A 56,049-nucleotide genomic window follows, 5' to 3' on the forward strand; every position below is an offset into this window, starting at 1 on the left:
GCATCGAACTGCGCCGGAGGGAGCAGGCCGCCGGTCGCCGCTTCTGAGCGAGCCCGTCGGGAACCGGGCGGGAAGAGGGAACTGCGGCTCAGGCGGTCGCGGTTCCCGGGGCGCGGCTGATGCCGTCCTCCCACAGTGCGCGAGAGGTCTCGGCGACCGCCTCGGCACTGACGTCGGAGATGCTCAGGACACCCTCTTCGTCCAGGGGGAGATGGCCGGACTTCCAGTTGCCGTCCGCCTCCACATGGAACATCAGGGGGGTCGGATCATCCGGGGCGGCGACGTCCGTGCGGCGCAGCGAGACGGTGCGCTGGTTGCCGCCCTCGAGGAAGGCCAGGACGATGTCGGCGACCGCGTCGGGCACCTGCTCCGGACCGGGCAGCGCGGTGACCACGAAGGAGTCCAGCTCGTCCTGCGTGAGCATGATGATCGCCTCGTTGGCCTTGATGATGAAGGCCATGCGCATCGCCTCGTCCTCGGCCAGGGCGATCCCCAGCCAGCGGTCGGCGGCGGTCAGCGTGGTCGCGATGACCTGGCCCTCCTCGCCCAGCAGCCACTGGCCGTCCTCGGAGCGCTCCACCTTCCCGCGGGCGCGGAGCCCGGAGGAGACCGCCGCGGTGACGAACTCCTTCGCGGAGTCCGGGGCGCTGCGCAGTCCCACCTGGTCACGGGTGATCCGCCCGTTCTCCGTGTCGCGCAGGCCCAGCATGAAGTCGATCTCGTACGCGGTGTAGATCGTGACCTGCTCATCGGTCTCGGCGGTCGTGGTCTCGCTCATGGATCCCCCTGGAAGATGTGATCCGACCGCCGGGCACGGCGACCGGAAGATGTGACACCGGAAGCATGTCAGAAACCGTCCGGTCGCTCCACCGGCCCTGTCATGGAGGCGCGGATAAGCTCGCAGCATGCACAGGGACGATCACACGGGCTCCGACGCCGCGGCGGCCGGCGGACCCGCGACCGGTGAGCTCGGCGGGGAGAGCACCCGCGCGGTCTACCGGGACCTGCTGCGTTTCGGACCCCGCTCGCGCAGCGAGCTGTCGCAGCGACTGCGAATGTCGGCCCCGACGGTCACCCGCGTCACCCGGGACCTGCTCGAGCGCGAGCTGCTGCACCCGCTCACCGCTGTGCCGCGCGCCAAGGGCCGCCCCCATGAGCCGCTGGATGTCGAGGAGAACCGCGGACCCCGATTCATCGGGGTCAAGGTCACCGCCGACGAGGTCCACGCGGTGGTGACCACGGTGCGTGCCAGCGTCCTCGAAGAGCTGGTGCTGCCGCTGGAGAGCACCGTACCGGACAGGCTGCAGGAGACCATCCTGGTCGCTGTCGAGGCGATGATCGGCGCGCATCCGAACGTGGTCGGCATCGGGGTGGGACTGGGCGGACTGGTCGCCGAGCGGCGCACCGTGCTGTCCTCGCACCTGCTGGGCTGGCGGCAGCCCGTCGAGCTCGCCGCCGCGCTCGAGGAGCGGGTGTCGGTCCCGGTGGTTGTCGAGAACGACCTGGTCGCGATGGTGGACGGCCTGCACTGGTTCGGGATCGGGCGCGCCTACGACTCCTTCGCAGTGCTCACCGTCGGCGCCGGGGTCGGGATCGCCACCGTGATCGACGGGCGGGTGATCCGCGGTCACCACCACATGGCCGGGCTCACCGGCCGCTTCCCCGTCGGCGCCGGCCCGGAGGGTGCACCGGTGGCGATCCGCGAGCTGGCCAGCACCGCGGCGGTGGTCCGTCGCGCCCGCGATCAGGGGGTGCTCGGGCCGGCCGAGGGCATCGAGCAGCTGCGCGGCCTGATCGGGGGCGGAGACCCTGGTGCGCTCGTGGTCGCGACCGAGATGGCGCGTGTGCTCGCCGCGGCGGCCGTCGGCCTGGTCGCCGTGATCGACCCCGAGGCGATCGTGCTCGGCGGTGAGAACGTGGACCTGGTGCGGGCTGCGGCCCCGGCCTTCGAGGACACCCTCCGTCAGGGATCGGCCAGGGCCCAGCGAGCACCCGTGGTGCGCACGCTCAGCGGCGACTTCGACGAGTGGGCGCGCGGGGTCGCCGTGATCGCGATCCAGGAATTCGCCGGGGCCGAGATCTAGGAGCCCAGCAGCCTCCCCGGCCCGCCCCGACGGCTCCGACGCTCTGGAGAGCTCACTCGAACAGCGCGTTGACCCGGTCGTTGTACGCGGCGAAGTCCGCTCCATCGATCTCCCGCATCCAGCACCGGTCGAATGCCCTCTGCATGATCGTCATGATCGAGGCGGAGTTCTCCACGAGCGGGAACAGTCCGGTCTCACCGTTGGCGACCCGGTCGGTGAACGGTGTGACGTCCAGGCCCTCCGCGGCGTACGACTCGATGGCAGCCGCGGTCCCCGCGTCGGTGGAGGGGAAGAACGGGGCGCGCTCGCCGATCAGCTGCTGCGCCTCATCCGAGGCGAGGAAACCGATCAGCCGGGCCGCCTCCTCCTTCTTCTCCGACTGCGCGGAGATCGAGTCGCCCAGGCCGTTGAACATCGAGACCGGGTGGCCGACGGGACCGGCCGGCAGCGGAGCGATTCCCAGCTCCATGCCTTCCATGTTGTTGAACGTGGTGATCATCCAGGAGCCCGCCAGGGCGAGCGCTGCGACGCCGGACTGCACCTGGGTCTGGGCGGGACTGGAGTCCCCGAACATGCCGAAAGGGGGGAAGAAGCCCTTGTCGACCAGTCCGAAGTACCAGTCCATGGTCGCAACGAACCGCTCGTCGTCGTAGTTGAAGTGCGTGCCCCAGGTTTCGGCATCGGTGAAGGTCCACCCGGTCGAGAGGGCGAAAGGCGACCAGGACGACTGCCCGACATAGTCGATCTCGCCGCCGCCGGCCATGCCGTAGCGGACCACGTTCTTCGGGTCGAACCCGTCCTCGTCGCCGCGCACGCCGTTCGCGTCGATACTGAGACGGGCGAGCATCTTCTCGAAGCTGCCGCCGTCCTCGGGGTTCCAGTCCAGGTCCTGGAGGTCGTCGGGGGACAGGCCTTCCTCCTCGAGCATCGCCGTGTCGTACATCACTGCGATGGTGTCGTAGTCCTTGGGTATTCCGTAGCGCGTGCCGTCCTGGCCGGTCCACAGCTCCTGCAGGCCTTCCTGGAACTGCTCGGGCGGGATCTCGTCGAGCGGACCCAGGCCATCCAGCGGAGAGATCACGCCGAGCTTGAGGAACTCCGGGTAGCGCGCGAGGTGGTCCGTGAAGGCGTCCGGCCCGGCCTCCGCCACGAAGCTGGCCGTCAGCTTCGTCCAGTAGTCGTCCCAGCCCAGCTGGGTGACCCGCACGAAGACGTCGGGGTTCTTCTGCATGAACAGGTCGATGGCGGCGGAGTAGGCGGGCAGCTGATTGGCGTCCCACAGCCAGTAATCGATCTGGGTCGCCCCGGCGGGGGCTGAGGTCCCGCCGCACGAGGCGAGGCCGGCGGTCCCGGTAGCGAGGGCGGCGGAGCCCTGCAGGAGGCGACGGCGGGACAGGACGGCCCCCGAGCGCGGGGAGGGAACGGTGCGAGTGGCATGTGCACGGTGGAGCGGAGAGTTCATCTGGGGCACCTCACTTGATCCCGCTGAAGCCGATGGAGTTGACGATCTTCTTCGCGAACAGCGCGAAGAGGATCAGCATGGGGGCGGCCGCGATCAGCGTGGCGGCCATCAGGCCCGACCAGTCCGGACCGGTGCCGGGGGCCTGGGCGCGGAAGACGCCGAGGGCGACGGTGAGCACGCGGGACTGATCGGTGTAGGAGACCATCAGCGCCCAGAAGTACTCGTTCCACGCAGTCATGTACGTCAGCAGCGCGAGGGTCGCCAGGGGCGCGGTGGACAGCGGCAGCACGAGAGTGAAGAAGACCCGCACCTTGCTGGCACCGTCGATGAGGGCGGCCTCCTCGACCTCACGGGAGATGTTGTTGAAGAACTGCCGCAAGAAGAAGATCGCGAAGCTCGAGATGAACAGCGTCGGGAGCATGACGCCCAGCAGGGTGTCCACCAGGCCCAGGTTCTTGATCAGGATGAAGTTGGGCAGCAGGGTGAAGATCTGCGGGATCATCAGTGAGCCCAGGAAGATCAGGAACACGATCTCGCGGCCGCGCCAGCGCAGCCGGGAGAAGGCATAGGCTGCCATCGCGCAGGAGAACGTCTGCACCACGGTGATGAAGGTCGCGACGATCACGGAGTTCAGCAGATAGCGCCAGAAATTGATGGAGGCGCCGCTGCCGCCCTGGGAGATCGCGGTCTCCACGTCCTGCATGCCGAAGACTCGCTCGAAGCCGCCGGTGTTCAGTCCCACCGGGAGCAGGCTGCTCGGATCCGTGGCCAGGGCGTTGTTGCTCGACAGCGCGGTGCGCAGCATCCAGTAGAAAGGGAACAGGGTGATCAGCAGGAAGATCACCATCACGCCCCAGGCCGCGATCTTCCCCCAGGAAAAGCGGCGGCGGGGGGTGGAGGCGGCGGGACGCTGCGTGATCTCGGTGTCGGGGTGTGCGGTGGTGGTCATGGCGTCCTCTCCGCTCAGTCCAGGTCCGAGTGGCCGGCTCGGCTGAGCCAGTACTGGGTGAACGTGACGATCATCAGGATCAGCAGCAGCGCGACCGACAGCGCTGAGGCGTAGCCGAACTCGTACTCGGCGAAGGCGTTCTGGTAGATGTACATCTGGAGCACGCGCGAGGCGTCGGCCGGACCGCCCTGCGTCGTCACCGAGACGGTGTCGAACACCTGGAACGAGCCGATGATCGTCATGATCAGCACCAGCGCCAGGATCGGACGCAGCAGTGGCAACGTGATGTGGCGGAACTGCGTGATCTCGCCGGCTCCCTCGGTGCGGGCCGCTTCGTAGAGGTGTCCGGGGATGGATTGCAGGCCCGCGAACAGCAGAAGCGCCGTGTAGCCCATGTGCCGCCACACGTTCACCAGGGCGATCGTGGGGATCACCCACGACTCGTCGGCCCAGAAGGAGACGGGGTCGAAGCCGATCCACTGCAGGAAGATGTTGAAGACGCCGAGCTGGGTGTCCAGGATCCACAGGAACACGATCGCCGCCACCACGTTGGAGACCAGGTACGGGGCCAGCACCAGCGAACGCAGCATGGTGGACTGGGTCAGACGCTGCATGAGCACGGCGATCACCAGCGCCACCACCGTCTGCACCCCGATGTTGATGGCGACGTACAGGATCGTCACGCGCAGTGATGTCCAGAAGATCGGGTCGGACAGCAGCTCCTGGTAGTTGGCCAACCCCACCCACTGGGGCGGGGTCAGCGTCGTGTACTCCGTGAAGGAGTAGTAGATGCCCGTCAGCAGCGGCCAGACGAGGAACACCAGCAGGCCGACGGAAGCGGGCGCGATGAAGAGCAGCGCGAGCTTCGTGTCGTCCTTCCGGCGGCGCCTCACGGGGGCCGACCGCGTCGACGTCGTCGCGGTGGACATAGCTACCTTCTTTCGGTGAGGGACGGGCGCGTTGCACGGAACCGCTCTGCGCACGGCACCGCGCCTCGTGCGGTGGGAATGGCGCCGACAGAGACCCGACACGGGGACATCAATGGCCTCCAGGACTGTGCGGCACGAGGGTCGGGATCGTGAGAACCCTCATGTTACTAAAAGTATGAAAATAAATGGTGCTCCGTCAAGTGCCGTCTCGCCAGATGCTCACCCTGCACCGACCGACGGGCACCCTCGCTACCCTGACCCTCTACCCGACCAGGCCAGGAGCCCCCGAATGATCTTCACCCAGTCCTCGAAGCTGCGCGACGTGTGCTACGAGATCCGAGGGCCGGTGCCCGCGGAGGCCGCCCGGATGGAGGCCGAGGGCCACAAGATCATCAAGCTCAACATCGGCAACCCGGCACCGTTCGGCTTCGAAGCGCCCGACGAGCTCCTGGTCGACATGATCCGTACCCTGCCCACGGCACAGGGCTACTCGGACTCCAGGGGCATCGTCTCCGCGCGCAGGGCGGTCGCGCAGTACTACCAGACCAAGGGAATGCCGGGGATGGAGCTCGACGACATCTACCTCGGCAACGGCGTCTCGGAGCTGATCCAGATGGTCTGCCAGGCGCTCGTGGACGACGGGGACGAGGTGCTCGTCCCCGCACCCGACTACCCGCTGTGGACCGCTTCGGTGGCGCTCGCCGGCGGGCGCGCGGTGCACTACCGCTGCGACGAGGAGGAGCAGTGGTGGCCCGACGTCTCCGACATCGCGGACAAGGTCACCGAGCGGACCAAGGCGATCGTGGTGATCAACCCCAACAACCCCACCGGGGCGGTGTACCCCGAGCACGTGCTGCGGGAGATCGTCGAGGTCGCCCGGAAGCACGGGCTGATGATCCTGGCCGACGAGATCTACGACAAGATCCTCTACGACGACGCGGTCCACACCCACATCGCCAAGCTCGCTCCTGACCTGCTGACCATCACCTTCAACGGCCTGTCCAAGGCCTATCGGGTGGCTGGTTTCCGGGCCGGATGGATGGCGCTGTACGGACCCCAGGATCATGCGACGAACTTCATCGAGGGGTTGGACGTGCTCTCGAACATGCGCCTGTGCCCCAACGTCCCGGCCCAGCATGTGATCGCCACGGCGCTCGGCGGCCACCAGAGCGTGCAGGAGCTGCTGCTGCCCGGCGGGCGGCTGCGTGAGCAGCGTGACGTCGCCTTCGAAGGGCTCAGCGCGATCGACGGGGTCAGCGTGGTCAAGGCGAGCGGCGCGCTGTACATGTTCCCGAAGATCGATCGCGAGATGTATCGGATCGAGGACGATGAGCAGTTCGCCTATGACCTGCTGCGCTCGAAGAAGCTGCTGGTCAACCACGGTACGGGGTTCAACTATCCGGCCCCTGACCACCTGCGCCTGGTCACCCTGCCGTCGACCGACCTGCTCACCGACGCCATGGACCGCATCGCCGACCACCTCGCGTCGATCCGCCGCTGAGCGGTGCGCGGGAGAGCGGCCTGCGCAGACGTGCCCAGCCCTCCCGCGCCCGGCGGAGCCGCTGTTCGACCGGCTCTGCTCGGCGCCGCTCGGCGCCGGCATCGCCACGCAGCTCGAGTGCTTCCATTCCGCCTGTTTCCCCCACCAGCGGGGGAGATCGAGGGAATGGGCAGGCGTGCCGCTGACTCGGCCACTCCTGCGCTCCCCGGCCCGGCTGCGTGCGTTCCTGCGTGCGCGCGACGCCCGGGTGATCCGTGGCAGCAGCCGGCCGCCCCGGGTCCGGTCCTCCCCAGCAGCGCGCTGTCCACATCAAAGGGCCGATAGCCGTGCGGGGTGGCTGGTGGGGCCTACCGTCCCCGTATGGGCGACAGAGCATGGAACGAGAACAGGGTTCCCGGCAGCGCCGGCAGGAGCCGCGTCTCGGTGCCACCGAAGCGAGTCTTCACCCGCCAGGGATTGCGCCGGATGGGGGTGAGCGAACGACGGATCTCGTCGGGGGAGTTCCTGCGGGTCCTTCCGGGCTGCTATACCCGTCGGGACGCTCCGGCTGACCTCCGGGCCGTCGCGCGGACCGCTCACCGCCGCGTCGTCCCCGACTCGGTGCTCTGCCACGTCACCGCGGCGGAGCTGCTCGGCCTGCCGCTGCCCCACCAACACTCCTGGAGCGGCGGTGCCGCGGTCCACGTGCGGGTCGAGCCGAAGGCCAAACGCCGTTCAGCGAAGAGGCTGGTCGTCCATGTCCGCACGGGTCGGCCTCAGATCCGGCACGACGGCCTCGTGCTCGACTGGCCGGTCGATGTGCTGCTCGACCTGGCAGCTCTGCTGTCGCACGATGAGCTCGTCGCCTGCGTCGATGCTCTGGGCTCACGAATGCGCGATCGGCTGCGGCTTCCGGTCGAGACGATCCGCATCGAAGCGCAGTCCCTGCGGGGGCCGGGAGTCCGTGCCCTCCGGGCCGCGGCCGCAGAGGCTCGTGACTGGGTGGACTCCCCGCAGGAGACCAGGACCCGTCTGATGCTGCGGCGCGCCGGGTACGCGGAGCCGATGACGAATCACCGTGTCTGGGACGGAGTGAAGCGCAAGGCGTACTACCTGGACCTCTCCTATCCGGAGCGCAGGATCGCGATCGAGTACGACGGCAAGCACCACTTCACGCCGGAGCAGGCCCGAAAGGATCACGGCAAGGATGCGACGCTGCACCGCGGCGGATGGACGGTGCTCCGGATCCTCGCCGAGGATCTCGAGGACCCGGCATCGTTCTTCGCACTGCTCGACGAAGCTCTGGGAAACGCGGGATCGAGCTGAGAACCGCGACGCGCTCGGTGGCGCTCGGAAAGACGGCCGCCCGGCGTGCGCGAGCGGCGCGTGCCGGGCGGTGCACACAGGGTGGCGCGCACGGCCGATCCCCCGATCTCGTTCACTGGTGAGCGAGATCGGGGGAGCGGGCGAACAGCTGCGGCGTGGCCCGGTCGGTGGCCCGGTCGGCGGGGCGAGCGGCCCGGTCGGCGGAGCGGGCGGCCCGAGCTGCGGCCGGCCCGGGCAGCGCCGGGCGCGGCGGATCAGGCGTGGGAGGGCTGGTTCACCGCGTCCCGGGAGACGCGCACCATCTCCTCGCGCTCGACGACCTTGACGCGGGCACGGGGCTCCCCGTCGGCATCCACCGCGGAGGCGCCGAGGCTCTTCTCGTGCTCGTCCAGCGCGGCCCAGCCCTCCCAGGTCGTGTACTGGACGCCGCGGTCCTCGAGCAGGTGCAGGATCGCCTCGTCCTCCCGCTCGGGAGCGGGGGTGAGGGCCCCGGACTCGATGTCCTCGACCAGGCTGGCGATGGTCTCGAGGGCGTCGGACTTGGTCGCGCCGATCAGGCCCACGGGGCCGCGCTTGATCCAGCCGTTGGCGTAGACGCCGGGGATCACGGCGCCGTCGGCCCCGGTGACGCGGCCGGCCTCATTGGTGATCACGCCGCGACGTGCGTCGTAGGGGATGCCCGGCAGCTCCGAGCCGTGGTAGCCGACGGCACGGTAGACGGCGCCGAGGTCGTAGTCGACCATCTCGCCGGTGCCCTCGACGTTGCCCTCGGCATCCAGGCGGGTGCGCTCGAAACGCATCCCGGTGACGGCTCCGTCCTCGCCGAGCACCTCGACGGGACGGTGCCAGAAATGCAGGTGGAGGCGCCGGCGCACGGGATTGCCCTCGCGGTCCGTCGGCTCCTCGCCGGCGGCCTCGCGGCGCTGCTGCTCCTCGAGCCAGCCCATGAAGATCTTCACGACCTGATCGGTGCGCTTATCGGCCCTGATGGCCTCCCACTCCGCCTCGGTGATCTGCTCCAGATCGCGCGGGTCCGTCACGACCTGCAGACCCTGGGGATGAGCGAGCTCGCGGGCCTCGAGCGGGGAGAACTTGGTCTGGGCCGGGCCGCGGCGGCCGAAGATGTGCACATCGGTGGTCGCGGCGGCCTGCAGGCCTGCATACACATTGGCGGGGATCTCGGTGCGCAGCAGCTCCTCGGCACTCTTGGACAGCACCCGTGCCACGTCGAGCGCCACGTTTCCGTTGCCGATCACCGCGACCTTCTCGGCGTCCAGCTCCCAGGTGCGGGGGTAGTCCGGATTGCCGTCGTACCAGGCCACGAAGTCGGCGGCACCGTGGGAGCCGGCGAGCTCGACGCCGGGGATGTCGAGGCCGGCATCCTTGAGGGCGCCGGTGGCGAAGACGACCGCATCGTAGTGGCGGCGCAGGTCCTCGATCGTGAGGTCGGTGCCGAACTCGACATCGCCCAGGAAGCGGATGTCACCGCGGCCCAGGATGCGATGCAGCGCGGTGATGATCCCCTTGATCCGCGGATGGTCGGGGGCGACGCCGTAGCGGATCAGGCCGAAGGGTGCCGGGAGGCGGTCGAACAGGTCGATGGAGACCTCGAGCTCCCCGTTCTTGACCTGCTTGTTCTTCAGCATCGTCTCGGCGGCGTACACGCCGGCGGGGCCGGAGCCGATCACGGCCAGACGGAAGGGCTGCTGGGAGAAGGACATCTCACCTCGGTCTCGTGGCGCATCGCGTCGCGCCGGGTCGGATGCGGTGCGGGCGGCTGCGGTCCACGCGCCGCGCTTCGCGCCGTACAGATTTCCGCACCACTCTATACGCGAAATTCGATGCAGCCCCGGCCACTGTGAGCTGGCCGACGTGCTGCAGCGGTGCGGACGGGTGGGGCCGGTGCGGTGCTCACTCCGGGCTGCTGCCGGCCGGCGGCTCGGGCACCACGCCGACGGCGACGTCCAGGGTGCTGGTCGCCCCGGGCGGGCCGACGACGATCCCCTTCAGCGGGGGCACGTCCGCGTAGTCCCGTCCCCAGGCGGTGGTCACGAAGCGCTGGTCCACGAAGGTGCGGTTGGTGGGGTCGATGTCCACCCAGCCGGTGCCCGGGACCAGCACGCTCAGCCAGGCATGGGAGGCGGCCGAGCCGATCATCTCCCCGACCGGGGCGGTGCCCAGTGCGCCCTCGGCCGACGGGGCGGTGCGCAGGTAACCGGAGACGTACCGGGCCGCGAGCCCGGCGGCGCGCACCGCGGCCACGCCCACGTGCGAGAAGTCCTGGCAGACCCCGTGCCGGGCGGCGAGCACCTCTTCGAGGGTCGAGGAGGCGGTGGTCGCGGCGGAGTCGTAGGTGAAGTCGGTGTGGATCAGGGCGGTGAGATCGGCCAGGCACTCACCGATCGCGCGACCGGGCGTGAACACCTCGGTGGAGATCTCCCGTGCCGCGGTGCCGGTCGGGATCCGCGGCGAGGGATGGATGAAGTCCAGGCTCGCCTCCGGCAGCAGCGCCCCCCAGTGCTCGGGCAGGCACTGCTCCCAGGGCCGGGACATGGGCTCGATCGGGTAGCGGCGTTCGGCGACCGTGACCCGCGCATGGGAGTGGACGTCCAGCTGCGTGTGGGGGGCGTCGACCAGCAGATAGGTCGAGGAGTTCCCGTAGAAGTCGGTGTGCGCGGTGAGCCGGGCGGGGACCGGGTCGACGACCACCTCGTGCGAGAGCACTCGCTGATGGGGAGTGGCGCGCGGCTCGATGTGCGCGCGGCCGTAGTTGCGCGAGACCGGCTTGGCGTAGTGGTAGGAGGTGAGGTGGTGGACGCGGTAGTGGAGCGGCTCGGCCGCGGTCTCCTCCTCCTCCCGCAGTGGCAGCAGTGGGCGGCGGCGCGGCGAGTCCGCCGGGCGCGCGTCCGCGGCGGTGTCGACGGCGTGCTCGTTCTCAGACATCGTCGATCCCCCATCTCGAGGTGGATTCCGAAGGGTGGAAGAAACGGTTCTCGAGCGCGGTGGCGAGCTCTCGCAGGGTGTCCATCGCGGCGTCGGCCTCCTCCAGCAGTGCGGTCGGTGCGCCATCGGCCGCCTCCCCGCCCAGCGGGCGCAGCAGCTCTCGTGCCTCCCAGCCGCCGATGCGGGAGCGCAGCGCGATCAGGGGTGAGCGCAGCTCCGGTGAGGGCGCCACATCCGGCAACCGGTCCAGCGCCAGTCCCAGCCGCTCCAGCTGGAAGGCGATCGAGCGCGGCAGGGTGGTGTCGGTCAGCAGCAGCTCCAGCAGCAGCTCCGGTTGGATCGCGGCGTGATAGGCGCGACGGTACGAAGCGCCGCTCTCCGTGACCAGCGCGAGCGCCCCGGCGATCGTGGCCTCGGCCGTCCGGGTGCGCCGGTGGCCGAGGGTCGCCCGGAGCAGGGCCAGCAGGCCCATGGTCCGCTCGATCTTGCGCCCCGCCTCGGTGAGATCCCAGCCCAGGTTGCGGGGCATCGAATCGGCGACCGCACCGGAGAGGGTGAGGCAGCCGTCGACGATATCCGTCAGCCGCTGCTCGACCGGCTGAGGGTCCTGCCCTCCGAGGGTGCGCAGGCGCTGATTCATCCTCGCGATCACCGGCCAGATGTCGTCGGAGATCAGATCCCGCAGCGTGCGGGTGGTGTGGGTGAGTGCGGAATAGGACTGCGCGAGCGTGCCGGGGCGGCCGCGGCTGGTCAGCAGGGACTCGACCTCCCCGCCCACGGCCTCGTGGGAGTTCAGGTCCAGCCCCGTGAATCCCGGGTAGGTGGTGGTCACGTTCGTGACCGCGCCCAGCAGGACCGTCTGGGCGGTGCGGGCGCCGGGGCCGCGCTCGGCGTCGAGGTCGTTGACGGTGTCCAGCACGGCGCGCAGCAGCCTCGCGGTGGAGTCCACCCGCTCGAGGTAGCGGCCGAACCAGAACAGGTCCGAGCCGATCGAGCGGGTCATCGCGGGGTAGGCGGTCAGCACGCCTCGGGCGACGGACGGGGCCCGCTCCGTGGCCGTCGTGCCCGGCTCGCCCTCAGCGGGGACGGCCGAGGTCTCCGGGACGGTCACCCACACGTCCTTGAGCGCCTCCGGCCCGTCATCGGCCGTGATCCCGACCCCGCCGGGCAGCACCTCGTAACCGTCCTCGGTGCCCATCACCAGCAGCCGGAGCACCATCGGGCGTTCGATGAGCTCGTCGCCGCCGGCGGGATCCATGCTGAGCCAACCGGCCGGTGCGAACCCGGGGTCGGCGGGTCGCAGCAGCAGATCCTCGTGGAACAGCTGTCGGCACAGGTCGGGCAGCGCGGCGCGCAGGTCCGGGTTCTCCAACAGCCCCGCCCCGAGCGGGTTGAAGATCTCCACGTCGCCGCAGCGGGCGGCCTCGACCAGACCGGTCACCCCGCCCAGCGGCGTCGGCCCCAGGTCGAGGGGGTCCAGCAGGTCGGAGGGCACCAGGCGCAGCAGCGCATCCACCGCATCCCCGGGGTCCGACTCCAGGCCGGGAAGCCGCAGCGTGAGGGTGCCCGAGCCGGTGCGCAGGTCGCCGACGGAGACCATCGGCGCCCCCAGCAGGTTCGCCAACCAGCTGTGGTCGAAGGCGCGCATCGGATCCGCGGAGTCCTCGGTGAGGACCACGGTGCGCCCCGCCCGTCCCTCGGACCGGGTGCGCTGGTGCAGCGAGGTGCGGATGGTGTCGAAGAACGGATGCAGCCGGCGCAGCGGCGTGGAGCGGTACAGCGTGGGCGCGCAGCGGGAGAGCACCCGGCGCAGCTCGAGGGTGGTGCCGGCGCCGTCGGGAACGTCCACAGCGTCCTCGAGCACCACCCAGGATCCCTCGGCCGTCCGGGCCACGGTGCTGGTCAGCGCGAAGAGGGAGTGGCTGCCGCGGGAGGGGATGCCGATCGCCGTGCGGAGATAGGCGGGGTCCTGCAGCAGCTGCGCGACGGGGGCGACATCGGCGGCCAGCACCGTGCGCGGGCCGTAGAGATCCGCGCCCAGCGCATCCAGCAGCCGCATGCGCTGGACGAGGCCGGCCGAGAGCTCCGCCCAGGACTCGGCATCCAGGAGCGCCGGGACGGGGTCGATGACGGGTGCCGCGGTGGGGACGTCAGCGGCGAACATCGTCGCCGCCGACGTCGCGGCGCGACGTCGGCCCCGGGGGCCGAGAGCTGCGAGCTCGTCGACCAGGGCCTGCGGAGGTGTGGAGGTCACTGGATCATGGTAGACACGCCGCCGGTCACGGAGGTTCAGGACGTGGTGGCGGCCACGGCCCCCTCGGAGGGCTGGACCACCACGAAGCCCGGGCCGTGGAAGCCGAGCTGGAAGGACTCGCCGGAGCCGCGCCCGATGAGCGAGCCCATCTTGAAGTCGTTCTTGATCTGCGGCTGGAGGTTCGCCGACCAGCAGACCGCGGCCTGCGGATCCACAAAGGTGGGCTGCTGGGAGCAGTCCAGCAGCATCGGCGGTCCGTCGGAGGTCACCGCGACCATGCCCTGGCCCTGGAGGAACAGGTTGAACAGGCCGCCCGCCATGAGGCCCGCACCGCCGAGAGACCGGATGTCCCACTGGATGGAGCTGTCGAAGGCGAGCATGTTCCTGGTGTTCAGGGTGAGGGCCTCGCCCTCGAGCTGGATCAGGAAGATCTCGTCGGCGCGGCGGGCGTAGAAGATCTCGCCATGTCCGCGCGTGCGCATCATGTTGCCGCCCTCGCCGGTGGCCATCTTCTTCAGCAGCTTCATGCCGCCGCCGGAGCCCTGGTAGGAGAAGTCCATCTGCCCCTGATAGGCGACCATCGCGCCGGAGGCGGAGATGATCTCGGGGACTGCGGGTGCAGGGCGCAGCGCAGCAGCTTGTTGGACTGCAGCGCCCACCGGTCGTTGGTCTGGCGCTCCTGGTTGGACGCATCGAAGAGATTCGATCGCATGGCGGCTGTGCCTTCCGTGGCTCGGGACTGCTGCGCCGCGAAGCCGCGGCATCACGGCGCGCACCGCGCCGCGCGCCGATCGTCTCACGGTGGGCGCGGGCCCGGCGAGGATCTCGGCGGGGCCGAGACGGAGCTGATCACGTGCGGACCCTGTGGGGGAGCGGTGAAGCAGGCGCGGGTGCGGCCGTGCGCCTCGTAGCATGGCGGGCATGCCCCCGCCCCGCACGCCCCGCCGCGCAGCCCGTGACCCCCGGCTGACCGCGCTCGCCGAGGAATCCGGCTACGAGATCCTCGGCCAGATCGGCACGGGCGGCATGGGGATCGTCTACCGGGCGCACGACGCCGACGGGAACGATGTGGCGATCAAGCTGCTGCGCCACGAGATCTCCGACGACGCACGTGCTCGCGAACGGCTGGCCCGCGAGGTCACGGCGCAGAAGCTGGTGCGCAACGACAGCATCGTGCGGATCCTGGACGCGGAGCTGGACTCCCCGGAGGCGTTCGTGGTCACCGAGTTCATCCCCGGGCCCACGCTCGAGGACGCCGTGCGCACCCACGGGGGCCTGCATCCCGAGGCGGTGCGCGAGATCGGCCTGGCGATGGGGGAGACCCTGCGGGCCATCCACGATGCGGGGGTGATCCACCGCGACCTCAAACCCAGCAATGTCATGCTGCGTGGCGCCACCGAGGCCGATCTCGCCGGCTTCGACCCCGGCGGCGACCGGCTGGATCCGGTGATCATCGATTTCGGCATCGCGATCGCCGCCGAGGAATCGCGCCTGACCTCGACCGGGCTGGTGATGGGCACTGCCGCCTATCTCGACCCGGAAGTGATCCGCACGGACCACTCCGGCGAGGCCGGGGACTGGTGGGCCTGGGCGGCGCTGCTGGCCTTCGCGGCCACCGGCCGGGAGCCGTACGGCAGCGGCCGCGCCGACCTGGTGTTCCTGCGTGCCGAGCGCGGGGAGCTCGACATCGACGGCGTCCCCAGCGAGCTCGCGCAGTGGCTGCGCTCGGCGCTGCGGTCCGACCCCGCGCAACGGCCCGAGCCCGCCCAGCAGCTGGAACAGCTCGCCGGGCTCGACCTCACCCGGTACGCCGATCCCGGCGACACCGAGCTGCTGCAGGCCGGCGCCGCCGACAGCTCGCAGCAGACGGCCGTGCAGAACACGGGGGGCCAGGAGCCGGGAACCACCGCTGAACCCGTCCAGGACGAGGCGGAGCGCACCGCAGCGCTGCCCGTGAACGACACCTCGGCCTCCTCGGAGCAGCCCACCGAGGCGCTGCCGCGCATCGCCACCCCGCCGGAACCGGCCACAGAGGCACTGCCGGTGACCGGCGCCCCGACCATGGCGCTGCCGGTCGTCCCGCCGCCCCACGGCGCGGAACCGTCGGCCGCGCCGCCGGTGCAGGCTCCGGTCCAGTACTCCTATGACGACGGCCGGCAGGCCGCGCCCCGGCCCCAGCACGAGCAGGCGATGGTCGCGCCCCCGCAGTGGGATCCGCACCGTCCCGGCCCCTGGCCGCAGCCGGCGCCGCGGCGCCCCCTGCTGGTGTGGCTCGGCCACCTGCTCATCGTCTCGCTCGCCGCAGTCGCTCCCTATATGTCCCTCGCCGTGCTGCTGATGCTGGGCGCGATGGCGCGGACCTGGGAGCGGACGCACCGGAGCGTGAGCGCGCAGCGGATGCGCGGCTCCACCGGGGCCGGCCCGAGCTGGCGGGCGGGGCTGGCCAGCCCGTTCCGGGCGATGGTCGCGCTGCTGGAGATCACGCTGCAGGCATTGCTCCCCCTGATCCTCGGGGCACTGGTGGGCATCGCCTTCGACGCGGGCTGGACCCTGCTGCGCGGCATCGCCCCGCCGGACGGCGCCGCCTTCGCCCTCGCGATGGCGATCACCCTGCTGATCACCTGGGTGGGGCTGGGCAGCGCCACCACCCGCAACGGGGCGCACCGGATGCTCGATGCCGCCGCCCCGGACCGGCTCTGGGGCGCCGTGGTGCTGGTGCTGCTGCTCCTGCTGCTGGGAGCCGTGATCACCACGGTGCTGGCACGCGAGGGGATGGTCGACTACTTCCCGTTCCCCCGCGGCCCCCGGCTCGACGACATCGCCGTCTGGAGAGGGTGAGCACGGCGGCTCCGCGCAGTCGCGATCCCCTCTGCGAGCACTCAGCCGCCGGCCGTTAAACTCTCACCGATCCGTCACCCACCGCAGCCCCTCGGGGCGAGGAGAATCCATGGCCGCCTCCGGTCCGTCCAAGTCAGCGCAGGAGCGCCGCGAAGCGCAGCGCGAGGCGCTGCGCAAGCAACGTCAGGCCGAGCTCTCGCGCCAGCGCACGGTGCGCACCGTCGTGATCGCCGCCATCACCGTCGTCGCGCTGCTGATCGCCGCCACGGCCGGGTACTTCATCTTTCAGGCGACACGGCCGGCCGGACCGGTCGCGGTGCCCGAGAGCATGAGCGAGGACCAGCCCTATCTCTCCCTCGGCGCCACCGAGGATTCCGGGAAGCCCGTCCTGGAGATCCATCTGGACTTCATGTGCCCCTTCTGCGGGCAGCTCGAGGAGATCAACGGCGACGACATCGAGACGATGGTCGATGATCAGGAGGCGACGCTGCACCTGGTGCCGCGCAACTTCCTGGACGGCCAGTCCACCACCGGCGACTACTCCACCCGCGCGGCCGCCGCCATGGTGTGCGTCTACGACGACGACCCCGAGAACGTCATCCCCTTCCAGCAGCTGATGTTCGCGAACCAGCCCGCCGAGGGCTCCGCCGGGCTCACCGACGAAGAGATCTGGGGATACGCGGAGCAGGCCGGGGCCTCCGAGGCCGTGCAGTCGTGCATGAGCGCGAAGACCTACCAGCCGTGGGTGCGCGAGGTCGCAGACCCGTACGGTCAGGAGACCGGCGGCGGCACCCCGTACGTCGAGCTCGACGGCACGGCTGTCGAGGGCGAGGTGTGGGGCCAGCCCGGTGCACTGCGGGAGGCCGTGCTGGCCGCCGGCGGTGCGGCACCGTCCGACGGCGGCCAGGACTGACCTACACTTTCCGGGACCGGTCGATCCGTCGGCCGGTCCCATCCGCTGGAGTGGCGCAACGGTAGCGCACCTGTCTTGTAAACAGGTGGTTGCGGGTTCGATTCCCGTCTCCAGCTCGATGTGGTGTCTCAGGACATCGTTCGCGGATGTCTTGGGACATCGTTCGCGAGGAGAAGGCCCCGGTGAGTGTTCACCGGGGTCTTTTTCGTTGTGGTTGGTACCCGCGGTCGGGGTCGATGGTGTGTTCGGCGAGTAGTTCTCCGGTGGCGAGGTCGATGACCATCGTGTCGGGGCCCTCGCGGATGATGCGGACTCTCAGTCCGGCGTGGGCGCGGCCGATGCCGAGGTGGCGCATCGTGCCGGCGTAGCGCAGGGAGACTTTGCCGTGGGTGTCGACTCTGTCGGTGCGCACGGAGTAGTCCCTCTGGCGGGTTCCTCCCACGGAGGCCTTCGGCGTGAGCCGGGGTCGAGAGCCTCGACGCCACCTTTGCGGTAGCGGGCCACGAGGATCTGTACCCAGCGCGGGGAGACGTGGAACTTCTGTGCGGCTTCGCTGGTGCTCATGCCCGCCTCGATGACGCTGAGCACTATCGCTGTGTTCTTCGACATGCTCCATCGTGCGAATGATGACGCGAGACACCAGCCCTCTACTACGGCCGATCATGACGACGCCGAGGTGCGAACGATGACGCGAGACAGGGGCGAACTATGTCTTGAGATCACACACCGTCTCCAGCTCGACAGGCGTCTCCTCGTCCACAGGAGCGTCAGAACGTCTCGTACGTCGCCCGGTTCACCATGAATCCCTTGCCGGTGATCGTGTTCCAGCAGGTCATGCCGTCGAAGCGGCTGGTGCAGGCCATATCTCCGTAGGTCGCGCTGTCGTCGTACTCGAGCGTCTCCGCGGAGTCGCTGAGGAAGGACGAGCCGCAGGCGCGAGCGGCCTCGCCCTCCGCGACCTGGATCGAGAAGGGCCCGGACCCGCAGTCCTGGAGATCGGTGTCGCTGAAGTCACGCTCGAGGACCGAGCAGGATACCGAGTCCTCCTCCAGCAGGCAGGAGATGTTGCCGGTGGGGGAGCGCAGCTCGGTCATCTCGCGGGCGCCCTCCGGAGCGGGGGAGACGGGATCCACCGGCGTGGTCTCCTCCTGCGTGGGTTCTTCGGTCGGTGCGTTCGAGGGCGATTCTTCGGCAGCGGTGGTCGAGCTGTCGCGCTGGTACTCGTCCTCGCCACCGGCTAGCCAGGCGCGGCCCACGAGCGCCACGGCGAGCACCAGCACGAGTACGAGCAGCAGGCAGCCGCCGCAGGCGTACCAGGCCCGTCGACCGGTGCGGGAGCCGTCATCTCCGGTGCCGGGGTCCGGGCTGGGCGGATCGGCCGGCGAGGTGGCGGTGGCGGGCGAGGCGCCGAGCGGCACCACGCCGGCATGCTCGGCGATCCGCACCGATGCGGTCGTGGGCGCCTCGGACGGGCTCTGCCCGGCGGCGTCGGCATCGGCGTCGGCGGCAGGGATCGTTCCGAGATCGCCCCAGACGGAGGCCCCCTCGGGATCTTCCGGCAGCGCCGGCCCCTCGTCAGCAGCAACTGCCGGCAGGCTCGCCTCGTAGGCCTGCTTCGCCCAGCGGTTCGTCGCCAGGATCCACTGCCGCGCCACCTCGGGGCATGACGGGTTCAGCACGATCATCCGGTGCAGCTGCGGATGCTTCTCGGTGAGCTCGAGCAGGCGCTCCGCACTGGTGCTCGGATCACCGGCCTCCTCAGCCGCTGAACGGGCCTGTGCCACTGCGGTCTCCCTTCGTCACGAGCTGCCGGCACCCCCGTCGGTGGGGATGTGCTCCCACCTCAGCGTCGAGCCGGAGGCGGGTGCCGACCCCGAGAATGACACATCTGGCCTTCGGCGCGTACGAGGAACGGGCGCTTCCGACACAGATCACGGGACGGGCTCAGGCGGTGATCCGCCAGTCGATCGGGGCTGCGCCCTGCTGTTCGAGCAGCGCATTGGCGCGGGAGAACGGCCTGGATCCGAAGAATCCGCGGGACGCCGACAGCGGGCTGGGGTGAGGGCTCGCGAGATGCGGGACCTCGCCCAGCAGCGGAATCAGCGACTGCGCATCGCGGCCCCACAGGATCGCCACCAGCGGACCCCCGCGGGCCACCAGGGCTCGCACCGCGTGCTCGGTGATCTCTTCCCAGCCGCGCCGCCGGTGCGAGGCCGGTGCACCGGGGGTGACTGTGAGCACACGGTTCAGCAGCAGCACGCCCTGGTCCTGCCAGGCGGTGAGATCCCCGTGCTCCGCCCGGGGGATGCCGAGGTCGCTCTCGAGCTCGGTGAAGATGTTGCCGAGCGAGCGGGGCAGCGGCCGCACCGAGCGCTCGACCGCGAAGGACAGCCCCACCGGATGGCCCGGAGTGGGATAGGGGTCCTGACCGATGATCAGCACCCGCACCTCGGACAGCGGGCGTGAGAACGCGCGCAGCACCTGGGCCTCGGCAGGCAGGTAGCTCCGCCCGGCCGCCGTCTCGGTGCGCAGGAACTCTTCGACCCCGGCGAGGTCGTCCATGACGGGCACCAGGGCCCGGGCCCAGTCGGCGGCGAGGGTCTCGTTCAGCGGGAGGGGCATGTCTCCAGTCTCCCACCGCTGGTCCCGTCCGTGACCCGGATCCCACGGGCGCGCAGGGGCGGCGCGCCGTGGACGCCGCCGCCCCGCACCCCCGTACCCTCGAGGCATGTCCGCTGTCCCTGACCCCTCCGAGCCCCGCGAGGTGCGTGCCGGTGCTCCTGCCGGGGCGCCCGCCGGTCCGGACGGCGATGCGCCGGAGGAGCTCAGCGAGCACGACCGCCGGATCCTCGCCCTGGAGGGCCGCACCTTCCGTTACGTCGGGGCCAAGGAAAGAGCCATCCGCGAGGAGATCGGCATCTCCAAGGTCGCCTACTACGTACGGCTGAACGCCCTGCTCGACGAGCCGGCGGCGCTGCGCGCCGCTCCGTCCCTCGTGCACCGCCTGCGGGGCCGACGGACCTCTGAGCCGGGCGCCGCGGCCGTCGACGGGGGCCATCGGGTCGCCTGATCACGCGGTCCCAGGGCGTGTGCTCCCCACCCGGATCCTGCCGAGCAGGTTTAATGGGTCCGTGGCTGATTCCCAGTATCCGTACCCCCCGGACCGTTTCGACGACGAGGCGGACGCCGTCTCGTTCCATGGCGCCCATCGCGCCGAGCTGCCGTTCTGGCGGGAGAACCTGCTGTACATCATCATCATCGGCGCCGCTGCGGTGCTGCTGGTGGTGCTCCTCTTCTTCATCGGCAGCATGGGGGGCGGCAGCGATGACCGCGCCGACGACCCCACCACCGCAGCCGCCTCCGAGAGTGCGGCGGAGGAGGCCTCCGAGGGGGAGGCCGAGGCCGAGCCCAGCGAGGAGCCGGCCCCGGAGGCCGATAAGTCCACCCCGTTGCTCGTGGTCAACGCCGGTGGTCAGGGCGGCCTGGCCGGCACCTGGAGGGACACTCTCGAGGGGGACGGCTGGGAGGACGTGAGCGTCGCCACGGCGGACAACCACCAGGAGGAGGCGGTGGTGTTCTACCGCGACGAGGAGGACGCCGAGACAGCCCAGGCCCTCGCTGCGGAGGTCGGTGCCGGTGAGGCCCGCCAAAGCGACGAGTACAACGCCGCGGTGACCTATGTGGCTGTCGACATGCCCGGCGAGGGCGGCGGAGGCGACAGCGAGGGCTGAGCGCCCGCGCCGCTGTCCGCCAGGAGCGCAGAGTTAGCACTCTCCGCCCTCGAGTGCTTATGATGATCTGGCACTCGGGCATCGAGAGTGACAGCGCCCTGCGCGCCGAGCTCCCGCTCCCGGAGGCATGATCGGTCGGCGGTCCGCCGCCGCGCCGACCACGAACATTCCGGCCCCGTGAGGGTGTCGTCGCCGTGGGACATGAACACGGTGGTGGCGCTCGTCCGTCGCGGGCACAGGGTCGGGTGGACACCACACCACACGGGAGAGATTCCATCATGGCCAAGCTCATCTCTTACGACGAGGAGGCCCGGCGCGGCCTCGAGCGGGGAATGAACCAGCTCGCCGACGCCGTCAAGGTCACCCTCGGCCCCAAGGGCCGCAACGTCGTGCTCGAGAAGTCCTGGGGCGCCCCCACCATCACCAACGACGGCGTGTCGATCGCCAAGGAGATCGAACTCGACGATCCCTATGAGTCGATCGGCGCCGAGCTGGTGAAGGAGGTCGCCAAGAAGACCGACGACATCGCGGGCGACGGCACCACCACCGCCACCGTCCTGGCCCAGGCCCTGGTCAAGGAGGGCCTGCGCAACGTCGCCGCCGGCGCCAACCCCATCGCGCTCAAGCGCGGCATCGACCAGGCCGTGGCCGCGGTCTCGGAGACCCTGCTCGCGCAGGCGCACCCGATCGAGACCAAGGAGCAGATCGCTGCCACCGCCGCCATCTCCGCGGCCGACCCGGCTATCGGCGAGCTCATCGCCGAGGCCCTCGACAAGGTCGGCAAGGAGGGCGTGATCACGGTCGAGGAGTCCAACACCATGGGCCTCGAGCTGGAGCTCACTGAGGGCATGCGGTTCGACAAGGGCTACATCTCGCCCTACTTCGTCACCGACGCCGACCGCCAGGAGACCGTGCTCGAGGATCCCTACATCCTCCTGCTGTCCTCCAAGGTCTCCTCCGTCAAGGATCTGCTGCCGCTGCTGGAGAAGGTCATCCAGGCCGGCAAGCCGCTGGCGATCATCGCCGAGGACGTCGAGGGCGAGGCCCTCGCGGTCCTCGTCGTCAACAAGCTCAAGGGCTCCTTCAAGTCCGTGGCCGTCAAGGCCCCCGGCTTCGGCGACCGTCGCAAGGCGATGCTCGAGGACATGGCGATCCTCACCGGCGGCCAGGTCATCTCCGAGGAGGTCGGCCTCAAGCTGGAGACCGCTGGTCTCGAGCTGCTCGGCCAAGCGCGCAAGATCGTCGTCACCAAGGACGAGACCACGCTCGTCGAGGGCTCCGGCGACGCCGAGCGCATCGCTGCTCGCGTGTCCCAGATCCGCACGGAGATCGAGAACTCCGACTCGGACTACGACCGCGAGAAGCTCCAGGAGCGCCTCGCGAAGCTGGCCGGCGGCGTGGCCGTCATCAAGGCCGGCGCCGCCACCGAGGTGGAGCTCAAGGAGCGCAAGCACCGCATCGAGGATGCCGTGCGCAACGCCAAGGCCGCCGTGGATGAAGGCGTTGTCGCCGGTGGCGGCGTCGCGCTGCTGCAGGCCGGTGCCGACACCTTCGGCAAGCTCTCCCTCGAGGGCGACGAGGCCACCGGTGCGAACATCGTCAAGGTCGCCGTCGAGGCCCCGCTCAAGCAGATCGCGGTCAACGCCGGTCTCGAGGGTGGCGTCGTGGCGGAGAAGGTCAAGGGCCTGCCCATCGGTCAGGGCCTGAACGCCGCGACCGGTGTCTACGAGGACCTCGTGGCCGTCGGCATCATCGACCCGGTCAAGGTCACCCGCTCGGCGCTGCTGAACGCGGCGTCCATCGCCGGCCTGTTCCTGACCACCGAGGCCGTCGTGGCCGACAAGCCGGAGCCCGCTCCGGTCGGCGGCGGCGACGACATGGGCGGAATGGGCGGCATGGGTGGCATGGGCGGCATGATGTGATCCAGCCCCACGGCTGAATCCTGCCGCTCGCACCCGAGCGCTCGACGGGCCCCGATCCTCTCCCGAGGGTCGGGGCCCGTCGCTGTCGGGCACCGCACGGGCAGGGCACCATGGGTCCATGACCTATGAGATGCAGGAGGCGATCATCGTCCCGGCCGACCCTGCACTGCCACCCGGCACTGCGTCACGCCGCCCCTCCTCCGTAAAGCCCCCGATTGCTCACGAGAATTCTCTCGTGAAATTCGTGAAACCGCACCTATCGTCGCCGGAAATGCCGCTCGAGGGAAATTCTAAAGCCCTGTTGCGGCCAATCTCGATATCGGTGACGGCATTCATGGAATGCGGTCGGTGGGCTTCTGCCAGGGTTCCCGCGCCGCCAGCGGTGGAGGGTGCGCGGGCGAGCGCCTCTCAGGAGGCGTCGACCGTGGCGGGGTCGTGCGCCGCCAGCACCGCGGCGGCGAGATCGACGTCCAGGCGCAGAGCACGCAGCGAGGCGTGCACGAGGGCCTGGTCGGTCAGCGTCGCAGCCGGCTCGATCCGCAGGTCACGGCCGAACAGCGGCAGAGCACTGCGGAACAGGGCATCTCGCAGCGGGTCGAGGATCACGTCTCCGGCGCGGGCCAGCCGGCCGCCGATGAGGATCAGGTCGGGGTCCAGCAGGTTGCAGACCGGGTTCAGGGCCATGCCGACGGCGGCACCGGCTCGCGAGAAGATCGAGACCACGCGATCATCCCCGGCCAGGGCGAGATCGATCGCCTCGTCCAGGCTCAGGGCGGTGCCGGTGACGATGCGGCTCTCCTCCAGCACGTTATCGGCGCCGGCGTAGTTGAACAGGCAGCCGCGGTGGGAGCACCGGCAGATGGGGCCGTTGCTGTCGATGCTCACGTGCCCGAGCTCCCCGGCGCCGCCGTGGGCTCCGGAGATGATCCTCCCGTCGAGCACCTGGCCGAGGGCGACGCCGAAGGACAGGCTCACGTGCAGGAGGTTCCGGGGCAGGGGGCTCTCCAGGGCCCCGTACTGGGCGTAGGCCGCGTGGCGGGCGAGGTTCTCGAGCACGACCGCGGTGCCGAGCCCCTCCTCGTACTCGTCACGGATGTTGACCTTGCTCCACCGGGTGGAGGTCGCGCCGCCGAGCACTTCGCCGGTATAGCGGTTCACCAGCGTGTTCGGCGCGACATGCAGGCCATGCAGTGGCGGATGGGGCGCCGGGAGCTCGTCGAGGAGCTCCCGCAGGGCGGTCAGCGCGGTGCTGATCCGCTCGGGCCCGGTGGCGTCGGGGGAGCAGGGGAGGGCGCGGGTGGAGATCACGCGGCCGTCCACTTCGCCGAGCCCGACGATCGTGGAATCGTCCTGGTGGATCGCGGCGCCGATGATCCCTGCTCGGCGGGCCAGGACCAGCTTCTCCTTGAGCGGAGCCTTGCCATCGCCCGTCGCGGTGTCGGAGGTGAGCGTCTCGGGCTCGACCAGGCCCTGTTCGAGCAGGGTGGTGATGGTGTTGGTGATGGTCGCTCGGGAGGTCTGCAGGTGGCGGGCGAGCTCGGCGCGGTGCATCCCGCCCTCCTCGAGGAGGGTGCGGACGACCTCGAAGGGGGTTCCTCTGGGGGGAATTCCTCGACGCGTCGCCATTCGTCACAATCTAGCACGGAGCAGGGCCGCCACGAGTTCATCACGCTCTTGATAAGGAGGCCGCAGGAGCGTTCGGGAAACCAGAATTCACGGGCCGGGGAGAACGCCGAAAATCGAAGGCTGGGTCCAGGAGCCGGTCCGTCGGGCCGTTCAGATCAAGAAGATCGGGATCGCCCCGGGATTGTGCGCGTGGACGATGGCGAGGAAGACGATCACGTCGAAGAGCAGATGCACGATCAGCACGTACAGCAGGGAGCCGGTGCGGGTGAACAGCCAGCCCTGGAGCAGCGCGAACGGTGCGGTGAGCAGCGGCCCCCATTCCTGGTAGCCGAGCTCCCACAGGAACGACACGAAGATGATCGCCTGCAGGAGGTTCGCCGGCCAGAGCCCGAAGTGGCGCCGCAGGAGCACGAAACAGGTGCAGATGAAGAACAGCTCGTCCCAGGTGCCCACGAAGTTCACGCCCACCAGGAAGCGGCCCAGCGCACCCGCATCGGTGATGTGGGGCCAGTTCAGGTACGCGCCCGAGGTGATGAAGTAGAACGGCAGCAGCAGCCAGCCCAGCACCGGGACGGCGATGATGTACCCCCACTGCCAGCGGTTCCATCGGCGTCCTGAGAGCCAGGGGAAGCGGATCGTGCGTCGGCGCAGGAGCAGTCGGTCCACCAGCAGCGGGACGGCCACGGCGAGCAGCAGCGCGGTGCCGATCGCGAAGAACCGGTCCCAGTCCACATCTGCCTTCACCGAGGTGGTCGAGATGATCGTGATCCCGAGTCCGATCAGGAGCAGGTCTTTGGCGATCTCGCGGGAGACCAGGAGCGCACCGAGCAGGCTGAGGGCGAGGAGCCCGTGGCCCCACCCGGCGAGCTGCAGCCCGAACAGCAGATAGGCGGAGGCCGAGACCCCTGCGGCCGGCAGCAGTCCCCTCCTCGGGGTAGCGGGTCCGGCCAGCAGGGGAGCGGGGTCCGGGGCAGGGGGCGACGTCGCCATGGCCCCAGCATGCCAGGGCCGGACGCTCGCCGAGCCGACCTCAGGGCGCCGCGGTCACCGCGGTGCCGTCCAGCCCCCAGGCCTCGGCCAGCAGCTCGAGGGCACGCAGTCGATCGGCCGGGTCGAAGTAGTAGGCGGTGAGGATGAGCTCGTCGGCACCGGTGGCGGCGACGATCTCCTCCAGCTGGCGCACCACGGTGGCGGGGGAGCCGACCGCCTTGATCGACAGGGTCTGATCGATCTGGGAGACGAGATGGGCCGGGGCGACCTCTTCGATCGGGCGCGGCGGCTGGATCTTCTGCCGCTGCCCGGTCACGACTCCCATGAACATCTGCTGGAGCGTGGTGAACTGCCGCTGCGCCTCCTCGTCGGTCTCGGAGACCACCAGGTTCACCCCGACCATGGTGCGGGGAGCCGAGATCTGTGCGGTCTCGGCGTCGGGGTCGAAATTGTCGCGGTAGACCTCCAGCGCGTGCAGGTACTGGAAGGGTGCGAAGTGGGAGGCGACCGAGAAGGGCATGCCCAGCTGTGCGGCCAGACGGGCGCCGTTGGCGGTGGAGCCCAGGATCCACATCGGCACCTCGGTGCCGCGAGCGACCTCCGCGGTGATGGGGGAGGAACCGCTGGAGACCTGCCGGGACCAGTCCCTCATCTGCTCGACGGCGGAGAGGAAGGCGGCCGGCTGTGCGGAGGTGCGGGCCAGCAGCTGAGCGGTGAGCTGATCGGTGCCCGGCGCACGGCCCAGGCCCAGGTCGATGCGATCCCCGTGGAACTGGACCAGGGTGCCGAACTGCTCGATCACGGCGAGGGGGGAGTGGTTGGGCAGCATGATCCCGCCGGAGCCGACGCGGATCCGCTCGGTCAGCGAAGCCGCCCGGTCGATCAGCAGTGAGGTGGCGCTGGAGGCGAGGGTGTTGGTGTTGTGGTGCTCGGCGAACCAGTACCGCTCGTAGCCGAGACGGTCCGCGGCGCGTGCACCCTGCATCGAGGCGTCGATCGCCTCACGGGTGCTCATCCCTTCCGAGATGGAGACGAGATCGAGGATCGACAGCGGCACATGAGGAGCATTCATACTGCTCAGGCTATCCAGGGCCCGCTCGGCATGGTCGGACCGGAGGTGAGAGGTAGTCGACTGCGGGATCGGGAAGCAGATCGCGACCGCCGGCGTTGATCACGGCATGAGGCTCTCCCTGCTCGACCGCTCGCGCACCCGCCACGGGTACTCGGAGGCGACGGCCCTGGCGCACTCCGTCCAGCGGGCGATCGACGTCGAGCACCTGGGATACCACCGGTTCTGGGTGGCCGAGCACCACGCGGTGCCGGGCATCGCCAGCGGCTCTCCGGCAGTCCTGCTGGCGGCGATCGGGGCCCGCACCGAACAGATCCGGCTCGGCTCGGGCGGAGTGATGCTCCCGAACCATCGGCCGCTGGTGGTCGCCGAGCAGTTCCGCATGCTGGCCGGGCTGCACCCGGGCCGGATCGACCTGGGTCTGGGCAGATCGCTGGGGTTCACCGAGCCGGTCCGTCACGCCCTTGGCCGGCTGGAGGCGAGCCCGGACGCCTTCGCCCAGGAGATCCTCGAGCTGCGGGATCACCTCGAGGGCTCGGCGGCCCTGACGGCACGACCCACGGGCTCCCCCGAGGTGCCGCTGTTCGTCCTCGCGACCGGTGCCGGGGTGGACACTGCCGCGGCGCTCGGCCTGCCGGTGGTGATCGGGGGCCCGTTCCTGGACTCCTCTGAGCTGCCGGACCGGCTGGCCTCCTACCGCCGCCGGTTCCGTCCGCATCGGGGCAGCATCCCGCAGGTCCTCGTCTCGGTCGACGCCCTGATCGCGGACACCGACGAGCAGGCGCGAGAGCTGGCCCTGCCGGAGGTCTGGGCGATGGCACGCTCCCGGAGCACCGGGGTGTTCGAGGCGCTCGAGCCGGTGGCCCGGATCCGCGCCGCACCGAGCAGCGACCGGGAGGCCCGACGGGTGGAGCGCGGCCTGGACGCCGCAGTGGCAGGGACGGCAGGGACCGTGCGCCGGCGGCTGGACGAGCTGCTCGAGCGCACCGGGGCGCAGGAGGTGCTCGCCACCGGCGTGACCTACGACCGAGAGGCGCAGAGCGTCTCGGACCGCGAGCTGATGCACCTGCTGAACGGCTGAGCGCCCGCTCAGCCCAGCGACAGCCCGAAGCTCAGCATGATATTGCCTGCAACCAGCACCGCCAGGACCACCAGGCCGCCGATGGGGACGGGGCGCAGCCGCAGCGGCTCAGGAGGCACCTCGGTGACGGAGCGGGAGAAGATGTGCGCCATCGGTGCGAAGACCAGGAGCGAGGTCCCGGCTGCGAGGATCGCGATCTGGGCGGACGCCGGGAGTTCGGCCGGGCTGATCGTGAGATACAGGATGCTCAGCAGCACCGAGACGGCCATCCCGTACAGCCAGGGGAACAGCGTCATCGCATTGCGCAGACGCGGGTTGTCCCCGGCATGGCGCGCCATGTGCGGGGCGAAGGCCCGGGCGTTGAGGAACATGCCGCCGATGCCGATCGCGAAAGCGACGAACTGCAACGGCACGGGCAGCCCGAGCAGCTGGGCGGCCTGCCCGGTGTCCCCGGCGCCGAACGGGGTCAGGCACAGGTAGGTGATGCCCTCCTGGACCGAGACGAAGGCGAACCACAACCACATCAGATGCAGGAGGTCCGCGCGGGCCCGCAAGGGGGTCCACAGCTGCATCAGCAGACCGGTGACCAGGCTGAACACCGGCCCGGCCAGGAGCATCACCACCTGGCCGCGCTCCGATGAGGTGTCGAGCTGGATCACTCCGAAGGGATACAGGGTCGAGGAATGTCCCAGAGCGAGATGGGTGACGAGGTGGGCGAGCTCGTGCAGGAAGATCATCAGAGTGCTCGCGACGAGCGCGGCCACCAGGTTGTTCAGGAGCAGGGGACGGGTGGACGTCCCGGACTGCTCATCTGTGCGCTGGGTCACCATGACGTCATCCTGCCCCCGCTCGCGCAGCAGCGCACGGCCACCGGCCCTGCTCTCCCGGCTCGCGTCAGAGCGCCTTGCCGGGATTGAGCAGGCCGCGCGGGTCGAAGGCCGCCTTCACTCGGCGCTGCAGCTCCCGGGAGGCGGGGGAGAGCTCGAGGTCCAGCCAGTGCTGCTTGGCGGTGCCGATGCCGTGCTCACCGCTGATGGTCCCTCCGAGGTCGAGCGCCGCCCGCACCACCTCGTCGGCCGCCCCGAGGATCGGGGCGGGCAGGTGCGCCGCGCGGCACCACCGGGGTGCCGGTCTCACGGGTGAGGCGGTGACGGCGTCCTGGCCGAGCACCTCGCGCAGGCGGGTGGCGAGAGCCTCGAGGGCGGTGGGCTCGGTGCGGCTCATGGGGCCTCCTCGGGTGGCCTCGTCGGATCGTGGTCGTCGCCGTGGATCGGCACGTGCTGCGCGGGGATGTCCTCGTAGGAAGCCGGGTCGGAGATCGGTTCGAGGTGGGTGAGCACGGTGAGGTCCGGCAGGCACTCGCGCAGCTCGTCCTCGAGGTCCTCGATGTAGTCGTGGCCGGCCTTGACCGTCCAGTCGTCCGGCACCAGCACGTGCACGTTCATGTACTTCTGCTGCCCGGCCTCGCGGGTCTGCAGGCCGTGGAAGGTGATGGAGCCGTCGGTGCGACGGCGCAGCACCTCGGTGATGATCTCGTGGTCCTCGTCCGGCAGGGCCCCGTCCAGCAGCCCCGAGAGGGACTCCCGCAGCAGGCCGGTCCCGGTGAGGATGATGTTCACACCCACGGCGAAGGCGACCAGCGCATCGAGCCGCTCCCAGCCGGTCAGCGCCACCAGCCCCACCCCGATCAGGATCCCGGCGCTGGTGACCACGTCGGTCATCAGGTGCTTTCCGTCGGCCCGCAGGGTGATCGAGTTGTGCTCCCTGCCGACGCGCAGCAGCACCAGCGCGACGCCGCCGTTGAGCAGCGAGGCGATCACGACGATGAGCAGGCCGAGGCCGAGGTTCTCGAGCGGCCGAGGGTGGATGAATCGCTCGACCGCGGTGACCATGATGACCGCGGCGGCCACGAAGATCATCAGCCCTTCGACCGCGGCGGAGAAGTACTCGGCCTTCGCCCGTCCGTAGAGGAAGCGTTCGGTGGCCGGACGGGCGGCGACGGTCAGGGCGATCAGGGCCACCACCGCGGCGACCAGGTTCACGGTCGACTCGGCGGCGTCCGAGAGCAGCCCGACGGAGCCCGTCATCGCCCAGGCGCTCGTCTTCAGGACGATGGTGAGGATCGCGGTGATGATCGACAGCCACGCGTACGGGCGCAGATCGGCTCGGGCGGTCATGTGCGGGGGCCTTTCACGGGGGATCGGGGGCGAGCGAGCCATCGGGGGCGATGTGCTCGAAGATCTGCTCCACCAGCTCGACCACGTGGGGGTCCTCGACGGTGTAGTAGCTGTGCCGCCCCTCGCGGGTCGCGGAGACGATGCCCGTCAACCGGAGCTTGCGCAGGTGCTGGCTGGTGGTGGGCAAGCTGAGCCCGACCCGTGCGGCCAGCTCTCCCACATCGAAACGGCCCGAGCTCAGCAGCCACACCAGATGCAGCCGGGCAGGGCTGGCGAGCATCGAGAAGGTGTCCGCCGCGGCGGCGAGCTGCGGTTCGGTGGGCGGCGGAGCGGGAGGAGCGGTCATGGGGCCATCCTCTCCCATACTTCGTCACTCACGCAATCGACGAAGTGTCGAGGCGGCACCTCCGCTGCGAGTACCAGGTACTTCGAGGGCGGACGGCTCTATGCTGTGGCTCCGTGACACCGTCGTCCGGAAAGGACTCGCATGTACAACCTCGCCGTGGTGCTGGAGGACAGCGCCCGCACCGTCCCTGAGCGTCCCGCCCTCGTGCTGGGCGGAACATCCCTGACATACGCGCAGGCCGACGCCGCCGCGAACCGGGTCGCGCACCTGCTCGTCTCCCTCGGTGTGGAGCCCGGGGACCGGGTCGCGCTGAGCTGCCCGAACCTGCCGCAGTTCCCGATCGTCTACTTCGGGATCCTCAAGGTTGGGGCGGTGGTGGTGCCGCTGAACGTGCTGAACAAATCCCGTGAGGTGACCTATTACCTCGATGACGCCGAGGTCTCCGTGGTGCTGGCCTTCGAGGGCAGCGAGGAGCTCCCCATCGGCCGCTTCGTCGTCGAGGGAGCCCGCGCCGCCGCCCGACCCCCGCAGGTCGTGCTCCTGACCGCCGATCCGCGGACCGAGAGCCCCTACGAGGGTGTTCCCACCCTCGCCCGGGCCGTGGCGGATCTGCCCGATCGCTTCGAGACGGTGCAGCGCCGCGAGACCGACACCGCCGTGGTGCTCTACACCTCCGGCACCACCGGGCATCCCAAGGGCGCCGAGCTCAGCCACTCCAACCAGCTGATGAACGCCCTGACCTGCAACCGCCTGTTCGGTTCCCAGCCGGGAGAGGACGTGCACCTGGTCGCCCTGCCGCTGTTCCACACCTTCGGGGCGACGGTGAACCTCAACGCCGGCTTCTCGATGGGGGCCACGCTGGTGCTGCTGCCCCGCTTCGAACCCCGGCAGGCGCTGGAGGCGCTGCTCGCCCACCGGGTGACCGTCTTCGCGGGGGTGCCCACCATGTGGTGGGCCCTGCTGCGCCTGCTGACCGACGGCGAGGCCGAGGTCGGAGAACTCGCCGACCATCTGCGGCTCGGCGTCTCCGGGGGCTCGGCGCTGCCGGTGGAGATCCTGCGCGGCGTCCAGGACAAGCTCGGCATCTCGATCATGGAGGGCTACGGCCTCTCCGAGACCTCGCCGGTGGCCAGCTTCTCCCTCGCGGACCGTCCGCGTCCGGGATCGATCGGGCTGCCCGTGTGGGGAGTGGAAATGGACCTCATCGATCCCGCCGACCCGGACTGGGCCCGCATCAGCGAGCCCGGAGCGATCGGCGAGATCGTGGTGCGCGGCCACAACATCATGACGGGCTACCTGCGCCGCCCCGAGGAGACCGCCGCGGTGATCCGGGACGGCTGGTTCCGCACCGGCGACCTGGGGCGCCGGGATGAGGAGGGCTTCTACTTCATCGTGGACCGATCCAAGGACATGATCGTGCGCGGCGGCTACAACGTGTACCCGCGGGAGGTGGAGGAGGTGCTGCTCACCCATGAGCAGGTCTCCCTCGTCGCCGTGATCGGGGTGCCGCATGAGCGCCTCGGCGAGGAGATCAAGGCCCACGTGATCCTCGAGCACGGCGCCACGATCACCCCCGACCAGCTGCGGGACTGGGCCAAGGGGCAGATGGCGGACTTCAAGTACCCGCGGGAGATCGTCATCGACGAGGAGCTGCCGATGACCTCCACCGGCAAGATCCTCAAGCGCGAGCTGCGCTGACGAGCGGACCCCGGCAGGTCTCCCGCGAGGGAGGTATACCGGGGTCCTGTGGCTATCGGGTCGGTCCGCTCAGCGACCGCGACCGGAGGAGAAGGCGGCGAGCCCGCCGGAGCCCCGCTCCCCGCTCGAGGTGGAGTAGGTGGTCGTCGAGCCGCCCTGGCGGCCGCCGGAGCGACCCTGGCCGGAGCGTCCGCGACCGCCGGAGCGGGACCCGCTGCCCGCGCCGGCCTGCTCGCGTTGGCCCGACTGACCCGACTGGCCGCCGCGGCGGCCGCCGCGGGAGCCCTGGCCCTCGCCGCGACCCTGACCGGACGGACGCCCGCCCCGGCCGCCGCGACCGCGACCGCCGCTGCGCTCGCCGTTCAGGCGCGCCTGGTCCACGGGCGGCTCGGGCTGGCGCGGCTCATGGGTCTCGACCCGCTCACCGGGGGCGAGCTCGACGAGCACAGGGCTCGCGGAGGTCACCGAGGCGTGGTGCGTGGGCCGGATCCCGGCCTTGCGCATCAGATCGCTGACATCGCGCTTCTGCTCGGGATCTGCACGGTGATCACGGTGCCGGACTCGCCGGCCCGGGCGGTGCGGCCCGAGCGGTGCAGGTACGCCTTGTGCTCGACGGGCGGATCGGCGTGGACCACCAGGGCCACCTCGTCCACGTGGATGCCGCGGGCGGCGATGTCGGTGCAGACCATCGTCGTCGCGGTGCCGGAGCCGAAGGCCTCGAGGTTCCGGGTGCGGGCGTTCTGGGAGAGGTTGCCGTGCAGGTCCACCGCATCCACGCCGCGGGCGGAGAGCTTGCGGGCGAGGTTCTTCGCGCCGTACTTGGTGCGGGTGAACATGATGGTGCGGCCGGGCGCGGCGGCGAGGTCGCGCAGCACGTCGAAGCGGGTGGCGGGGGAGACCTCGAGCACGTGGTGCTCCATGGTGCCCACGGAGTTGGTCGCCGGATCTGCGGAGTGCGTGACGGGCTGGTGCAGGAATTCCTTGACCAGCTTGTTCACGCCGGAGTCGAGGGTCGCCGAGAAGAGCATCCGCTGGCCCTTCGGCGGGGTCTTCGCGAGGATCTTGCGCACCATCGGCAGGAAGCCCATGTCGGCCATGTGGTCGGCCTCGTCGATCACGGTGATCTCGATCGCGCCGAGGTCCACGTGGCCCTGGTTCATCAGATCGAGCAGACGGCCGGGGCAGGCCACGAGCACGTCGATGCCCCCGGCGAGCGCCTTCACCTGCGGGTTCTGGCCCACACCGCCGAAGACGACGGCGCTGCGCAGGCCCGCGGCCTCCTCGAGCGGCTGCAGCGAGTCGGCGAGCTGCGAGGCGAGCTCACGGGTCGGTGCGAGGATCAGGGAGCGGGGACGACGCGCGACGCGACGGCGGGGCTCCGCGATCAGGCGGGCCACCAGCGGCAGCAGGAAGGCGTAGGTCTTGCCCGAGCCGGTCCGGCCGCGGCCCAGCACGTCGCGACCGGTCAGGGAGTCCGGCAGGGTCGCGGCCTGGATCGGGGTGGGCTCGACGATGCCCCGGGGCGCGAGGGCGCCGACCAGGACGGGGGGCACGCCGAGGCGTGCGAAATCAGGGGTGGTCACGAAGGGTGATCCGTTCTCTGTGGTGCAATCCCACCCGGGGCGTCGTCGCGCAGCGCTGCACAGGGCAACGATCCTCGGCCGACGCTGTCACCGCAGCGGAGCCGGCCGACCAGCGAGCGCGACGCGGGGCGTCGGGCCGGATCGGGGCTGTCCGCTCGGGACCTGTGCCGCGGCGGGAGGACGGCACTGCTGCTCAGAGTAGCCGCAGGTGCCCCGGGGAGCGACGCTTCGCCGTGCCGGTGTGAGATACCACCGTGCACGCCGTAGTTCACAGCTTTATTTACGACGTTGCAGGAATGTCTTGCGTGCGATGGAATGAGGGCATCCGATCGACGTCGATCCCGAGCCGAGGAGCAGCCCGTGCCCGCTCAGACCCCCGCCCAGCCCGCTCTGCCCGCTGCACTCTCTGCCCTCGTGGCCCGGGCCGAGGAGCTCGCCGCTGTCCTGGACGCCCCGCCGTCGGCCGCCGTCGACGTCCCCCGCCCCGAGCACCCGCGCCCTCAGCTGCAGCGCCCCGCCTGGCTGAGCCTGAATGGCACCTGGCAGTTCGAGATCGATCAGGGGGACTCCGGGCGGGAGCGCGGCCTGCTCGAGCGCGAGCTCGCGCAGACGATCACCGTCCCCTTCGCCCCGGAGACCGAGGCCTCCGGGATCGGGAACCGCGATTTCCTGGGCGCCGTCTGGTACCGGCGCACCCTCACTGTTCCCGCCGACTGGACGGACCTGCGCCCGATCCTGCGCTTCGAGGCGGTCGACCACGACGCGACCGTATGGGCGGACGGAATGGAGGTGGCCCGCCACCGCGGCGGCTTCACCCCCTTCGCCGCCGATCTCTCCGCCGTGCCCGGCCTCGGCCCCGGCAGCGAGGTCGAGATCGTGGTCCGTGCCCGGGACCCGCATGACGTCCCCCAGGCCCGCGGCAAGCAGTCCACCTGGTTCCACGCCACCCACGCCAGCTACCACCGCACCACCGGGATCTGGCAGAGCGTCTGGCTCGAGGGCGTGCCCCGCGACGAGATTCGCAGCCTGCGCCTCATCCCGTCGCTGGCCGAGCATGCCTTCTCGGTCACCGCGCCGCTGGCCCGCTCCACCCGCGGCACCCGCCTCGAGGTGATCGCCGCCGTCCCCGGCGGGGAGGATGTCGCCCGCGCCGAGGTGCGCGCCGACCTCGACCTCGCCCCGCACCTCCAGCTGGTGATCCCCGCGGACCAGGTGCGGATCTGGGGGCCCGGCGCGCCCGAGCTGTACGCCCTCACCGCCCGTCTGCTGGATGCCGACGGCGCCGTGCTGGACGAGGTCCGCTCCTACGCGGGCCTGCGCGCCGCCACCCTGCGCGATCACGAGTTCCGCCTCAACGGCGAGAAGGTCTTCCAGCGCCTCGTGCTCGATCAGGGGTACTGGGCGGAGACGTTCATGACCTCCCCGAGTGATGCGGCGATGACCACCGACATCCGTCTCGCCCTGGAGGCCGGCTTCAACGGGGCACGCCTGCACCAGAAGGTCTTCGAGCAGCGGATGCTGTTCTGGGCGGACCTGCACGGATACCTCGTCTGGGGCGAGTTCGGCGACTGGGGGGCCTCCGGGTTCGGGCCGATGGGGGACAACCAGCAGCCCACCGCCTCCTTCATCGGCCAGTGGGTCGAGGCCATCCAGCGGGATCTCAGCCACCCCAGCATCATCGGCTGGTGCCCGCTGAACGAGACCCACCAGGTGCGCCACGACCGTCTCACCCAGCTCGACGACGTCACCCAGGCGATGTACGACGCGACCAAGCTCGCCGACCCCTCCCGCCCCGTGCTCGACGCCTCCGGCTACTCCCACCGGGTGCGCGGCGCGGACCTCTATGACTCCCACTCCTACGAGCAGGATCCTCGGCGCTTCCGCGCCGAGCAGTCCGGGCTCGCCGACGGCACCCCGTACGCGAACCGCCGCGAGCTCGCACCCGACGAGATGCCCTTCGCCGACGGCACCTTCTCGCTGCCCTTCGCGGGCCAGCCCTACTTCGTCTCCGAGTACGGCGGTATCTGGTGGAACGCGCAGGAGGCCCGCGAGGCCGAGGCGGCCGAGCGGGCCGGCAACAACGCCGCGGCGTCCTGGGGCTATGGCGAGCGGGTGCGGAGCGAGGAGGAGCTCTACGAGCGCTTCGAGGGGCTCACCCGGGTGCTGCTCGAGGACCCGCTGATGTTCGGCTACTGCTATACGCAGATGACCGACGTGTTCCAGGAGAAGAACGGCATCGTCGACTTCGCACGCGGTCGCAAGCTGGACCTGGCCCGGCTCCGTGCGGTCCAGGAGCAGGTCGCCGCGTATGAGCGCGAGGCCTGATGCGCCGCTTCCCTACACTTGTCCGGTGACCTCCACCAACATCTCCCTCGCCGACCGCCCGCTGGCCCGCACCCCGCTGACCCTCGAGGATGCGCCCGCGCTCACCGCGCTGCTGAACCGCATCGATGCGGCCGACGAGCTCGGCGAGCCCGCCGAGGAGGTCAGCATCCGTGAGCTGCTCACCATGCCGGGGCTCGACCTGGAGCGGGACACCCTCGCCGTCCGCGACGAGGACGCGCTGGTCGCCTTCACCGTCGTCGACGTCCACACCTCCCTGGACCGCGACGACCGGGTGCGCTGCCAGCTGATGGGCGGCGTGGATCCCGCCCATCGCCGCCAGGGACTGGGCGCCTCGCTCTTCGCCTGGGCCGAGGAGCGCGCCGCGCAGCTCGCCGCCGAGCGCCATCCCGCCGGCGCCGTCGCCGTCTTCCGTGCCGCCGGCGGACGGGACCCCGACGTGGACGAGCCGGAGGACGCCCCGCTGACCGGGGGCGCCGATGCGCGCCCGCTGCTGGAGAGCCGCGGCTACCGACGTGCTCGCAGCTGGCTGGTCATGCTCCGTGAGCTGCCCGGCGCCGCTCTGCCGGAGATCGAGAGCGAGCAGGTGCGGGTGATCGCCCCTGCGGACGAGGACTCCGAGGCGACCCGCCTCGCCCACCTCGCCGCCTTCGCCGACCACTGGGGCTCCGCGCCCGTCTCCGCAGAGCGCTGGAACCGCTGGTGGTTCTCGCACACCGCGCGGCGCGAGCTCGCCAGCATCGCGCTGGACGCCGACGGGACCGTGCTCGCCTATGTCGTCGCCTCGGAGGACAAGCCGGGCGTGCTGCACATCGCCCTGGTGGGCACCCGCCCCGAGGCCCGCGGTCGGGGACTCGCACGCGCGGTCATCGCCCGCACCCTCTCCGCCGCGGCGGAGAAGGGGTATTCCAGCGCCGAGCTCGAGGTCGATGCCGAGTCCCTCACCGGCGCGACGCGCCTGTACGACGCGCTCGGCTTCGCCCGGGACGCCGTGTACGCCACCTTCGAGAAGCCCGTCGGCTGACCAGCGGCGGCTCGTCCTCCGGAACGCTCCCTTGACCCCGACCACCCTTGCTGTACATAGTGGATATGTACAGTAAGAGCAGTTGGTCGTCCCGACCCGAGCACGGGAGGAGTGGTGAGGATGCACCTCCGGCTGGACCCCTCCGCTCCGGAACCGATCTACGAGCAGATCCGTGCCCGCCTGGCCGAGCAGATCCTGCAGGGAGACCTCGCTGCGGGGGAAGCACTGCCCTCGATCCGTGCCCTCGCGCGTGACCTGCGGGTCAGCGTCATCACCACCACCCGCGCCTACAACGAGCTGGTGGCCGACGGGCTGGTCGACGCCGTGCGCGGCAAGGGCGTCTTCATCCGCGCCCAACAGCCCGAACAGCTGCGCGCCCGCGCCCTGGGGCGCATCGACGACGCGCTCGCCGAGGCTCTCCGCACCGCCCGCACTGCCGGGATCGACGACGAGGAGCTGTGCGACCGCCTCGCCGGGCTTCTCGAGGAGGACGACCGATGAGCACGATGCCCAGCGAGCAGGAGCATGCCCTTCCGGAGGGCCCCGGCACGCCCTCGGCCACGGTGCAGGGCCTCGCCGTCCACCTGCCCTCTCGCGAACGCCCCTACGCAGCGCCGCTGCAGGCCGTCCGCGACCTCACCTTCACCGTGCCGGCCGGGCAGGTCACGGCGATCGTCGGCGCCAACGGTGCCGGGAAGACCACGGCCCTGCGCGCCCTCAGCAGCGCCCTGCCCTTCGCCGCCGGGAGCATCGAGGTGCTGGGGACCGCGCTGGGCCCCGCGACCGTTGCACTCCCTGCCGGCGTCGCCCTGGTGCCGGACGCGCCCGCGTACCCCGCGCGGTGGACCGCGCGCCACCTCGCTCGCGCCCACGCCGCGACGGCCTCGCAGTTCGACCACCCCCGCTTCAGCACCCACCTCACCGCGCACCGGGTGCCCGAGCGTCGCCCCGTGCGCGAGCTCTCGCGCGGCCAGCTCACTCAGCTGGCCATCGCCGCGGCGCTCGCACAGGACCCCCACCTGCTGATCCTCGACGAGCCCTTCGCCCGGCTGGACCCGCTGGCCCGCACCGACCTGGTCGACGAGCTGCGCTCCCTGATGGCGCAGGACGGGCGCTCGATCCTGCTGGCGACCCACGACCTCGAGGGCATGGACCGCTTCGTGGACCACCTCGTGGTCATCGCTCAGGGGCGGACGGTGCTCGAGGGCGAGGTGGAGCGGCTCCGGGACGAGTTCCTCCTGCTCGAGCGCGCGGCCGGGAACGAGGACGCCGTCGCCCCGGACCTGATCGGAGCCGTGACCACGGGCGGGACCCTGCGTGCACTGGTGCACCTCGAGGAGGCCGCCGGGCTGCCTCCCGCAGCGGACCTGCGCCGGCCCGGCGTGCACGATCTGGTCACCCACTGGCTGCGCGCCGTCTCGCCGCCCGCCGCCACGACCTCGAGGAGGGGCGCCGCATGATGTCGACCCGACAGGCTCTTGCCATGGATCTGCGCCTGAACAGCGGGCGCTTCGCCACCACCCTGCTGCTGTGCCTGTTGAGCCTGGTCGTGGCGGTGCTGGGGTCCGACGCCCTCATGGCCGTCCTCCCGATCTGGGCCGCGCTGGCCTGGTACCGCTACGGCCGGGGCGACACCATCGAGCGCGAGGAGCTCCGCGCGAGCCTCGGCCTCGCCCGTGCCGACAGGGTGCGGGGCAGGGTCGCGCTGATCGCCGTGGAATCCGCCCTGCTGATCCTCACCACCTCGCTTTGGCTCCTGGTCGCCGCCACGTTGGATCTGGGGGCGAGCATCCAACCCGGCCCCACCTTCACGGTCTCCGGGCCCCCGGGCTCTCCGAGGTCGTGCTCGTGCTGGTCGGTGCCGTGCAGAGCGTGCTGGTGCTGCTCCTGACGGCGATCGTGGTCGGCGGTGAGTGCGTGACGCGCCGTCCCGGGGCGGCGGCGGCCGTCGTGACCTGCCTGGTCTACCTCGGCGCGGGGCTGCTCAGCGCCGGACTCGCCCTCCCCATCGGCATGACGGGCCTGTCCGGCGACCCGCTGCTCCCGTACCTGCTCACCGGGGCGGCGGGCCTGGTGGTCAGCGGGGTGCTCGTGCTCGTGCTGCGCCGTCGGGTGCGCACCTGGATCGGGCTGCTGGACTCGGGAGCTGCGGCGCGGGGGGGCGGTGGCGGCATGAAGCGTCCAGGGCCGGCGCAGCCTGCGATCGGCGGCTCACCTCCGCACGCCGTCCGCGTCGAGAACCTGAGCGTCGCCGTCCCGCACCCGCGCAGTCGATATCGGGCAGCGACCCCGGTGCTCGATGAGGTCAGCTTCACCGCGCCCCGCGGGCACGTCACGGCACTGGTGGGGACCAACGGAGCGGGCAAGACGACTCTGCTGCGCACGCTCACCGGTGCGCTGCGTCCCGCGTCCGGTTCGATCGACGTCCTGGGGAGCGCTGTCGGACCGCCCGAGGACGCGTGCCCGCCGGGGGTCGCCGTGGTGCCTGATGCCCCGGTCCTCCCCGAGGAGTGGACGGCGCGCGAGGTGATCGCTCTGCATCGCCGCCTCGGTGATCCCTTCGATCCCCGTGGGTTCACGGCGATGCTCCGAGCGCGGGGGATCGGCCGCAGGACGATGATCGGGTCCCTCTCGACGGGGCAGTCGACGCACTTCTCGCTCGCCCACGCGCTTGCGACGGATCCGCAGCTGCTCGTGCTCGACGAGCCGCTCGCCCGGCTCGATCCTCTCGCGCGCACCGAGCTGATCGACCGCCTGCGCGAGCGGATCGCTGCGGACGACGCCCGCTCGGTCCTCCTCTCGACCCACGACCTCGACGGGATGGATCGCTTCGTCGACCGCCTGGTGGTGCTGCACGAGGGGCGGACCGTGCTCGAGGGCGATGTCCACGAGCTCCTCGAAGGCCACCTCGTGGTGACCTGTCGCGGCGAGGCGGAGACGCTGATCGGCGTCGATGACGCTGTCGGGCTCCCACCGGGAACGGCACTGCGGGAGCCGGGCCTGGTCGAACTGGTCAGCGTCACCCTCGCGTCCGTCAGCGGGCGCACCGACCCGGAGGACCGCTCATGACCACGGTGGGGCGACCGAAGCCGGTGGCGCCTCGAGACCGCGCCTTCCGCCTCGAACTCACCCTGCAGCGACCGCTGCTGTGGGGGAGCGGTGTCGTCGCGATGGTGGTGCTGCTGGTCGCGCTGGGCCAGCTCGGCCGCTGGGGGTTCGTGCCGATCCTGCTCGCCGTCGCGGTGCCTGTCGCCGCCGCCTCACCCGACCCGGCGAGGGAGGACTGACTCCGCGGGACCCTCGCCATCTCCCGGGCGGACCACGTCCGTGCCCGCGTGCGCTTCGTGCTGCTCTCCCAGCTGGGGCTCCTGCTCATCGCGGCGCTCGTGATCCTGGTGGGGCCGCACCTCGGGAGCGATGATCCAGCGGTTCTGCAGCGGATGCGCCTCGGTGGGCTCTCGCTGTCGGTCCCGACCCTCGAGTACTGGCAGAACCTGGTCGTGTGGGCCTCCGCGGTGCTGTGGACGCATATCTGGGTGGGACGCGATGCCCTGCGCAGCTCGTCGACGGTGATGTGGGCGCGAGCGCTGATCTCCTATCTCGGGATGTACGTCGTGGTGATGGCCGTGAGCGGCGGAGCCCAGATGCTCGCCCGGGCACTCCTGGCGCGGGTGGGGGTGGTGGATGTCGCCGCGTCGGTGACCTGGATCGTCCTCGCGGTCGCCGGGGCTGTGCTGGTCGGTGGCGGTCTGCTCGTGCTGCGGTGGCGGAGCGAGGTCTGGGCGCGCGCTGCGTGACCTCGTGATCGGCCGCATGCTCCCTCCACCCGGGCCGGACGCGAGGGCGCGCGCCGACCGGGCTGCGGGAGGATGGCCCCATGAGAGCAGTGCGCTTCGATGCCTTCCGGACCACGCCCGCGCTGGTCGAGGTGCCGGCCCCGGTCTGTCCGCCCCGCGGGGCGGTGATCTCGGTGCACGCCACCGGCGTGTGCCGCAGCGACTGGCACGCCTGGCAGGGGCACGACGACTCGGTGCAGCTGCCGCACATCCCCGGGCACGAGTTCGCGGGCGTGGTCGCCGAGATCGGTGAGGAGGTCACGGATTTCGCCGTCGGCGACCGGGTCACCGCCCCCTTCATCCTCGCCTGCGGCCGCTGCGAGCAGTGCCGCGCCGGCGCCCCGCAGGTGTGCCCGCACCAGCGCCAGCCCGGCTTCGACCTGCCCGGAGCCTGGGCGGAGCAGGTGATGGTGGTCGAGGCGGAGCACAACCTCGTCACCCTCCCGGAGGGGATCGACATGACCCTCGCCGCCGGGCTCGGCTGCCGCGTGGGGACGGCCCATCACGCCGTGCGCGCCCAGGCGGCCGTCCGGCCGGGAGAGCAGGTCGTGGTGTTCGGCTGCGGCGGGCTGGGTCTGGCCTGCGTGATGATCGCGCTCGCCGCCGGCGCAGAGGTGATCGCGGTCGACATCTCCCCGGCCGCGGTCGCCGCCGCCGAGGCGCTCGGGGCGACCGCCCTGGCCGGCTCGCCCGATATCGGCGAGAGCGTCCGGGAGGCGACAGGCGGCGGAGCCCACGTCAGCCTCGACGCGCTCGGCTCCGCTGCGACCGCGCGCGCCGCGATCGGGTCGCTGCGGCCCCGCGGCCGTCACGTGCAGGTGGGGCTGCTGCTGGGGGAGGACGCGGACCCGTCCCTGCCCATGGGGCGAGTGATCGCCCAGGAGCTGCAGATCCTCGGCAGCCACGGGCTCGCCGTCGAGGAGTACGGCACGCTGCTGGCCGATATCGCCCAGGGCCGTCTGGACCTGTCCGGGACGGTCGGCCGCGTCATCGACGCCGCCGAGCTGCCCGCTGCGATGGTCGCGATGGACCGGCCGCCGACCACGGCCGGGATGACCGTGGCCCGCTGGGTGTGAGGCCCGGCATGGTCCTCCCGCTCTGCCCGCTGTGGAAGCATTGAGCCCATGAGCATCACTGCAGCCGCCGACGGCTCCGCCCTCGGCAACCCCGGCCCGGCGGGCTGGGCCTGGTACATCGACGAGGACACCTGGCGTGCGGGCGGCTGGCCCCACGGCACCAACAACATGGGCGAGCTCAAGGCCGTGCTCGACCTGCTCGAGGCGACCGCCGTCGACGCCGACCAGCATCTGCACATCCTGTGCGACAGCCAATACGTCATCAACTCGGTCACGAAGTGGATGCCGGGCTGGAAGCGCAAGGGCTGGCGCAAGAAGGACGGCAAGCCGGTGATGAACGTCGAGCTGCTGAAGGACATCGACCGCGCGCTCGCCGGGCGCAGCGTCGAGTTCGAATGGGTCAAGGGACACTCCGGCCACGCCATGAACGAAGCGGCCGACGTGCGCGCCAACGCCGCCGCCACGGCCTTCTCCAAGCAGCAGGACCCGCAGGTGGGGCCCGGGTATCGCGGCAGCGAGGGAGTTGCATCCGAGACAGCACCAGGGGCATCGTCCACGGCTGCGCCGGCCGACGACCTCTTCAGCCTCTTCGACCAGGCCGAGGGGGAGCCCGCCTCGAGCTGCTCGACCGCCGTCGAGGAGACCGTGCTGGTGGCCGACGGCCCGGGTGCGAGCGACTTCGAGCAGGTCGCCGTGAGGGAGCAGGCGCTGCTCGGTGACCGTCTGCGCGCCGACCCGCCGAGCGCCGCCGAACTGCTGCACCCCGCCTTCACCGAGGTCGGGACCAGCGGGCGCCGCTACGACCGCGACGAGATCCTCGCCCACCTCGCCCCGCTGGAGGGCGTCGAGGCGGAGGAGTTCGTCGCCGACGAGATCGCCCCCGGCGTGGTGCTGCTGCAGTATACGACGCATGAACGGCGAGGTGCCGTGCACCGCAGCTCCCTGTGGGTCAGGGAGAACGACCGCTGGCTGCTGCGCCATCATCAGGGCACGGCAACCTTCGGGGCCGACGACGCGCACCGCGACCTACGGGGGCGGTGAACTCGCCGGGCCTGCGGAGTCTTGGGGCTCCTCGTCTCTTGGTTCCTCCTCCACCGCCACCGGAGGCGTCGGCCACGGGGTGATCAGCGGAGGTGTCGGAGAGATGCCCATAGCCCCGTGGGGACTGTTCCAGATCCATGCGGCGGGCGGTGCCGCCCCCGCGGGCGGATCGTCGCCCGGGCCGCTGTCGTCGCCGCTCCCGGTGCGGCTCACCGGGGTCAGGACCCAGAGTCCGTGCTCCTTCAGCAGGTTGCAGCGGGCGCAGAGTCCTTGCCCGTTCGCGAAGCTGGTGGGGCCGCCGCGGTGGTAGGGGAGGGCATGGTCGCTGTGGCGGATCTGCGCATTGCACCACGGGGTGCGGCAGGTGGAGTCGCGCCAGCGGAGCATCCGGGCGAGCCCGGCCGGGAAGGCCCGGGCGCGGGACTCCATGGCGATGAGGTCGCCGGTGCGCGGGGCGGTGAAGAGCCGGCGGTAGAAGGCCGCGACCTCCTCGTCGGGATGCTCGCCCTCGTCGTGACGCAGGTGACCCGGCGGGCGACCGCCCACGGTGTCCCGCACGATGTGCGCAGGGATCGTGCCGTAACCCTCGAGCTGGGCGGTCTCGGCCTCATCGTCCCGCCCCAGCAGGGCGGTGTCCGTGATGATGATGCCGATGTCGAGCCCGGGCCGCAGACGCGGGCGCGGTGAGAGGTCGGCGTTCTCTCCGCCCTGGGCGCCGTGCTGGACGTCCTCGACGAGCAGATCGGCCTCCAGGGCGGACAGAGACGTCTTGGCGCCCGCAGCACGCTGGGACTCAGCCCGTGAGTGCAGCGAGTTCATCATGGCGACGGCATCGAGAGCGCGCAGCGTCGCGGTCACGCGGGCCATCCCGTCGCCCAGCGGCGTCATCCTGATGTGCCGTGATCTGGCGGCCCGTTCCGCGCGTTCCCGGGACGTCTCGGGCTCCAACCTCTGGACCATGGCACGGATCTCTGCTTGGAGGCGCCGGTGCCCCTTGCCGTGCAGCATCTCGGGGTGCTCCCGGATCTCGTCATCGATCCGCCGGCAGGTCTCGTCCCCGGCCCCGTCGAGAGCGCCGGCGACGGCTGAGGCCTGCTGATCCGTCACGGCGCCGGACCAGAGCCGGTCCACCGTTCCCGGCATGTGCTGGACTAGTCGGCGCGCTTTGGCCTGCGAGAACGAGGATGCGGCCGGGGAGATCCGACGGGCGAGTGCGATCTCCTGCCCGGCGCCCCTGCCCTGCTCCTCGGCCGACATCCCCTGGGCGGCGTCATCTCGGCGGATCCGCTGCTCGGCCGCGACCTGCCAGGTCGCATCGACCGCTGCGAGGGAGGCGCGCAGATGGTCGACGCCCGCCATGGCGGCCAGCGCCTCCTCCGCGCTGCCGGGGGCGGTATCGGGCAGTGGATCGCGCACCGAGCTGGTCCGGGTGAAGGCGAGCAGGGTCGCCGTGAGGACCTGGGCGAGCACGGCGCGGGCGGTGGTGCTGGCCTCGACCGCTGCGAGGCGGCTCAGCACGTCCTCGAGGACGTCCCCCGAGGGCGCGGCCACGTCCCGGTGGGGTGTCTCCCCACCGGGGTGTTCCCCGCTGCTCTTCGGTATCGACTCCATGCTTGGATCGTACGCAGATTCGAAATTCTGCGTCACCCCCACGGGAAATTTGGGGATAATTCCCGAGAGTGTGGAGGAAAATGTGGATGACTGCCCACTGTGGAGGAACCGTCGTCTCGGTCCTGCGATGAATGTGCAGGGAAAGGTCGCCTTTCATGCTGCCCCGGGAGGCGCGAGAATATTACCGACTCACCGTTCGTGGATCGTGTCAAGGGTTTGTCCTAGAATGTGCATGGCTCCCGTCCTCGCGATAGTCGGCGCCCCTTTTTCGGTGCATTGGACGGCGAACGCCTGCCTGGCGTCGGCTCCGGATCATCCGACAGCAGAGAGCCCGAGCCGCGCCTGTGGGACCATGGCGGGCATGAGGAGCACCCCCGTCGGCAGCGCAGCGCGCGCGCCGTGGTGCCGGGCGCGGTGACGACCTCCCTCCCGCTCGCCCGTCGCGCCGGTGGGCCGGACCTCGCTCGCGGGATCTCGCTGCTGGGCATCGCGCTGGCCAACATGGTGGGCTGGCTGCACGGTCAGGAATGGACGGTGCTGCTGAAGCAGCGCGAGGCCACGGGCCTGGATCGCACGGTCGACGTGCTGATCGCGCTGCTGGCCGACAACCGCGGCTTCCCGCTGTTCGCGCTGCTGTTCGGCTACGGCATCGGCGTGCTCTACCGCCGGTCCCGGGACCGCGGGGAGAGCGTACGAGGATTCATCCTGCGGATGGGGCGCCGCCACCTGGTGCTGCTGGCCATCGGCCTGGCCCACGCCGTCTTCCTGTTCTCCGGGGACATCCTGGTCGCCTACGCCATCATCGGCATGTTCGTGGTGCTGCTGATCTCCCGGCACCGGGTCGCGCTGCCGCTGGCGGGGGTGCTGGCCCTGCCCGCCCTCGGGGTGTGGGGGTGGGTGGACGGCACCATCGGCCTGACCGGGCAGAGCGGATACCCTGCGGCCTCCGCCCCCACCTACCTCGCCTCGCTGGAGATCCGCGCCGACGAGGCCCTGCGCGAGGTCGGCCTCGCCGTGATCACCGATATCGCGCTGCTCGCCCCGATGGCGCTGGGGGCGATCGCGGCCCGTATCCATCTGCTCGAGCAGGTCGAGGCCAACCGTGACCTGCTCATCCCGCTGATGCGCTGTGGGCTGCTGAGCGGTCTGCTCGGCGCGGTGCCGCTGACCGCGGTGCTGGTGCTCGACCCCGCACACACCCACGTCGACAGCGCCCTCGTGCTGGGTCTGCTGGGCCTGCTGCACCAGTACTCCGGCCTGGCCGGGGCCCTCGGGCTCGCCGCCGCGGCAGCCCTGCTCGCGGAACGGATCCGTCGCGGCGGAGCGCAGCAGGGGAGCCTCCTGGCCGCGGCGAACGGGTCCGCGGTGCGCGGCATCGAAGCGCTCGGCACCGTCTCGCTCAGCGCCTATATCGCCCAGTCGGTGCTGTACCTGGCGCTGTTCCCGCCGTACACCCTCGACCTCGGCGCCACCCTCGGCAGCGCCGGGACCGCCGGGATCGCGGTGCTGGGCTGGGCGGCGATGATCCCGCTCGCGCTCGCGCTGCACCGCCGCGAGCGCCGCGGCCCGCTCGAGGTGCTGCTGCGGCGCCTGGCCGGCTCCTCCACCGCCGGCTCCTCCCGTCCGGGGCAGGCGCATCGGGTGCTCCCTCCGAGGTCCATCTCGAAGGGAGCCCGTCCATGACCGTCTTCGCCGACACTCCGCGCTGGCCCCGCCACGGGATGCTGTGGGGGCACCTGATCTCCGATACCTCGCTGGCCGAGCTGCACGAGATCGCGGCGCGGGCCGGTCTGCCGCCGCGCTCCTTCGACCTCGACCACTACGACTGGCCCACCGCCGCTCGGGACGCACTGGCAGCGGCGGGGGTGCGCGTCGTCGGTGACGGGGAGCTGACCCGGATCCTCATCGCCTCCGGACTGCGGATCAGGCTGCGGGACCGCCCTGCCGCGCGGGCCCGGCGCAGCGCGGAGCACGCCGCCGAGCTCGGCCTGGAACCGGTGCCGCAGGACCTCATCGTCGGGATGCTCGGCCATGTGGACCCGCTGCCCGAGCGCCCCGGCTCCTTCCGCCTCAGCCGTGACACGCCGGAGGGGGCTGCGCGGATCGAGGCCCACGATGCCCTCGGCCGCCGCAGCGCCGAGAAGATGCTGGCACAGCTGGAGGCCCTCTCGCTCGCCCGGACCGGGACCGGCTTCGTGGGCCAGGTGATGGACGGGCCGACGCCGGCCCCGTGAGCGGGCCCGCTCAGTCGGTCGGGCCCGGCTCGGGATCCGCGGACGACGGGGAGGCCTCCCCATGGGGGCGGTGGCCGAGCGCCCGGCGCTGGTCGGGCTCGACCTGCTGCTCCGCAGCGATCTCCGTCCCCTGCAGCTCGACCCAGAAGGTGGCGCCCCCGCCCTCGGTCCCGGTGACCCCGATGTCTCCGCGATGCTGCTGCACGATCGACGCCGCGATCGAGAGACCGAGCCCCGCGCCACCGCCCTGGGATGCGGCTCGCACCCGGGAGGAGTCGGTGCGATAGAAGCGCTCGAACACCTTCTCGCGCTGGTCGTCGTCGATACCCGCGCCGTGGTCACGGATCTCGATGCGCACCCGGTCCGGCGAGGTGTAGCCCACCGCGAACTCGACGGGCGAGCCCTTGGGGGTGTGTCGGTTCGCGTTGCCCACCAGGTTCAGGATCACCTGCCGCAGGGAGGCCTCGTCGCCGAGCACCCCGATCGACAGGTGCGGCTGCACCGACAGCGGCGTCCCCGACAGCGAGGTCACCATCACCTGCCGGCCCGGGTCCAGGGCGCGCAGGTCCTGGGCGGCGTCGAAGAGGGCATCGGTGAAGTCCACCGGTTCGAGGTCGAGCGCGGGCTTCTCATCGAGCCGGGCCAGGCGCAGCAGGTTCTCCACCAGCGAGCCCATCCGTCGCGCCTCGTCCTCGATGCGCCGCATCGCCGAGGCGACGTCCTCGTCCTGCGGCAGGGCGCCCATCCGGTACAGCTCGCCGAAGCCGCGGATCGCCGCGAGCGGGGTGCGCAGCTCATGGGAGGCATCGCCGACGAAGCGCCGCATCCTCGCCTCGGACCTCGTCGCCTTCTCCTCCGAGGCGGACTGCGCCGCGAAGGACTGCTCGATGCGCACCAGCATCTCGTTCAGCGACAGCGCCAGGGCGTGCACCTCGAGACTGGTGTCGGTCACCGGGACGCGGCGCGAGAGGTCGCCGCCGGCGATCTGGGAGGCGGTCGACTCGACGTCGCGCAGCGGCTCCAGCGCACGATGGGTCACATAGCCGCCCAGCCCCATGCCCACCAGCACCACCAGCGTGCCGACCAGCACGATGATCAGCGCCATCTCGTGCATCGTGCGGTCCACCCCGGTCAGCGGCAGCGCCACGTAGACGCTGCCCCCGTCGGGCGCAGGGTTCAGCATGGCGACCACGCGCCAACGGTTCTCCGCGGAGTCCAGCACCGTGAAGGGCCGCCCCCCGCGCTGGAGGATCTCCTCCTTGCTCAGATCCGGGAAGGGGAGGGTGACGTTCCCCGGCCCGTAGTGGACCACGGCCTGCTCGATCGACCGGCCATGCCGGTCCCGGATCTCCACCGCGTACTCGACCGGCGTGTAGGCGCTGTTCTGCATCGCGTCCTCGTCCCCGGCCAGCTCATGCCGGGCCAGGGTGAGCATCTCGCCCATCCCGGACTGCAGGTTGCTGTCGACCGACTGGATCAGCGTGCGGTTCAGCAGGAACAGCGACAGGCTCCCGGTGACGACGGTGCCGAGCACCAGCAGCAGCGAGATCAGGGCGACGATCCGGGTCCACAGGGACACGGGCCGCTCCGCGCGCAGGCTCGGCAGGGCCAACCCTCAGGAACCTTCGGGGGCGCGCAGCACGTAGCCGATGCCGCGCTTGGTGTGGATCATCGGATCGCCGATCACATCGATCTTGCGGCGCAGGTAGGAGATGTAGGACTCGACGATGCCCACCTCGCCGGACCAGTCGTAGTCCCAGACATGGTCCAGGATCTGGGTCTTGGAGACCACCCGGCCGGCGTTGAGCATCAGGTACCGCAGCAGCTTGAACTCGGTGGGGGACAGCTCGATGTTCACCTCGCCGCGGTGGACCTCGTGGGAGTCCTCGTCCAAGCGCAGATCGGCGACCACCAGAGCGCTGTCGACCGTCGCCTCGGTATCGCCGTGGGTGCGGCGCAGCACCGCCCGGATGCGCGCCACGACCTCCTCGAGGCTGAAGGGCTTGGTGACGTAGTCGTCGCCGCCGACGGTGAGGCCGGCGACCTTGTCCTGCGTCTCGTCCTTGGCGGTGAGGAAGAGGATCGGGTACTTCTCGCCCCGGCTGCGCAGGCGGCGGGTCACGGTGAAGCCGTCCATATCCGGCAGCATCACGTCGAGCACCACCAGATCGGGCTGGTTCTCCGTGGCCTCGCGGATCGCCTCGTTGCCGGTCGAGGCGGTGAACACCTCGAAGCCGGCGAAGCGGAGCGAGGTGGCGAGCAGGTCGCGGATATTGGGTTCGTCGTCGACGACGAGGAGTCGAGCCTCGTAGTCCTGGTCCTCATGCGATGTCATGAGACCACCGTCCTCCTCGAGCTTGGGAATCGGCTGGACGTCAGCTGGACGGGATCAGCGGGTGGCGCGGTGGACCTTCTCCTGCTGCTTGCGCAGCTTCCGGATCGTCCAGCTCATCTGGATCATCCGCACCGAGCCCACCAGGGCCATCACCAGGGCACCGGCGATCGCGGCGAGGAGCATCGCCACGCCCAGCGGCAGGTCGAACTGCGTGCCGAAGTACTGGAATCCGGCGGTGACGTTGTTCTGGATCACGAAGATCAGCAGCATCACCAGGATGATCGCGCCGAGGATCAGCCCGATCCACATGCCGGCGGTCTTCCCGCCGCCGCCGGCCGGCGGCTCGTCGACGGGGCCGCGCTCCGGGGCGGGGTGCTTCTCACGGCCGCTGCCGGGCTCTGCGGGGGCGCGCCGCCCGGTGGCAGGGGCCTCGGGGGAGTCGGGGCGGGCCGCGTCGTCGTCGCCGGTGGGTCCGGTGGGGCGGGTGGGATCGTCGGAGGCGGTCATGTCGATCTCCTGGGGAACGGCCGACGGAGCGGCGGCGGGCGGGATGCACGATCCACTCTAGTCAGCCCGAGTCCCCGCCCCTCCCGGCCGCGCCGCAGGGGAGGGCTCAGCGCCCGTCGGCGGCGCGACCCAGCTGCTCCAGCTCCTCCGCGTCCACGATCGTGTAGGCGTACCCCTGCTCGGCGAGGAAGCGCTGGCGATGAGCCGCGTAGTCCTGATCCTGGGTATCGCGCATGACCACGGTGAAGAAGTGCGCGCTGCGCCCGTCGGCCTTGGGCCGCAGCAGCCTCCCGAGCCGCTGCGCCTCCTCCTGACGGGACCCGAACGCACCGCTGACCTGCACCGCGACCGAGGCCTCAGGGAGGTCGATCGAGAAGTTCGCGACCTTGGAGACGACCAGGCGGTCGATCCGACCGGCACGGAAGGCGTCGAACAGCTCCTGGCGGCGGCGCACCGGCGTCTTCCCGGTGATCAGGTCCGCGCCCAGCCGCTCGGCGATCTCCTCCAGCTGATCGATGAACTGGCCGATCACGAGCATCGGCTCGCCCGGGTGGCGCTGCGCGATCCTCTGCACGACATCGATCTTCGCCGGATGGGCGGCGCCGAGACGGGGCCGGTCCGCGGCCTCCGCCATCGCATAGGTCATGCGGTCCGCGGAAGGCATGGTGGCCCGCACCTCGGTGCAGATCGCGGGGGCGATGTAGCCCTGGGCCTCGATGTCCTTCCACGGGGCGTCGTAGCGCTTGGGCCCGATCAGGGAGAACACCTCTCCCTCCCGGCCGTCCTCCCGCACCAGCGTGGCGGTCAGCCCCAGCCGGCGCCGCGCCTGCAGATCCGCGGTCATCCGGAACACCGGTGCCGGCAGCAGATGCACCTCGTCGTAGATGATCAGGCCCCAGTCGCGGGCGCTCATCAGCTCCAGGTGCGGATGGACGCCCTTCCGCTTCATGGTCAGCACCTGGTAGGTCGCGATCGTCACCGGTCGCACCTCCTTGGACGCCCCGGAGTACTCGCCGATCTCCTCCTCCGTGAGCGTCGTGCGGGCCAGCAGTTCCGTCTTCCACTGCCGGGCCGAGACCGTCGAGGTGACCAGGATCAAGGTGGTGCGGCCCATCTCCGCCATCGCCGCGGCGCCGACGAGCGTCTTGCCCGCGCCGCAGGGCAGCACCACCACACCGCTGCCGCCGTGGCGGAAACCGTCCACCGCCTCCTGCTGGTAGGGGCGGAGGGACCAGCCGTCCTCGGCGAGGTCGATCGGATGCGCCTCGCCGTCGACGTAGCCGGCATGGTCCTCGGCGGGCCAGCCCAGCTTCAGCAGCGCCTGCTTGAGCGCGCCGCGCTCCGAGGGGTGCACCGCCACCGTCGACTCGTCGATCCGGGCGCCGAGCATGCCCTGGATCCGCTTCGCCCGCGCGACCTCCTCCAGCACCGGGCGGTCCAGGGCGTGCAGCACCAGGCCGTGGATGGGGTCGGAATGCAGCTGCAGGCGCCCGTAGCGGTCCATGGTGTCCGCGACGTCGATCAGCAGCGAGTGGGGAACCGGGTAGCGGGAATGGTCCACCAGCGCCGCGACCACCGACTCCGCGTCGTAGCCGGCGGCGCGTGCGTTCCACAGACCCAGATCGGTGATGCGGTAGGTGTGCACGTGCTCGGGAGCACGTTCGAGCTCGGCGAAGGCGGCGATCGCGATCCGGGCCGTCTGCGCCGCGGGATGGTCGACCTCGAGCAGGAGGGACTTGTCGCTCTGGACGATGAGGGGGCCGTCGGTCATCCCCTCAGGCTACGCCGCGGGCGGGGTCGGGGACCGGGCCGCCGGGGTGTGCACGCGGCAAGCCTCGGCACTGCGGAGCACCGACGGGCGGAGGTCCCTAAGATGGACGCTGAAAGACCGGACCGCCCAGCCCGCCGACCTTCCGTCGGCTGCGCGCCCGGCCCGGCTCGACACTCACCCGACCTGAGGAGAACCCATGGCTAGTTTCGCTCCGTCCCCCGCCGATGCCGCGGACATCGGTGTCACCGGAATGGCGGTGATGGGCTCCAACCTGGCGCGCAACCTCGCCCGCAACGGCTTCAAGGTCGCGATCCACAACCGCAGCGTCGGCAAGACCGAGACGGTCATGGACGAGCACGGCTCCGACGGCGAGTTCTTCCCCTCCGAGTCCATGGCGGACTTCGTCGCCTCGCTGCAGAAGCCGCGCGCGGCGATCATCATGGTCAAGGCCGGCAAGCCCACCGACGCCGTGATCGACGAGCTCGCGGGGCTGATGGATGAGGGCGACATCATCGTCGACGCCGGCAACGCCCTGTTCACCGACACCCGTCGGCGTGAGGCCGCGCTGCGCGAGAGGGGCCTGCACTTCGTGGGCGCCGGCGTCTCCGGTGGTGAGGAGGGCGCGCTGAACGGCCCCTCGATCATGCCCGGCGGCACCAAGGAGTCCTACGCGCGCCTCGGCCCCATGCTCGAGAAGATCTCCGCCCACGTCGACCGCGCGCCCTGCTGCACGCATGTCGGAGCCGATGGCGCCGGTCACTTCGTGAAGATGGTCCACAACGGTATCGAGTACGCCGATATGCAGGTCATCTCCGAGGCCTACGACCTGATGTCCAAGGCGCTGGGCAAGAGCGCCGGCGAGATCGGCGAGGTGTTCGCCGAGTGGAACAAGGGCGATCTGGAGTCGTTCCTGATCGAGATCACCGCCGAGGTGCTCCACCACACCGATGCCCGCACCGGTGAGCCCTTCGTCGACGTCATCCTCGACCAGGCCGCCCAGAAGGGCACCGGTGCCTGGACCGTGCAGACGGCCCTGGACCTCGGCGTCCCGGTCACCGGCATCGCCGAGGCGACCTTCGCCCGCTCCACCTCCGGCTCCGTGCCGCAGCGTGAGGCCGGCCGGAAGGTGCTGCCCGCCGAATCGCAGACGCTCGAGATCGCCGACCCGGCACAGTTCATCGATGACCTGCAGAAGGCGCTCTACGCCGCGAAGCTGGTCTCCTACTCGCAGGGCTTCGACGAGATCGCCGCCGGTGCCGAGGAGTTCGGCTGGGACATCGACCTGGGTGCGATGGCACGGATCTGGCGCGGCGGCTGCATCATCCGTGCCCGCTTCCTGGACCGCATCACCGAGGCCTACGAGCGCAATGCGACGCTCCCGCTGCTGCTGAGCGACGAGTACTTCACCACCGAGATCGCCAAGTGCATCCCCGCCTGGCGCCGCATCGTGGCCTTCGCAGCCACCAGCGGATACCCGGTGCCGGTGTTCTCCTCGACCCTGTCGTACTACGACGCGATCCGCGCCGAGCGGCTCCCGGCCGCCCTGGTCCAGGCCCAGCGCGACTACTTCGGTGCGCACACCTACCAGCGCGTCGACGCCGAGGGCACCTTCCACGTGGAGTGGACCGAGGACCGCCGCGAGACGAAGCAGGACTGACCGGCCAGGTCCCGAGCATGAGGCAGGCCCCGGATCGAACGATCCGGGGCCTGCCTCATGCTGTCGCGGGGCGGGCAGCCCCGCCGGGGTCAGTACGAGCTGCCGCTGCTGACCGCGGCGACGATGACCACGACGTAGATCACGATGAGGATGATCGCGAGGACCCACATGATGGCGAAGGCGATCCATGCCCACTTGGTGAACTTCTTCGCGGTCTCCGGCTCCTGGTCGGCCTTGAGGTAGCCGAGCAGCCCGAGGACGCCCGGGATGGCGCCGCCGCAGACGAAACCGATGATGGTGGCGATGAGCGCATTCTTCTTGAGCTTCTCGATGTCGTAGCCCGAGGTGGGTGAGGTCATGGGAATCCCCTTCGTCCTGATGGTCTGAGCGCAGGGCCCGCGGGTGGACTCCTGCCCAGGTCGGGAGCTGTCGCGTGTTCGGCGATCCTCGTTCTCCCGGCCCTGGCGAGCGAAATACTACGTGGACCAGGGGACCCCTGCCATGGGGAGGAGTCCCCATGGCGTGTCGGTGACCCGAGGTGAGGGGTCAGCCCAGCGTCACCCGATGGACCAGCACCGTGAACTCCTCATCCCGTCCCGCCTCCCGGGCCCGCAGCCTCCCGCCCTCGAGGGAGAGCGGCTGGGCCTGCTTGACCACCACCCCGCCGCGTCCGTCGACGATGCCGAGCGGGATCTCCTCGCTGCGGGCGATGGCGTCCAGCAACCGGTCGGTGAGGGAGAGGTCGGCGCCGCCCTCCTCCGCGACCCGCAGCCGAGCCACCGCCTCGGCGGCGGGCACCCGCAGCTCGGGCCCTTCGATGGTGACCAGATCCGGCTCCACGGGACCCCCGCGGAGGGAATGGGTCAGCTCCTCCGCCACCGGTCGGCCGTCCGGTCCCACGGCCTGCGGGGACAGTCCCGCCTGGCGGGCCACCTGCAACGCGAACCCGGGATCCGCGAGGGTGACGACGACGGTGGGAGCGAGCCGGTGCAGGCCGAGCGCCGCGGCTTCGGGCGCGATCTGCAGCAGATCCAGCACCTCCGCCTCCGCCGTGAGCACGGTGGTGGCCCGGGAGACCTGGACACGGCCGTGGCGTCGCTGCTCATCGCGCAGCAGGTAGGTCAGCGACTGCGGGACGGGGGAGCGGGAGACCTCCTCCAGCAGCGCCAGCAGGGCCTCGCCGTCGCGGCCGTCCCCGAGCGCGCGGCGCACGGAGGCGGTGGTGAAGCGCAGCGTGAGCGCCCCGCCGCGGGAGACCAGCTCCGTCCAGTCCAGCAGCGACAGCAGGGACTCGGCGGGCCGCCCCGGGACCACGACGGTGAGATCGGCGTCCAACAGCACCTCCGTCACCGGCGGCGGGGCGGCCTCCCGGAGCGCGGCGGCGAGCCGGTCATCGGCGCGGGTGATCTCCTCGTCCAGGGCGAGGACCAGCTCCTGGCCGAGCACGGTGAGGGCCCCGCCGTCGAGCACGCCGAGCACCGCGCCCTCGACCAGCAGGGCAGCGGTCTCCTCGCGGATCACCTCGGCCGGGACCAGCGGGAACGCCCAGGCGAGCGCCGCGGCGAGGGAGTCCTCGGTCGCGTCGACGGTGGGGGTGGTGCGCAGCACCTGCAGCAGGCTGCCGCGCCGGGTGCGCACCCCGTCGCGGCGGGTGAGGTCGGACAGCAGGGAGCGCCCGGTGCCGGAGGAGTCCGGGGTGCCGACCACCGCGGCGAGATGATGGCCGCGGGCCCAGGCCAGCACCAGCTCGGCCCAGCGCTGCTCCGCGCCGAGCAGGCGGTGGGCGTCCCAGTCCTTCGTGGGGCGCCATTCCTGGCCGTCGTGCCCGATCAGCCCGGCCTGCCAGGCGGATTGCAGCACGGTCGCCAGGCCCTGCACCGTGGTCCCGGCCCGCTCGGCGAGCCGGCGCAGATCCCGCTGCGGCAGCCCGCCACGACGCAGCACGCCGGGCGGGTCCTCGTCGAAGCTGCGCACCGTGCTCAGCAGCCGCAGCGACTCGAAGGCGTGCTCGACGGCCTGGGCGGTGCGGGAGCCGGGGATCCGCTCGGTGCGCTCCGGCCCGCTCGGGGAGGGGCGCTGCGCGGCATGGGTGCGGCGCACCCGTCCCTCGCGCAGCGCGAGCTGGATCGGGCGGGGGAGGTGCAGCGTCTCGCCGTCGGCGACCACGATGCCCGCGGCCAGCAGGTCCCGGGCGAGGCGGCCCCGGCCGGTGACGATGCTGGGGCCCCAGGCGAGCGCCTCGAGCGCCTCGGGATGCTCGAGGCGGGCCCGAGCGACCCGGAGGCGGGCCTCCTCGGCCGAGGGATCCTCGGCTGCCGGCGGCGCGAGCCCCGCGGGGCTGCGGAGCCCGTCGCGCAGCGGCCGGATCAGGGACAGCCGATCCTCGCCCCAGACCACAGCGAGGGTGATCAGCCGTTCGAGGGCGGGGGCGATCGTCGCCGGATCCGAGGAGACGGCGGCGGCCAGCTGCGAGGGGGAGCTGCCGTCCTCGAGGACGGCGAGGGCCTCCACCAGGTGCAGCTCCGGCAGGGTCAGCGCCTCCAGGGCGCGGCGGGCGGAGGTGGCGCCCCCGGCGCGGGCGGCGAGAGGGCCGAGCCCGCGGGGAAGGGGCGAGGCGAGATCCGGTCGGGCGACGAGCAGGGCCTCGAGGCGATCGTCGCCGAACCGTCGCAGGGAGTCCGCGAGGGACCGGATCTCAGCGGTCATGATGCATTCCAGCATAGGCTGACCCGCTGTGAGGTGCTGCGGCGCGTCAGCTCCGCTCCTCGCCCCCATAGCCCAATCGGCAGAGGCGGCCGACTTAAAATCGGCGCAGTCCGGGTTCGAGTCCCGGTGGGGGCACCTCAGACGGGATCCCGCGCGGGTGCGGTCGTCGGCCACAATGGTGGACATGACCTCCTCTGCTGATGACACCGCTGCTGCCGACGAGCATCGCCAGCAGCTCGCGGCCCGCCTCGACGAGATGCTCGCGCGCCTGGACGCCGCCGCCGCCCGGGTGGGCCGCGACGGCCGTGAGATCACGGTGCTGCTGGCCACCAAGACCCGCGCCCCCGCCGAGATCGCCGTCGCGGTCGAGCTGCTGCGCGAGCGGGAGCGCCCGGTCGCGGTGGGGGAGAACCGGGCCCAGGAGATCGCCAAGCACGCCGATGCGCTGCTGGCGGACAACGGCGTGCCCCGTCATTTCATCGGGCGGCTGCAGACCAACAAGGCCCG

Annotated in this window: 50 protein-coding genes, 2 tRNA genes and 2 pseudogenes (2 of these 54 running past the window's edge); 27 read left to right on the forward strand and 27 right to left on the reverse strand. The window is 71.0% G+C overall.

The window, feature by feature from the left end; genetic code table 11:
• Positions 1-47: the 3' end of a PH domain-containing protein gene (locus tag CFK39_RS11730; protein WP_089065615.1), read on the forward strand. Its footprint begins 610 nt before the window's first position; 47 of the gene's 657 nt are visible here — the last part of the coding sequence; the start codon falls outside the window, past its left edge; it ends in the stop codon at positions 45-47.
• A 41-nt stretch (positions 48-88) separates the two neighbouring features.
• Here the strand turns inward: CFK39_RS11730 and CFK39_RS11735 are convergent, their stop codons facing one another.
• Complete coding sequence (locus CFK39_RS11735; protein WP_089065616.1) at positions 89-778, reverse strand: hypothetical protein; 690 nt, start codon at positions 776-778, stop codon at positions 89-91.
• Between the two features lie 127 nt (positions 779-905).
• Between CFK39_RS11735 and CFK39_RS11740 the strand changes: the two genes are divergently transcribed.
• Positions 906-2,084, forward strand: coding sequence for an ROK family protein (locus CFK39_RS11740; RefSeq protein ID WP_089065617.1), 1,179 nt, complete (start codon positions 906-908; stop codon positions 2,082-2,084).
• A 52-nt stretch (positions 2,085-2,136) separates the two neighbouring features.
• On the opposite strand, the gene CFK39_RS11745 is transcribed toward CFK39_RS11740, so the two are convergent.
• Genes CFK39_RS11745 through CFK39_RS11755 form a run of 3 tightly spaced genes read right to left on the reverse strand, consistent with a single transcriptional unit; the run spans position 2,137 to position 5,424 of the window.
• Positions 2,137-3,546 carry an ABC transporter substrate-binding protein gene (locus tag CFK39_RS11745; RefSeq protein ID WP_089066419.1) on the reverse strand — a complete coding sequence of 470 codons (1,410 nt, stop codon included), beginning with the start codon at positions 3,544-3,546 and terminating at the stop codon, positions 2,137-2,139.
• 10 nt (positions 3,547-3,556) lie between these two features.
• The gene (locus CFK39_RS11750) at positions 3,557-4,495 is read right to left on the reverse strand and encodes a carbohydrate ABC transporter permease (RefSeq protein ID WP_089065618.1); all 939 of its coding nucleotides are present in this window, start codon (positions 4,493-4,495) and stop codon (positions 3,557-3,559) included.
• A gap of 14 nt (positions 4,496-4,509) precedes the next feature.
• On the reverse strand, positions 4,510-5,424 hold the full coding sequence (locus CFK39_RS11755) for a carbohydrate ABC transporter permease (protein ID WP_089065619.1): 915 nt from the start codon (positions 5,422-5,424) through the stop codon (positions 4,510-4,512).
• Between the two features lie 289 nt (positions 5,425-5,713).
• Between CFK39_RS11755 and CFK39_RS11760 the strand changes: the two genes are divergently transcribed.
• Positions 5,714-6,925: a pyridoxal phosphate-dependent aminotransferase gene (locus CFK39_RS11760; protein ID WP_089065620.1), complete on the forward strand. Its 1,212-nt coding sequence runs from the start codon at positions 5,714-5,716 to the stop codon at positions 6,923-6,925.
• 423 nt (positions 6,926-7,348) lie between these two features.
• Positions 7,349-8,230 carry a DUF559 domain-containing protein gene (locus tag CFK39_RS11765; RefSeq protein ID WP_157697155.1) on the forward strand — a complete coding sequence of 294 codons (882 nt, stop codon included), beginning with the start codon at positions 7,349-7,351 and terminating at the stop codon, positions 8,228-8,230.
• Between the two features lie 254 nt (positions 8,231-8,484).
• Here the strand turns inward: CFK39_RS11765 and CFK39_RS11770 are convergent, their stop codons facing one another.
• From CFK39_RS11770 to CFK39_RS11785, 4 genes and pseudogenes are all read right to left on the reverse strand, one after another.
• Entirely contained in the window at positions 8,485-9,951 is a 1,467-nt protein-coding gene (locus tag CFK39_RS11770) for an FAD-dependent oxidoreductase (protein ID WP_089065622.1), read from the reverse strand.
• Positions 9,952-10,141: 190 nt separating this feature from the next.
• On the reverse strand, positions 10,142-11,173 hold the full coding sequence (locus CFK39_RS11775) for a transglutaminase family protein (RefSeq protein ID WP_089065623.1): 1,032 nt from the start codon (positions 11,171-11,173) through the stop codon (positions 10,142-10,144).
• Positions 11,166-13,427 carry a circularly permuted type 2 ATP-grasp protein gene (locus tag CFK39_RS11780; RefSeq protein ID WP_157697156.1) on the reverse strand — a complete coding sequence of 754 codons (2,262 nt, stop codon included), beginning with the start codon at positions 13,425-13,427 and terminating at the stop codon, positions 11,166-11,168. Before CFK39_RS11780 ends, CFK39_RS11775 begins: the two co-directional genes overlap by 8 nt.
• 35 nt (positions 13,428-13,462) lie before the next feature.
• Positions 13,463-14,139, reverse strand: a pseudogene (locus tag CFK39_RS11785) (AIM24 family protein).
• Positions 14,140-14,348: 209 nt separating this feature from the next.
• Here CFK39_RS11785 and CFK39_RS11790 point away from each other — a divergent pair.
• The 3 genes from CFK39_RS11790 to CFK39_RS11800 all read left to right on the forward strand — a co-directional run bounded on the left by CFK39_RS11790 (position 14,349) and on the right by CFK39_RS11800 (position 17,294).
• A complete protein-coding gene (locus CFK39_RS11790; protein WP_245822538.1) occupies positions 14,349-16,265 on the forward strand; it encodes a serine/threonine-protein kinase in 1,917 nt (638 codons plus the stop codon).
• Positions 16,266-16,374: 109 nt separating this feature from the next.
• Positions 16,375-17,178 (forward strand): DsbA family protein, encoded by an 804-nt coding sequence (locus CFK39_RS11795; RefSeq protein WP_089065625.1) that lies wholly within the window; start codon positions 16,375-16,377, stop codon positions 17,176-17,178.
• Between the two features lie 44 nt (positions 17,179-17,222).
• Positions 17,223-17,294, forward strand: a tRNA-Thr gene (locus CFK39_RS11800).
• A gap of 74 nt (positions 17,295-17,368) precedes the next feature.
• On the opposite strand, the gene CFK39_RS16440 is transcribed toward CFK39_RS11800, so the two are convergent.
• The 4 genes from CFK39_RS16440 to CFK39_RS11815 all read right to left on the reverse strand — a co-directional run bounded on the left by CFK39_RS16440 (position 17,369) and on the right by CFK39_RS11815 (position 19,800).
• Positions 17,369-17,590, reverse strand: a complete 222-nt coding sequence (locus CFK39_RS16440; RefSeq protein WP_172805625.1) for a hypothetical protein — start codon at positions 17,588-17,590, stop codon at positions 17,369-17,371.
• Positions 17,494-17,787 (reverse strand): helix-turn-helix domain-containing protein, encoded by a 294-nt coding sequence (locus CFK39_RS17520; protein WP_089065626.1) that lies wholly within the window; start codon positions 17,785-17,787, stop codon positions 17,494-17,496. The genes CFK39_RS16440 and CFK39_RS17520 overlap by 97 nt, the downstream gene beginning before the upstream one ends.
• Positions 17,788-17,945: 158 nt before the next feature.
• Positions 17,946-18,962 (reverse strand): variant leucine-rich repeat-containing protein, encoded by a 1,017-nt coding sequence (locus CFK39_RS11810; protein ID WP_089065627.1) that lies wholly within the window; start codon positions 18,960-18,962, stop codon positions 17,946-17,948.
• Positions 18,963-19,122: 160 nt separating this feature from the next.
• Positions 19,123-19,800 carry a uracil-DNA glycosylase gene (locus tag CFK39_RS11815; protein WP_089065628.1) on the reverse strand — a complete coding sequence of 226 codons (678 nt, stop codon included), beginning with the start codon at positions 19,798-19,800 and terminating at the stop codon, positions 19,123-19,125.
• A 106-nt stretch (positions 19,801-19,906) separates the two neighbouring features.
• Between CFK39_RS11815 and CFK39_RS11820 the strand changes: the two genes are divergently transcribed.
• The 3 genes from CFK39_RS11820 (at position 19,907) to groL (ending at position 22,831) form a co-directional block, all read left to right on the forward strand.
• On the forward strand, positions 19,907-20,248 hold the full coding sequence (locus CFK39_RS11820) for a DUF3263 domain-containing protein (RefSeq protein WP_089065629.1): 342 nt from the start codon (positions 19,907-19,909) through the stop codon (positions 20,246-20,248).
• A gap of 61 nt (positions 20,249-20,309) precedes the next feature.
• The gene (locus CFK39_RS11825) at positions 20,310-20,909 is read left to right on the forward strand and encodes a LytR C-terminal domain-containing protein (RefSeq protein WP_089065630.1); all 600 of its coding nucleotides are present in this window, start codon (positions 20,310-20,312) and stop codon (positions 20,907-20,909) included.
• Between the two features lie 278 nt (positions 20,910-21,187).
• Positions 21,188-22,831, forward strand: a complete 1,644-nt coding sequence (gene groL / locus CFK39_RS11830) for a chaperonin GroEL (protein WP_089065631.1) — start codon at positions 21,188-21,190, stop codon at positions 22,829-22,831.
• 408 nt (positions 22,832-23,239) lie between these two features.
• Here the strand turns inward: groL and CFK39_RS11835 are convergent, their stop codons facing one another.
• From CFK39_RS11835 to CFK39_RS11845, 3 genes are all read right to left on the reverse strand, one after another.
• Positions 23,240-24,382 carry an ROK family protein gene (locus tag CFK39_RS11835; RefSeq protein ID WP_172805704.1) on the reverse strand — a complete coding sequence of 381 codons (1,143 nt, stop codon included), beginning with the start codon at positions 24,380-24,382 and terminating at the stop codon, positions 23,240-23,242.
• 225 nt (positions 24,383-24,607) lie between these two features.
• Positions 24,608-25,447, reverse strand: coding sequence for a CPBP family intramembrane glutamic endopeptidase (locus CFK39_RS11840; protein ID WP_089065633.1), 840 nt, complete (start codon positions 25,445-25,447; stop codon positions 24,608-24,610).
• A 40-nt stretch (positions 25,448-25,487) separates the two neighbouring features.
• A complete protein-coding gene (locus CFK39_RS11845; RefSeq protein ID WP_089065634.1) occupies positions 25,488-26,519 on the reverse strand; it encodes an LLM class flavin-dependent oxidoreductase in 1,032 nt (343 codons plus the stop codon).
• A gap of 106 nt (positions 26,520-26,625) precedes the next feature.
• Between CFK39_RS11845 and CFK39_RS11850 the strand changes: the two genes are divergently transcribed.
• Entirely contained in the window at positions 26,626-27,597 is a 972-nt protein-coding gene (locus CFK39_RS11850; protein WP_089065635.1) for an MsnO8 family LLM class oxidoreductase, read from the forward strand.
• An 8-nt stretch (positions 27,598-27,605) separates the two neighbouring features.
• Here CFK39_RS11850 and CFK39_RS11855 read toward each other — a convergent pair whose 3' ends face one another.
• The 4 genes from CFK39_RS11855 to CFK39_RS11870 all read right to left on the reverse strand — a co-directional run bounded on the left by CFK39_RS11855 (position 27,606) and on the right by CFK39_RS11870 (position 30,120).
• A complete protein-coding gene (locus CFK39_RS11855; RefSeq protein ID WP_089065636.1) occupies positions 27,606-28,427 on the reverse strand; it encodes a zinc metalloprotease in 822 nt (273 codons plus the stop codon).
• Positions 28,428-28,491: 64 nt separating this feature from the next.
• Positions 28,492-28,821: an FAD-binding oxidoreductase gene (locus CFK39_RS11860; RefSeq protein WP_089065637.1), complete on the reverse strand. Its 330-nt coding sequence runs from the start codon at positions 28,819-28,821 to the stop codon at positions 28,492-28,494.
• Positions 28,818-29,774 carry a cation diffusion facilitator family transporter gene (locus tag CFK39_RS11865; RefSeq protein WP_089065638.1) on the reverse strand — a complete coding sequence of 319 codons (957 nt, stop codon included), beginning with the start codon at positions 29,772-29,774 and terminating at the stop codon, positions 28,818-28,820. The genes CFK39_RS11860 and CFK39_RS11865 overlap by 4 nt, the downstream gene beginning before the upstream one ends.
• Before the next feature lie 13 nt (positions 29,775-29,787).
• Positions 29,788-30,120, reverse strand: a complete 333-nt coding sequence (locus CFK39_RS11870; protein WP_089065639.1) for an ArsR/SmtB family transcription factor — start codon at positions 30,118-30,120, stop codon at positions 29,788-29,790.
• A gap of 141 nt (positions 30,121-30,261) precedes the next feature.
• Between CFK39_RS11870 and CFK39_RS11875 the strand changes: the two genes are divergently transcribed.
• Entirely contained in the window at positions 30,262-31,818 is a 1,557-nt protein-coding gene (locus CFK39_RS11875) for a long-chain-fatty-acid--CoA ligase (protein ID WP_089065640.1), read from the forward strand.
• A gap of 69 nt (positions 31,819-31,887) precedes the next feature.
• On the opposite strand, the pseudogene CFK39_RS11880 reads toward CFK39_RS11875, so the two are convergent.
• Positions 31,888-33,401 (reverse strand): annotated as a pseudogene (locus tag CFK39_RS11880) (DEAD/DEAH box helicase).
• Between the two features lie 360 nt (positions 33,402-33,761).
• Here CFK39_RS11880 and CFK39_RS11885 point away from each other — a divergent pair.
• From CFK39_RS11885 to CFK39_RS11930, 10 genes are all read left to right on the forward strand, one after another.
• Positions 33,762-35,726, forward strand: coding sequence for a glycoside hydrolase family 2 protein (locus CFK39_RS11885; protein WP_245822540.1), 1,965 nt, complete (start codon positions 33,762-33,764; stop codon positions 35,724-35,726).
• A gap of 25 nt (positions 35,727-35,751) precedes the next feature.
• Positions 35,752-36,768 (forward strand): GNAT family N-acetyltransferase, encoded by a 1,017-nt coding sequence (locus tag CFK39_RS11890; protein WP_245822542.1) that lies wholly within the window; start codon positions 35,752-35,754, stop codon positions 36,766-36,768.
• A 120-nt stretch (positions 36,769-36,888) separates the two neighbouring features.
• On the forward strand, positions 36,889-37,269 hold the full coding sequence (locus CFK39_RS11895; RefSeq protein WP_089065643.1) for a GntR family transcriptional regulator: 381 nt from the start codon (positions 36,889-36,891) through the stop codon (positions 37,267-37,269).
• Positions 37,266-38,228 (forward strand): ATP-binding cassette domain-containing protein, encoded by a 963-nt coding sequence (locus tag CFK39_RS11900; protein WP_157697157.1) that lies wholly within the window; start codon positions 37,266-37,268, stop codon positions 38,226-38,228. The genes CFK39_RS11895 and CFK39_RS11900 overlap by 4 nt, the downstream gene beginning before the upstream one ends.
• Positions 38,225-38,659 (forward strand): hypothetical protein, encoded by a 435-nt coding sequence (locus CFK39_RS16275; protein WP_157697158.1) that lies wholly within the window; start codon positions 38,225-38,227, stop codon positions 38,657-38,659. The genes CFK39_RS11900 and CFK39_RS16275 overlap by 4 nt, the downstream gene beginning before the upstream one ends.
• Positions 38,617-39,837, forward strand: a complete 1,221-nt coding sequence (locus CFK39_RS11910; RefSeq protein ID WP_157697159.1) for an ABC transporter ATP-binding protein — start codon at positions 38,617-38,619, stop codon at positions 39,835-39,837. The genes CFK39_RS16275 and CFK39_RS11910 overlap by 43 nt, the downstream gene beginning before the upstream one ends.
• Positions 39,834-40,055 carry a hypothetical protein gene (locus CFK39_RS11915; RefSeq protein WP_089065644.1) on the forward strand — a complete coding sequence of 74 codons (222 nt, stop codon included), beginning with the start codon at positions 39,834-39,836 and terminating at the stop codon, positions 40,053-40,055. The genes CFK39_RS11910 and CFK39_RS11915 overlap by 4 nt, the downstream gene beginning before the upstream one ends.
• 48 nt (positions 40,056-40,103) lie before the next feature.
• A complete protein-coding gene (locus CFK39_RS11920) occupies positions 40,104-40,565 on the forward strand; it encodes a hypothetical protein (protein ID WP_089065645.1) in 462 nt (153 codons plus the stop codon).
• A gap of 80 nt (positions 40,566-40,645) precedes the next feature.
• Positions 40,646-41,680, forward strand: a complete 1,035-nt coding sequence (locus CFK39_RS11925; RefSeq protein WP_089065646.1) for an alcohol dehydrogenase catalytic domain-containing protein — start codon at positions 40,646-40,648, stop codon at positions 41,678-41,680.
• Positions 41,681-41,728: 48 nt separating this feature from the next.
• A complete protein-coding gene (locus CFK39_RS11930; RefSeq protein WP_089065647.1) occupies positions 41,729-42,721 on the forward strand; it encodes a ribonuclease HI family protein in 993 nt (330 codons plus the stop codon).
• Here the strand turns inward: CFK39_RS11930 and CFK39_RS11935 are convergent.
• The gene (locus CFK39_RS11935) at positions 42,707-44,332 is read right to left on the reverse strand and encodes an HNH endonuclease (RefSeq protein WP_089065648.1); all 1,626 of its coding nucleotides are present in this window, start codon (positions 44,330-44,332) and stop codon (positions 42,707-42,709) included. The genes CFK39_RS11930 and CFK39_RS11935 overlap by 15 nt on opposite strands.
• 414 nt (positions 44,333-44,746) lie before the next feature.
• On the opposite strand from CFK39_RS11935, the gene CFK39_RS11940 reads away from it, so the two are divergent.
• Positions 44,747-46,015, forward strand: a complete 1,269-nt coding sequence (locus CFK39_RS11940) for a DUF418 domain-containing protein (protein WP_089066423.1) — start codon at positions 44,747-44,749, stop codon at positions 46,013-46,015.
• Positions 46,012-46,566, forward strand: coding sequence for a DUF4031 domain-containing protein (locus CFK39_RS11945; protein ID WP_089065649.1), 555 nt, complete (start codon positions 46,012-46,014; stop codon positions 46,564-46,566). Before CFK39_RS11940 ends, CFK39_RS11945 begins: the two co-directional genes overlap by 4 nt.
• 10 nt (positions 46,567-46,576) lie before the next feature.
• On the opposite strand, the gene CFK39_RS11950 is transcribed toward CFK39_RS11945, so the two are convergent.
• The 4 genes from CFK39_RS11950 to CFK39_RS11965 form a co-directional block, all read right to left on the reverse strand.
• Positions 46,577-48,145, reverse strand: a complete 1,569-nt coding sequence (locus CFK39_RS11950; RefSeq protein ID WP_245822544.1) for a sensor histidine kinase — start codon at positions 48,143-48,145, stop codon at positions 46,577-46,579.
• 36 nt (positions 48,146-48,181) lie between these two features.
• Positions 48,182-48,901, reverse strand: coding sequence for a response regulator transcription factor (locus CFK39_RS11955; RefSeq protein ID WP_089065651.1), 720 nt, complete (start codon positions 48,899-48,901; stop codon positions 48,182-48,184).
• A gap of 54 nt (positions 48,902-48,955) precedes the next feature.
• Positions 48,956-49,408 (reverse strand): LapA family protein, encoded by a 453-nt coding sequence (locus tag CFK39_RS11960; protein WP_089065652.1) that lies wholly within the window; start codon positions 49,406-49,408, stop codon positions 48,956-48,958.
• Between the two features lie 106 nt (positions 49,409-49,514).
• Entirely contained in the window at positions 49,515-51,179 is a 1,665-nt protein-coding gene (locus tag CFK39_RS11965; RefSeq protein WP_089065653.1) for a DNA repair helicase XPB, read from the reverse strand.
• 196 nt (positions 51,180-51,375) lie between these two features.
• On the opposite strand from CFK39_RS11965, the gene gndA reads away from it, so the two are divergent.
• Positions 51,376-52,836 carry an NADP-dependent phosphogluconate dehydrogenase gene (gene gndA / locus CFK39_RS11970; protein WP_089065654.1) on the forward strand — a complete coding sequence of 487 codons (1,461 nt, stop codon included), beginning with the start codon at positions 51,376-51,378 and terminating at the stop codon, positions 52,834-52,836.
• A gap of 89 nt (positions 52,837-52,925) precedes the next feature.
• Here the strand turns inward: gndA and CFK39_RS11975 are convergent, their stop codons facing one another.
• Both CFK39_RS11975 and CFK39_RS11980 read right to left on the reverse strand, forming a co-directional pair.
• Complete coding sequence (locus tag CFK39_RS11975) at positions 52,926-53,195, reverse strand: hypothetical protein (RefSeq protein ID WP_089065655.1); 270 nt, start codon at positions 53,193-53,195, stop codon at positions 52,926-52,928.
• A gap of 187 nt (positions 53,196-53,382) precedes the next feature.
• Positions 53,383-55,542, reverse strand: a complete 2,160-nt coding sequence (locus CFK39_RS11980; RefSeq protein ID WP_089065656.1) for a helicase-associated domain-containing protein — start codon at positions 55,540-55,542, stop codon at positions 53,383-53,385.
• A 61-nt stretch (positions 55,543-55,603) separates the two neighbouring features.
• Between CFK39_RS11980 and CFK39_RS11985 the strand changes: the two genes are divergently transcribed.
• Both CFK39_RS11985 and CFK39_RS11990 read left to right on the forward strand, forming a co-directional pair.
• Positions 55,604-55,677, forward strand: a tRNA-Leu gene (locus CFK39_RS11985).
• Positions 55,678-55,726: 49 nt separating this feature from the next.
• On the forward strand, positions 55,727-56,049 hold the 5' portion of the coding sequence (locus CFK39_RS11990; protein ID WP_089066424.1) for a YggS family pyridoxal phosphate-dependent enzyme. Its footprint extends 436 nt past the window's final position; the window shows 323 of its 759 coding nt (coding positions 1-323); it begins with the start codon at positions 55,727-55,729; its stop codon lies off the right edge, out of view.

Source organism: Brachybacterium avium (assembly GCF_002216795.1).
Taxonomy (GTDB): Bacteria; Actinomycetota; Actinomycetes; order Actinomycetales; family Dermabacteraceae; genus Brachybacterium; species Brachybacterium avium.

What these genes read in the sequence shown, in the direction of transcription:
- CFK39_RS11840 (WP_089065633.1), bottom strand. Translation starts at nt 25,447, where the DNA reads ATGGCGACGTCGCCCCCTGCCCCGGACCCCGCTCCCCTGCTGGCCGGA.
- CFK39_RS11925 (WP_089065646.1), top strand. Translation starts at nt 40,646, where the DNA reads ATGAGAGCAGTGCGCTTCGATGCCTTCCGGACCACGCCCGCGCTGGTC.
- CFK39_RS11980 (WP_089065656.1), bottom strand. Translation starts at nt 55,542, where the DNA reads ATGACCGCTGAGATCCGGTCCCTCGCGGACTCCCTGCGACGGTTCGGC.
- CFK39_RS11935 (WP_089065648.1), bottom strand. Translation starts at nt 44,332, where the DNA reads ATGGAGTCGATACCGAAGAGCAGCGGGGAACACCCCGGTGGGGAGACA.
- CFK39_RS11860 (WP_089065637.1), bottom strand. Translation starts at nt 28,821, where the DNA reads ATGAGCCGCACCGAGCCCACCGCCCTCGAGGCTCTCGCCACCCGCCTG.
- CFK39_RS11790 (WP_245822538.1), top strand. Translation starts at nt 14,349, where the DNA reads ATGCCCCCGCCCCGCACGCCCCGCCGCGCAGCCCGTGACCCCCGGCTG.
- CFK39_RS11895 (WP_089065643.1), top strand. Translation starts at nt 36,889, where the DNA reads ATGCACCTCCGGCTGGACCCCTCCGCTCCGGAACCGATCTACGAGCAG.
- CFK39_RS11960 (WP_089065652.1), bottom strand. Translation starts at nt 49,408, where the DNA reads ATGACCGCCTCCGACGATCCCACCCGCCCCACCGGACCCACCGGCGAC.
- CFK39_RS11870 (WP_089065639.1), bottom strand. Translation starts at nt 30,120, where the DNA reads ATGACCGCTCCTCCCGCTCCGCCGCCCACCGAACCGCAGCTCGCCGCC.
- CFK39_RS11815 (WP_089065628.1), bottom strand. Translation starts at nt 19,800, where the DNA reads ATGCCCCTCCCGCTGAACGAGACCCTCGCCGCCGACTGGGCCCGGGCC.
- CFK39_RS11955 (WP_089065651.1), bottom strand. Translation starts at nt 48,901, where the DNA reads ATGACATCGCATGAGGACCAGGACTACGAGGCTCGACTCCTCGTCGTC.
- CFK39_RS11740 (WP_089065617.1), top strand. Translation starts at nt 906, where the DNA reads ATGCACAGGGACGATCACACGGGCTCCGACGCCGCGGCGGCCGGCGGA.
- CFK39_RS11930 (WP_089065647.1), top strand. Translation starts at nt 41,729, where the DNA reads ATGAGCATCACTGCAGCCGCCGACGGCTCCGCCCTCGGCAACCCCGGC.
- CFK39_RS11750 (WP_089065618.1), bottom strand. Translation starts at nt 4,495, where the DNA reads ATGACCACCACCGCACACCCCGACACCGAGATCACGCAGCGTCCCGCC.
- CFK39_RS11945 (WP_089065649.1), top strand. Translation starts at nt 46,012, where the DNA reads ATGACCGTCTTCGCCGACACTCCGCGCTGGCCCCGCCACGGGATGCTG.
- gndA (WP_089065654.1), top strand. Translation starts at nt 51,376, where the DNA reads ATGGCTAGTTTCGCTCCGTCCCCCGCCGATGCCGCGGACATCGGTGTC.
- CFK39_RS17520 (WP_089065626.1), bottom strand. Translation starts at nt 17,787, where the DNA reads ATGTCGAAGAACACAGCGATAGTGCTCAGCGTCATCGAGGCGGGCATG.
- CFK39_RS11850 (WP_089065635.1), top strand. Translation starts at nt 26,626, where the DNA reads ATGAGGCTCTCCCTGCTCGACCGCTCGCGCACCCGCCACGGGTACTCG.
- CFK39_RS11855 (WP_089065636.1), bottom strand. Translation starts at nt 28,427, where the DNA reads ATGGTGACCCAGCGCACAGATGAGCAGTCCGGGACGTCCACCCGTCCC.
- CFK39_RS11975 (WP_089065655.1), bottom strand. Translation starts at nt 53,195, where the DNA reads ATGACCTCACCCACCTCGGGCTACGACATCGAGAAGCTCAAGAAGAAT.
- CFK39_RS11865 (WP_089065638.1), bottom strand. Translation starts at nt 29,774, where the DNA reads ATGACCGCCCGAGCCGATCTGCGCCCGTACGCGTGGCTGTCGATCATC.
- CFK39_RS11820 (WP_089065629.1), top strand. Translation starts at nt 19,907, where the DNA reads ATGTCCGCTGTCCCTGACCCCTCCGAGCCCCGCGAGGTGCGTGCCGGT.
- CFK39_RS11735 (WP_089065616.1), bottom strand. Translation starts at nt 778, where the DNA reads ATGAGCGAGACCACGACCGCCGAGACCGATGAGCAGGTCACGATCTAC.
- CFK39_RS11835 (WP_172805704.1), bottom strand. Translation starts at nt 24,382, where the DNA reads ATGCACCGCGCCGAGCTCGCCCGCCACCTGCAGACCTCCCGAGCGACC.
- CFK39_RS11900 (WP_157697157.1), top strand. Translation starts at nt 37,266, where the DNA reads ATGAGCACGATGCCCAGCGAGCAGGAGCATGCCCTTCCGGAGGGCCCC.
- CFK39_RS11770 (WP_089065622.1), bottom strand. Translation starts at nt 9,951, where the DNA reads ATGTCCTTCTCCCAGCAGCCCTTCCGTCTGGCCGTGATCGGCTCCGGC.
- CFK39_RS11875 (WP_089065640.1), top strand. Translation starts at nt 30,262, where the DNA reads ATGTACAACCTCGCCGTGGTGCTGGAGGACAGCGCCCGCACCGTCCCT.
- CFK39_RS11775 (WP_089065623.1), bottom strand. Translation starts at nt 11,173, where the DNA reads ATGTCTGAGAACGAGCACGCCGTCGACACCGCCGCGGACGCGCGCCCG.
- CFK39_RS16275 (WP_157697158.1), top strand. Translation starts at nt 38,225, where the DNA reads ATGATGTCGACCCGACAGGCTCTTGCCATGGATCTGCGCCTGAACAGC.
- CFK39_RS11795 (WP_089065625.1), top strand. Translation starts at nt 16,375, where the DNA reads ATGGCCGCCTCCGGTCCGTCCAAGTCAGCGCAGGAGCGCCGCGAAGCG.
- CFK39_RS11965 (WP_089065653.1), bottom strand. Translation starts at nt 51,179, where the DNA reads ATGACCGACGGCCCCCTCATCGTCCAGAGCGACAAGTCCCTCCTGCTC.
- groL (WP_089065631.1), top strand. Translation starts at nt 21,188, where the DNA reads ATGGCCAAGCTCATCTCTTACGACGAGGAGGCCCGGCGCGGCCTCGAG.
- CFK39_RS11760 (WP_089065620.1), top strand. Translation starts at nt 5,714, where the DNA reads ATGATCTTCACCCAGTCCTCGAAGCTGCGCGACGTGTGCTACGAGATC.
- CFK39_RS11845 (WP_089065634.1), bottom strand. Translation starts at nt 26,519, where the DNA reads ATGAATGCTCCTCATGTGCCGCTGTCGATCCTCGATCTCGTCTCCATC.
- CFK39_RS11915 (WP_089065644.1), top strand. Translation starts at nt 39,834, where the DNA reads ATGACCACGGTGGGGCGACCGAAGCCGGTGGCGCCTCGAGACCGCGCC.
- CFK39_RS11755 (WP_089065619.1), bottom strand. Translation starts at nt 5,424, where the DNA reads ATGTCCACCGCGACGACGTCGACGCGGTCGGCCCCCGTGAGGCGCCGC.
- CFK39_RS11745 (WP_089066419.1), bottom strand. Translation starts at nt 3,546, where the DNA reads ATGAACTCTCCGCTCCACCGTGCACATGCCACTCGCACCGTTCCCTCC.